The sequence below is a fragment of the Sphingopyxis granuli genome (assembly GCF_001559015.1).
Taxonomy (GTDB): Bacteria; Pseudomonadota; Alphaproteobacteria; order Sphingomonadales; family Sphingomonadaceae; genus Sphingopyxis; species Sphingopyxis granuli.
In genome coordinates, this window is the sequence record NZ_CP012199.1 from 3048404 (window position 1) to 3103917 (window position 55514).

A 55514-nucleotide genomic window follows, 5' to 3' on the forward strand; every position below is an offset into this window, starting at 1 on the left:
CGAATATGTCTACGGCGAGGAAGATCTCCGCCAGGTTTGCAAGCTTCTGAAAGATCTTCGCCGCTGCGCGACCGTCGTGGGAGGCGGAACGCTGAAGCGCTGGGATCGCCTTGGACTACTGCCTGACATTATCGGCAAGGACTTTGACGATCTGAGCGAGTTCCGCGTCTATGCCTTCGGCTCGCCACACGCTATCGACGTTACGTCCCGCCTGTTGCGAAACAAGGGCGTAGCGCCGGACAGGCTGCATTCGGAACCTTACCATTTTTCTGTTTCGTAAAAGCCGGCCCCAATTGAGCAGTTGGGCTGGCGTTCTCCGGCCAATAGCAACAGTCTCACCCTGGCAGCTTACCGAACATAGCAAAACAGGCCCACCGGCCGTTCGTCCGCTCCGCGCATCAAAACACTCCGCCATCATCGCTGACGCACTCTCCTTATTGTTACCTTTCGGACGTATAAATAGCTCCTAGATTTGTGGACGCCCTTTGTACTCATGTTTGCGGTCGTTCGAACTCGACCGGCGACAGCATAGCTCGCACCGTCGTAAAAAAACGCGGTCGTCACAGGTTCGTCGAAGTCGAAGTCGCGAGCAAAGCAGCAAACTCACATAAGATGTTCGTCAAGCGGGAGTTTACCTCATGCCTCTTGCGAACCGGATCACCGGTTTCAGGATCGCACATTGGGGTGCTGATCGCCCGCCAGGAGGGCGCAAAGCTGTCACCGCATCGAGATGCAATCTAGCGGCAGCTACCCGCTAATCATGTTCCGAAACCTGCCGTCCCGCACCGTCCGACACGCTGACATTTCCGTGAATCCCTCTGCGGGACTCACATTCTGACGGAAATTGGGACCTTTACGAAAATTTTCGTGGGAAACATCCCAGAAAAATAGCACATAATTGTATGATTTTACGGCATAAACGTTGTACATCCATCCCGACGCTTGTTGGGGGTATCGAGCATTTTCAACCTTCGGCGAAATACCCCCAAAAAACCCCCACTCCCCTGCTGGCTGCACACGGAACCAAGCGGAAGCATAAAGACACATGAGGTTGTGCAACACGACCAGAATGCGCGGATTTCTGCCGCCTTCAGCATCGCTCCCGGAAGCAAGCGGAACCCTAAGGACGCTTATGGACGTTGAAAATGGTAGCGGAGGAGGGATATTTACAATTCCATTATGACGCTGATTTTACGACGTATTTTATATCGAAAGCAGCAAAATACCCCCATTGATACCCCCACCATTTCGGAAATGCGATGGCATGCGCTATGCGCGCGACAACTGGAATTGATCGAAGGATTATCCAGGCTTCATCAAGCCGCACGGAGTTCAGGATGCTGGGCACGGCAACGATGAGCCTCGACGATAACGCGAGCATTTTCCGCAGGCTCCAGAGGCTCATCGGCAACCAGCGAAACTACCGCAGCATATTTGCCTGGCCCTATGCACCAGTGATATGTGAGATAAATTCACCGAAAAACTCGGTGCACGGACGCAGACCAGCTTCAGATTTATCGGGACCTCCGGCCGTTGAAGAGCCAATACGGTGGACCGGTCAATGGAGCTACCTTGTGCAAGTCGTCATTTTCGAAACCGAGGAATGGGAGCATCAGGCTTGCTTGCGCCTTGAGCCAGAGCACCTAGAACCAGAATCTGACACCAATGACAAAATTGGTCGCAGATGTGCCTTCTCCAAGCAGACGAGCATAGTCCGCACTTCCTCCCAGCTTCCACTCCTGCTCGATGCCTAGGTATGGCGCGAACTCGCGAGCAAATTCGTAGCGCAGACGCAGGCCGACCTCGGCAGTGTCGAGTCCGGCCCCGATCCCGAGTTCGGGAATATCCTGCGCCGACAGATTCAGTTCGACACGCGGCTGGAGGATCAGGCGCTGGGTAATACGCTGGTCAAGCTCAGCCTCGATGCGTGCGGTGAGATCGCCCTTTGTCGAGAGAAACGCTGCGGTATCGACTTCGAACAGGTAAGGCGCGAGCCCCTGCACGCCAACAACAGCATAGGTGCGTTCGGGGCCGGCCAGGTCCTGTCGGGCGCCTACCTGAAGGTCCCACCAAGGGCCAATCGCATGGCTCCAAAGGCCCTGTACTTCAGCCGCTTCAGGCTTCTCGCCGAAGCTGCCTTCCCCTTCGCTCTTGAACCAGAACTTGTCTAGATCACCGCCGTAATAGCCCTGAACATCCCAGAGGTAGCCGTCCTTGCCTTCGCGCGCGCGATATTCGGCACGATCGGCCTGGAACCAGAATACGGGCAGACCACTCACTTCGCGGACAACCGAAGCGCGCGACGCGGCCATTTTCTCAGCTCCGACGAAAGCATCGGCGGCGAAGGCCGGGCCTTCGAAGGCATCCGGCGGAGGCGGCCCCTGCGGTATCGGCGTATCATCTGGCATCGCAGAGTGCTCCATACCGGAATGCCCCATCGGCCCATGTTCCATCATCCCACGATCTGGCGTGCCGTGGCCCATCGTCCCGTGGTTCATTGCAGAATGGTCCATGGTCCCATGATCCATCGTGTCATGGTCCATGCCGCTGCCGTCTCCGGCGGAAGGCTCCGTAGGCGTGTGCGAAGGAGCTGTGGCCTCGCTTTCTTTGGGAGCTTGCGCGCCATGCTGGTGGTCTTGCGCGATTGCCATGCTGGGCAACACCGCGAGCGGGAAAAGGAGGAGAGTTGCAGCTCGCATCAGCCTTCTCCCCCCTGCAACGGGCGGACCGTCACGACCTGAAACATCCCGTTGTGCATGTGGTAGATGAGATGGCAGTGAAACGCCCAGTCGCCTGGCTCGTTCGCCGTCAGATCGAATTGCGCGCTGCCACCCGGCTGGACGATGACCGTGTGTTTCAATGGCTGATGTCCATGCGGCGCACCGTTCACCAGCTCGAAGAAATGCCCGTGCAGGTGGATCGGGTGAGCCATCATCGTGTCGTTGACGAGCTTGACCCGGACCCGTTCGTTGAAGGCGAAACGGATCGGATCGTCGGTGACGGCGGAGAACTTCTGGCCGTCGAACGACCACATGTATCGTTCCATATTACCGGTCAGGTGGATTTCCTTCAGCCGCGTCGGCCGGCGCATGTCCGGGTTCATATTTGCCGAGACAAGCTGCCTGTAGTTGAGGACACGGTGGCCAACGTCGGCAAGACCGATACCGGGATCGCCCATGCGGTCGACTGGGTTCATGGAAACCATGTCGACGCCGGGTCCGACCTTGACGCTTGGCGGAAGCAGTGACGTGTCGCGCATCGACATCGATCCCATGTCCATCGAGCTGTCCATTGCTCCCGAATCGGCAGCGGACGATCCATGATCCATTCCTGCCATGGCGCCGTGGTCCATCCCGCCATGGCCCAGGTTGCCGGTTGACGAGCCGTGATTCATGCCCATGTCGGCCATCGTCAGCAGCGGAGGGTCGCGTAGTAGAGGCACTGATGCCTGCGCACCGGGACGACGCGCCAGCATGGCGACACCCATGCCTGAACGGTCCATCGCCTCGGCGACGATCGCGAAAGCGTCTGCGCCGGTCGGCTCGACGATGACATCGTAGGTCTCGGCGTTGCCGATCTGGAACTCGTCGACTTCGACCGGACGAACGTCCTGCCCGTCGGCGGCGATGACCGTCATCGGCAGGCCGGGAATGCGCACATTGAAGAACGTCATCGCCGCGCCATTGATGAAGCGCAGGCGAACACGCTCCCCCGGGTTGAAGACAAATTCCAACCCGTCTTCGGGTCCATGGCCGTTGAGGAGGTAGCTGTAGAGCGGCGCGGACACGTCCGATATATCGGTCGGCATCATGCGCATGCGGGCCCACATCCGGCGTTCAGCGCCCGAGAGGGGATAATCGTCGGTCGCCGTGGTCTTCTGGAAGTTGAAGGGTGCCTCTCCGACTTTCAGCTTCTTCATCAGGACATGCGGGTCCATTGGCGACCAGTCGGAGAGCATCACGACATAATCGCGATCGACCTGGTGGGGGTCGCCGTTCGCCGGGTCGATGATGATCGGGCCATAATGCCCCATCGGCTCCTGCAGGGTGTGCGCATGCCACCAGTAGGTCCCCGCCTGTCGGATCGGAAACTCGTAGCGGAACCGATCCCCCGGCTCGACTGCAGCCATGGTGACGCCAGGTACTCCGTCCATCAGAAACGGCACGAGCAGACCGTGCCAGTGGATCGAGGTTCCCATCGAGCTGTCATTCTCGAGGTCGACCACAAGATTCTGACCCTCACGCAAACGTAACAAGGGACCGGGCAGCGTTCCATTGACTGTCACTGCCGGACCGTGGCGACTGCCGGTGGCGAAGCTTGAATCCGCAACGGTCATCGTCAGATGCTCACCCGAAAGAACGTCGCTGCCTTTGCGTGCCAGCGTCCCGCCGTGGCTCCCGCGTGCCCAAGCCGGCAGGGCATGACCAAGACCTAGCAGACTCGCTGCTCCTGCACTGCGCGTAAGAAATTTCCGGCGATCGATCGCGAACCTGCCGCTTAGAGATGTAGTGCTCATACTCCCGCTTACGCCGGGAGCGGGATTACCCCTCAAACAAAATCGAGTTTCTCGCGCAGCCGCTGCCTCGCGCGGTAAACGCGGGTCTCGATTGTTTTCTCGGTTACGCCGAGAAGTTCGGCGGCCTCCCGCTGACTGCGTCCGTCGATGGCAACTAGGACGAGCGCTTCGCGCAGACGGATCGGCAGGCGCTCAATCGCGCGGGAAACTTCTTCCAGCGCCTGCCGATCGGCAATCTCGGATTCCGCGCCGGGCGCGTCGGATGCCACCGGCATGTCCGGATCGAACGCACCGAGGCCGAGGAGCCTTGCCGCCTTTCGTCTCCGCATCCGGTCCCGGCATTTGTTGAGAGTCACCGTCGTCAGGTAGGCCGCAATCGGCTTTGAGGGGTCCAGTTTGGCGCGCGCGATCCAGGTCGATGCGAGTGCATTTTGCAGGGCGTCCTGAGCCTCATCGCCTGACCCGAGCATACGGCGAGATAAGCGCAGCAGGCGTGGCAGGTGGACTCCTGCGAGTTGATCGAAGGCCGCTCTATTACCCGCCCTGACCTTTTCAATCAGGTCCCTCTCAAGCGTGTCGTCCGGACCTCGCACTGCCGGTCATTCGCCAGGTTCGCCGGTGAGGGACAAAGCCACCTGGTGGTCGAAGCGCCTTTGCTGCTCCGGATCGAGCAGCGCGCGCATGGCAAAGACATGCCTTACCGTGGCCTTCTGGAGATTCCCCATTCGCGCGTGGACATCGTCGATCGCCGCCGCGACCTTGGGCCCGTAGTCATGCTCCTCCTCCATGGCTGCAGCCAGCTGGACATTGGCCGCGCGCAGCGACAGTTCGAGTTCCTTCCTCTCGACAGCAAAACGTGTTTCGAGTTGCTCGAGCCTGCTGTTCTGCGCGGTATCGAGGTCGAGTTCATCATGGACGAAATCATGGAGGGTTTGCGGGTGGCTGGATTGGCGCCATTCGTTTGCCGCAAATGCACCGATGCACCCAGCTGCCACCGCCAGCAGAATAGCCAACAGCAGCTGAAAACCACCTATTTTCATGGTTCGACGTGAAGCAGGGCGGCAGGTGACAGATTCGCGCCTTCTACTAGCTGATAGCCTGCAGGCTCGGCATGGGCCGGCGCCTGCGTTGTTCCGAATCCCGCGCCAAGCCCGATGAAAGCCATGGCCGCGAAGAGCACAAAACGTGTGCGCTGCGCGGATAGAGCCTCCATTTGGCCCGCTCGCATCCAGACGCCGTCCATGAAGCCGTCCGGCAGCGCCGGATCGGCTGAGGATCTTAGGCGTGCCAGAGCATTGTCCAATCGTTGTTCGTTTCGCATCCTGTCTCGTTCCTGTCTGCTCGCTTTCTATACGCCTCCGGTGTCATTGCCCCTCAAAATAATTCTGAGGGGTGCGGCAAGTGAGAGCGTAAAACGAGCATGAAGCAAACTCCTGTCTTTCGCCAAGTCATGGCCCTCCTGGTCGTTACGGTCTTCGCGGTGCCAATCGCCGTCCATGCGCATGAAGGGCACAAAGACAATATGAGCGATGCCGAGATGGTGCAGATGGAGATGCACGAGGCAACCGCCAAGCATGAAGAAGCGGCAGGCGCGATGCACGACCCCGAGTTCATGGCGCAGTCGCACCCATCCGCGGATGGTGTTGGCGAGCGGCAGACGCCGGAGCAGGCGCTCGAGGCAGCGATTGCAGAAAACCGGGTGACGTCGACAGGCGACTTTCTTGGACGGCTTCATCCAATCGCGGCGCATTTCCCCGTTGCTCTGCTGCTCATGGCCGCCCTTGCCGAACTCCTTCTGGCGCTGCGGCCTGCGCTTGGTCTCGAGACGACCGTGCGGTTCCTTGTTGCCGGTGGCGCGATAGGTGCCTTGGTCGCCGCATTGCTTGGCTGGTTTGCTGCGGGCTGGCGGCTTTCGGATAGGTCGCAAACGCTTGGGGTCCATCGCTGGAACGGCTCGGCGGTCGCGGGGGTGGCAATCCTAGCTGCGTGGTTCGCATTCCGCTCGAACCGGCGATCAGGCCTCCGCGTCACGCTCGCGATCCTTGCAGTCGCCCTCGTCGTGCAGGGTTATCTCGGCGGTGAGATGGTCTTCGGCCCCAACCATCTTGGTCTGGAGTAAGCACGATGCGAAAATTCACTGTGACCCGCGCGGCCCTCTGCGGACTGATGTCGACAGCGGCCCTTTTGCTCGCGGGATGTGATAGAAAGCCGGAGGAAGCATCGCAGGACAGCGTCCCGGCGCTCTCGGAATCTGCAGCGCCCGAGAATGAGACGATCGCAGAGAGTTTGGAGCCCGGCGAACCTGAACAGTCCGAGAAGGCGGCGACTGACGTCCCTTTGCGAACGCCGGTTGAGCCTCGACCTGGCCGAAACAGCGGTGCGCAGGAAGATGATGCAGGCTCAGTGCCAAAAGTAACCCAGCCAGCTGCGCCGCAGGAGGCACCGCCAGTCGATCCGCACGCAGGCCATGACATGTCGACCATGTCCAATCACGCGATGGAAGGAATGGAACACAAATGAAGGTATTTGATCCGGGAACGTCCCGTACGGGGCTAATAGCGCTGCTTGGAACCATGTTCCTTACCGCATGCAGCGGTGCCGCACAGGCGGCGAACTATACCATGTTCCGCGATCCAAACTGCGGTTGCTGTGAGGCCTGGGCCGCACATATCCGCGAGGGCCTGCACGCCGACGTGGCGGTGCAGGACAGCGCCGACATGGGCGCGATTAAGGACCGCGAAGGCGTCCCCGACGAGCTTCGCTCGTGCCACACGATGATCGTCGATCGCTATGTCATCGAAGGTCATGTGCCAGCCGGCGATGTTGCGCGCCTTCTGCGTGAACGCCCCGCAGGCGTCGAGGGGCTGGCAGTCGCCGGAATGCCGGTCGGCTCACCGGGTATGGAAATGAGCGGGCGCACCCAGCCATACCAGGTCATTGCCTTCGGCAAGACGGGGCGCACGGTGTTCAATAGCTACAACTGAACAAGACGAGGAGAACCAACATGAAAAAGCAGACAATTTTCCTGGCAGGCCTACTACTTGCCGGTCCGGTGATGGCACAGTCTGAACAGGCCGCGCCAGATCAGCCCTCGCCTCCAGCTGAAATGCCGCAGAAGTGCGAAATGATGCACAATGGCAAGATGATGCAAGGCATGATGGCCAAAGGTGAAGACGGCAAGATGATGTGCCGGATGATGGACCACTCGCAAATGGACCACGGCATGATGGATCATTCTAAGATGGATCACGGAACGATGGACCACTCGCAAATGGGCCACGGACAAATGGGCAAGCCGGAATCCAATAGCGCACCGGATAGCGAGGCTCCGCCTGCCGATCCCGCCGCACAGGATCATGCGGCGCATCCTGGCCATGGCCCCGGTTAGGTCGCCAGACCTGGCAATGAATGATTGCCCTGATGGGCGACGGGATCAGCGCGCCTGCTTTTCCAGAAGGGCGATAAGTTCAGCGATTTTAGCTCGCTGGTCGCCCTTCGACCCCAGTTCGATAGCCTCTTCGAGACAATGGCTCGCATGAATCTTGAGCACCTCCATGCGCGCCGAACGCAAGGCAGCCTCCATTGCCGCGAACTGCTGGAGGATATCGATGCAATACCGGTCCTCTTCCATCATTTTGGCAATGCCGCGCGCCTGGCCTTCGATCCTGCGCATGCGCGCGATTTCTCGTGAGAATTTATCGCTCATCGTCTCTCCCATGCCAGCTTTTCGAGGTTGAGCCAATCATTCGCCAAATCAGCAACTCTTGAAACAGGAAAGCGTATATACTATACTCCCCTTATGTATTGTGAGCAACAGGAGGCCTGTAATGACCGATACAACCTTGAAGCAAGGGATTCGCATCTGGGGCTGGACGCTCAGTCTGTTCCTGCTCATCACGTATCTCCTGTGCGTGGGCTATGGCCTGCTCGTCCCGGCCAAATTTCATATGCTCGATGCGTGGGCACCGCTCCTGCCGGGCTTTGAATGGCTGACGTGGCCAGGCTTTATCGCGGGCGCTGTCGGAAGTTTCCTTTACGGCTGGTACGCGGCGGTTTTGCTGGTGCCACTGCATCGCTTCTTCAGCTCGAAGTGAGTGCGAACGCGCGGCGACCTCAACTCTGATCGGCCAGTGCCTAGGAAAGGGCAGATAAAATGAGCATCTCGGAGAAGCCTTCGCTCAGATTCCTTGGCGCGACGGGAACCGTAACGGGTTCGCGTTACCTGATCGAGGCTAAGGGTCGCCGGATCCTAATCGATTGCGGGCTCTTCCAGGGGTATAAACAGCTTCGCGAACGAAACTGGAAGCCGTTCCCGGTGCCGCCGAAATCCATCGACTGCGTGCTGCTTACGCATGCTCACCTTGACCATTCCGGCTATCTGCCCGCGCTGGTCCGAAACGGCTTTCAGGGCCATATCCATTGCACGCCGGCTACGGCCGAACTCTGCGGCCTGCTGCTCCCCGACAGCGGGCATCTGCAGGAAGAAGAGGCCCGCTATGCGAAGCGCAAGGGCTATTCCAGGCACGCAAACCCGAAGCCGCTCTACACGCTTGAAGATGCCCGCGCGGCGCTGGAACATTTCCGGCAAACGCCTTTCGACAAGATACTCGACCTCGGAGAGGGCATTACAGCGCGTTTCATTCCGGCGGGACACCTGCTCGGCGCGGCGCAGATCCAGGTGACCGTCGATGGGCGGACGGTCCATTTCAGCGGCGATGTCGGTCGTGAGGCCGACCCGTTGATGCGTGGCCCTCGCCCGTTCGAAGGTGCCGACATTCTCGTGACCGAATCCACCTACGGCAATCGTACGCACGGCCATGTCGATCCGGAGCAGGAGCTGGCCGACGTCATCAACCGGGTCACACGGCGCGGTGGCGCGATTGTCATTCCGGCTTTTGCCGTTGGCCGGATCCAGGGCGTGATGCTCCAGATCGCGCAACTGCGGGAGCGGGGCGCCATTCCCTACGTGCCGGTCTACCTCAACAGTCCGATGGGCGTGGACGCGACCGCAATCTACCACAATCACCATGATGAGCATCACGTCAGCTGGGACGACTGCAAGGCCATGTTCGATCTCGCCGAACGCGTGCGCACGGTCGAGGAATCGAAGGAGCTCAACCGTCGTGTCGGACCTATGATCATCATTTCCGCAAGCGGCATGCTCGCAGGCGGCCGCGTCCTGCACCACCTGGTCAGTTTTGGCCCCGATCCCAAGAACGCGATCGTGCTGAGCGGCTTCCAGGCAGGAGGCACGAGGGGGGCCGTCCTCGCCCGAGGCGAGCAGCATCTGCGGCTCTTCGGGCGCGAGATCGACATCCGCGCCGAAGTGATCCAACTCGAAGGCATGTCCGGCCATGCGGACGCTGACGAACTGCTGGCTTGGATGGGACAGGCCAAGCCGCCGGAAATGACCTATGTCACTCACGGCGAACCCGACAGCGCGGATGCCCTGCGCTACCGGATCGACCACGAGCTTGGCTGGAGAGTTCGCGTTCCGGAACACCTCGAACGGATTAGTCTGGAACGTCCGAAATGACCGGTGATATTCACTCAATACCCGTCATGCGCGCCGGCATCGACACGTACCGGCAGCCTGTCGTTTATATGCGCGAAGATTGCCACCTGTGCCGGGCGGAGGGCTTCTCGGTTCTGACCCAGGTCGAGATAACGCACGGCCAGCGGTCAATCGTTGCCGCGCTCAATGTTGTTACCGATGCGGACTGGCTGCCGCCCGATACTGCAGGCCTCAGTGAAGCCGCCTGGACCGCGCTCAAGGCCGACGACGGCGAGTTTGTCACCTTCTCTCATCCGGAGCCGCCGGCCTCGGCTTCCGCGATCCGTTCGAAGGTCTACGGCCAGCGCCTCGATGCGGCTGGATGCCAGGCCATCATCAGCGATACGGTGGCGCACCGCCTGTCCGATCTCGATCTTGCCGCCTTCATCACGGCTTGTGCTGGTGACCGCCTCGATATTGCCGAAACGATCGCCCTCACGCGGGCGATGCACGGCGCGGGCAAGACGCTTGATTGGGGTGCGGGGCTGGTCCTCGACAAGCATTGCGTAGGCGGACTGCCGGGCAACCGGACCACTCCCATTGTCGTGGCCATCCTTGCTGCCGCGGGATTTCGCATACCCAAAACCTCAAGCCGCGCGATTACCTCGCCAGCGGGCACCGCCGACACGATGGAAGTCCTGGCGCCGGTCGCGCTCGACATCGCCGCCATGCGCCGCGTGGTCGAAAGTGAGGGTGGTTGCGTCGTGTGGGGCGGTGGCCTCGATCTCAGCCCCGCCGACGATTTGCTGATCCGGATCGAGCGGCCGCTCGATTTCGACAGCGACGGCCAGCTCGTCGCCAGCGTGCTCTCCAAGAAGGCGGCAGCGGGTTCAACCCATGTGCTGATCGACATGCCGGTCGGACCCACGGCCAAGGTCCGAACGGAGGCGGCTGCGCGAACCCTGTCCGAGCGTCTGCATGCCGTCGGCAAGGCGATCGGCCTGTCCCTGCGGATCCATGTCAGTGACGGATTGGCCCCGGTGGGACGCGGTATCGGCCCGGCGCTCGAGGCACACGACCTGCTTGCGGTCCTGAGGCGTGCCCCCAATGCCCCGATGGACCTGCGAGAGAGGGCACTAGACCTGGCGGGCGCCCTGCTTGACCTGGCGGAAGCGAACGGCGGACAGGGCCGCGAGACGGCGAGGAACCTGCTCGATAGCGGTGCGGCCGAAGCGAAATTTCTGTCGATCTGCGAGGCACAGGGCGGGTTTCGCGAACCGGGCAGCGCACCTTACCACTCCATCGAAACAGCTGATGTTGGCGGCGCGATCAGGGAGATCGATAACCGCCGCATCGCCAAAATCGCGAAACTGGCCGGGGCTCCGGGCCGCAAGCACGCCGGTGTACGTCTGCACGCAAGGCCGGGCGATGTGATCGATGCAGGCCAGCCGCTCTACGAGATTCACGCGGAAACGCAGGGTGAACTTGTTTGGGCGCAGGACTATGCCCGCTCAGGCGTTTCTCCCTTCGTGGTTGGAGAAGCGCCGTGAACCGTATCCTTGCCTTTCCCGGCATGCTGCCCCTGGGCGAAGCCATCGCCGCGCTAGTCGGAGCGCAGAGCGGGGAGGTCGATGTCCACCGATTTCCGGATGGCGAGAGCCTCGTGACCTTGCCTGGCGACCTTGCAGGCAAGGATGTCGCAATTCTCGCCACCTTGCGTGAGCCCGATCCGCTTGCGTTGTCCCTGCGCTTTGCAGCAGAGACAGCCAGAGAAATGGGTGCTCGCCGCGTCGGACTGATCGCGCCCTATCTCGCCTACATGCGGCAGGACAGGCGATTTGCCGAAGGCCAGGCGGTCAGCGCTCCCTTGTTTGCCCGCTTCCTGGAGGAAAGCTTCGACTGGCTGGTGACCGCAGATCCGCATCTGCACCGGATCCATGCACTCGAAGACCTGTTCGACATTCCGGTCCGCCGGATCGAAACCGCACCCCTGCTGGGCGAATGGATCGCCGCAAACGTACCCGATGCGGTGCTACTCGGTCCCGACAGCGAGAGCCGGCAATGGGTCGCTGAAGTCGCCCGACTGGCGGACCGGCCCTATGAAGTGCTCGAAAAGCACCGTAGCGGCGATCGCAGTGTCGAAGTCAGCGTGCCGCATAGCGAAGCGCTTCTCGACGGAACGCCCGTGATCGTCGATGACATTGCCTCATCGGGACGGACACTGATCGAGGCGATCGAGCGACTACTCGCAGCAGGAACGAAGCCGCCCATCTGCGTCGTGATCCATGCGGTGTTTGCCGGCGATGCCCACGACGATATTCTTGCGGCGGGCGCATCACGGGTCGTGACGACGGACTCCATACCGCATGTCAGCAATGCAATCTCGCTCGCGCAGGCGCTGGCCGACGCATGCCGCGACCTGCAAGCCCAGGAATCAATCGATCAGTCGAGCCACAGCAAGAACGACACGGTGACGCCATGAACGACCACACCCATCACGAGCACCACGAGGCAAGCTATCACACGATCTACACTTGCCCGATGCACCCCGAAGTGCGGCAGGAGGGGCCGGGAGATTGCCCCAAGTGCGGGATGCATCTCGTGCCTGAAGGCAGCGAGCAGGCGAAGGACGGCCACGCTTGCTGTCATGGCCACCATGGTCACCTCGCAGACGCCAAAATCGGAGCGGACGACAAGCGCTACGACAAGGTGCCGGCCGGATATTCCGGAACGGTCTACACCTGCCCGATGCATCCGCAGGTTCGGCAAACGAAGCCCGGTTCCTGCCCGATCTGCGGCATGGGGCTGGAACTCGAATCTGCTACAATGGCCGAAGAGGGACCGAACCCCGAACTGGTAGATTTCACACGGCGCTTCTGGATCGGCGCCGTCCTCACCCTCCCGCTGCTGGTCTTGACCATGGGGCCGTTCCTCGGCCTTGGCGGCGTCAGGGATATCTTCGGGGAACGCAACACGCTCTGGATCGAGCTGGCACTCGGCACACCCGTCGTCCTGTGGTGTGGCTGGCCATTCCTCGTGCGGGGATGGAATTCCTTCCGCACGATGAACCTTAACATGTTCTCGCTGATCGGGATGGGGGTGATGGCCGCCTGGGCCTTCAGCATTGTGGCTGTGCTTGCGCCGGGCATATTCCCCGACGGCTTCCGCGATGCCGAGGGCCATGTCGGCGTCTATTTCGAGGCGGCAGCTGTCATCGTCACGCTGGTGCTGCTGGGCCAGGTGATGGAGCTGCGTGCTCGTGAAGGCACGGGCAAGGCGATCCGCGCGCTGCTCGATCTTGCGGCCAAGACCGCCCGAGTGATCCGCGAGGATGGCAGCGAAGAGGAAATCCCGCTCGAAGACGTGCTGGTCGGGGACCGGGTGCGCGTGCGGCCGGGCGACAAGGTGCCGGTTGATGGCGTCGTGACGGACGGGCGCTCGTCGGTTGATGAGAGCATGATCACCGGCGAGCCTGTCCCGGTTGAAAAGGTCGCGGGCGATCCCGTGACGGGCGCGACGATCAACGGAACCGGCAGTCTGGTTATCGAAGCAACCCGCGTCGGCGCCGACACCATGCTCTCCCAGATCGTCGAGATGGTCGCCAATGCGCAGCGCTCGCGCGCGCCGATCCAGAAATACGCCGACAAGGTTTCGGGATGGTTCGTGCCGGTTGTCATCGGCATTGCTATCCTGTCCTTCATCGGCTGGGCCTTCTGGGGTCCGGCTCCGGCGCTGTCCTACGCGCTGATCGCCGCCGTTGCCGTCCTCATCATCGCCTGCCCATGTGCGCTTGGCCTCGCCACGCCGATGTCGATCATGACGGCGACCGGGCGCGGCGCGCAGGCAGGCGTTCTGATCAAGAACGCGGAAGCACTCGAACGCTTCGAGAAGATCGACACGCTGATGGTCGACAAAACCGGAACACTGACCGAAGGCAAGCCGCGACTGGTGTCCGTCTTGCCCGAACCAGGTCACGATGAAGCCGAAGTGCTGCGCCTTGCCGCAACCCTTGAAAGGGGTTCCGAACATCCGCTCGCCGAAGCGATCGTCGCGGGCGCGGAGGAACGCGGCGTGGCGCTCGGTGAAGCTACCGACTTCGAAGCCGTCACAGGCAAAGGTGTCAAAGGTACAGTCGATGGCAAGAGCGTCGCGCTCGGCAACCTCAAGCTCGTCACCGACCTCGGTCTCGAAGCGGCCGAACTGACGGAGAAGGCCAATAGTTACCGCGACCAGGGCGAAACGGTGATGTTCGTGATGCTGGATGGTGCCGTAGCCGGTCTTGTCAGCGTTGCTGACCCAGTGAAGGAAACCACGCCGGATGCCTTGAAGGCGCTCCATGAGCTGGGCTTTCGCATCATCATGGCAACGGGTGACAATGAGCGCACCGCCAGGGCGGTGGCCGCCCGGCTCGGCATCGACGAGATCCGCGCCGACGTGCTGCCCGAGGACAAGGCGCGCATCATCCAGGAGCTTCAGGCCGAAGGGCGCAAGGTCGCGATGGCCGGTGATGGCGTTAACGACGCCCCCGCGCTTGCGCAGGCCGATGTCGGCATCGCCATGGGCACGGGAGCGGACGTCGCCATCGAAAGTGCCGGCATCACGCTGGTGAAAGGGAATCTCGACGGTATTGTCCGCGCGCGCCGACTGGCCCGCGCGACCATGCGCAACATCCGCCAGAACCTGTTCTTTGCCCTCATATACAATGCTGCCGGCGTGCCGGTGGCAGCAGGCGTGCTGTTCCCGTTCTTCGGCATCCTGATCAGTCCGATGTTCGCCGCTTTTGCCATGAGCGCATCGTCGATATCGGTCGTTACCAACTCGCTGCGTCTCCGAGGTGCGAAGATCTGATGAAGGAAAGACGCTCGCTCAAATGAAAGGTGACTGCGATGCATCAGCATGATGAACACAGAAATCGTGAAACGCCGCCCGGGCGTTCCGGCACAAGTTTCTGGAAATCACGCGCAGGTGCGGTGTTCCTCGTCTTCTTGGGCGTGATTGCCTTCCTGCTGGCTTACGAGCATCGAGCGCACATATTTGCCGGCAATGGCCTGTTGCTCGTGCTGCTCCTGCTTTGCCCTGCGATGCATCTGTTCATGCATCATGGCCATGGCGGGCACGGGAAATGAGCGCGCATATGTCTGGCTATGGTCTGTGGCTCCTCGCCTTCGTTAATGCGGCGATCTTCATCTTCTTCGCATTTAGCTTCTTCAAGCCTCGTACCAAGCGGGATTGGCGCAGCTTCGGCGCTTTTAGCGCCTTCATCGTTGCGCTTTTCGCGGAGATGTATGGTTTCCCCCTGACGATCTATTTTCTGTCCGGCTGGCTCCAGTCTCATTATCCGGGCGTCGACTGGTTCACTCATGATGCCGGGCATCTTCTCGAAATGATGTTCGGTTGGAAAACCAATCCACACTGGGGGCCTTTCCACCTGCTCAGTTTTGCATTGATCGGTGGCGGCTTCTGGCTGATCTCTGTGTCCTGGCACGTGCTGTGGAAGGCACAGAAGGAAGGGCAAATGGCCGTTACCGGTCCGTACGTCCGCGTCAGGCATCCGCAATATCTCGGTTTCATCCTCGTCATGCTGGGATTCCTGTTCCGGTGGCCTACGCTCCTGACCCTGGCGATGTTCCCTGTTCTGGTCTCGATGTATGTGCGGCTGGCCCGGATAGAGGAAGCCGAAACCCGCGAGAAATTTCCTGTGGAATTTGAAGAGTACCGGTCGAAGGTGCCGGCTTTCTTTCCACGGAGCTCAGCCGCGACCGCCTAGGACACACGGGAGTTATAATTGCAGAACGGGCACATTCACAGTCATGGCGATGGTGGAGGCGGCGACCGAGAGGGCTCTATAAGCCTGAGCGGTGCGGTGGCGATGGGCACCGGTGTCATGATCGGCGCTGGTATCTTTGCTTTGACCGGCCAGATTGCCGAACTCGCCGGGCCACTCTTTCCGCTCTCGTTCATCGCCGGAGCGCTCGTCACGGCGCTGGCCGCCTACAGCTACATCAAGATGTCAAACGCCTGGCCGTCCTCTGGTGGTATCGCGATGATCCTTCAGAAAGCCTATGGCCCGGGAACAGTCGCGGCATCAGCTTCGGTGCTCATGGCGCTTTCGATGGTCATCAACGAAAGCTTGGTGGCCCGGACCTTCGCGACCTACGCGCTGCGACCGTTCGGGCAGGAAACCAACGGGCTTTTGCTGTCCATACTAGCGCTTTGCCTGATCGTGTTCGCCTACGTCGTGAACGCGGCGGGCAACCGTTCTGTCAGCACCGCTTCGCTCGTCATGTCCGGAATCAAGATCGGGGGCATCGCGATCTTCGCAATCGCTGCGCTTTGGGTCAGCGGCTTCGGCGGCGGAGCCTTTGGCCAGGCGGAATCGGGCTTCGAAGGCATGGGCTTTGTCGCCTCGATCGCCTTCTCGATCCTCGCATTCAAAGGGTTCACAACCATCACGAACAGTGGAGGGGAGATCGTCGATCCACACCGCAATGTCGGTCGGACGATCATGATCGCGATCGGCATTTGCGTCGTGACCTATCTGCTGGTGGCGGTCGCGGTAGGATCGAGTCTCAGTATCGAGGGAATTGTTGAGGCCCGAGACTATTCTCTGGCCGCAGCAGCAGAGCCTGCCCTCGGACCTGCAGGGTTCTGGTTCACGGTGGTGATCGCGATCACGGCCACGGCTTCAGGCGTAGTGGCAAGCGTTTTCGCGGTTTCGCGTATGCTGACGATGCTGACCGAGATGAAGCTCATTCCGCATAGTCATTTCGGCATGACGGGTCCCCTGCGAAGCCATCTGCTTGTTTATACGGTCGTGTTGGCCGGCACGCTCGCAGTTCTCTTCGACCTGACGCGGATCGCGGCGCTGGGAGCGTTCTTCTATCTCGTCATGGACATGCTGGTGCACTGGGGCGTCTTCCGGTATCTGCGCCGCGACGTGGGAGCAAAGGCGGCAATCCTGTTGGCAGCCATAGCTGCTGACGGCGTCGTCCTTGCCGCTTTCTCCTGGGTAAAGCTGAAAAGCGATCCAATGATAGTCATCTACGCGGCGATCGGCATCGTTCTGGTCTTTGCAGGTGAACATCTCTTCCTGCAGCGAAGGGAACAGAACGAAGGCGAACCGAGTTAGAAAGGGAACCTGCAAACCGGAGATAGAACTATATCGCTTGCGATAGTCATAGGTATTGTCTTGTTCCTAGCGGCTCTGTGGCTGCACCTTGGCATGATCCGCCTGGCAAGGCGGGCCGTCCAGCCTACCTCGGTTAATTCTCTGCGACTGAGCCTCGCCTATCTCGTCGTGCTGGCCAGTCATCTGCTTGTGACCGGTCTTTTCGCCCTCGGCTTCGCGGGTGCTGCGAGAATGGGCCTCGGCGGTTTCGACAAGGAGCCTGCCATGAGTGCGATGGACCTCTTCTATTTCTCGCTCATCAACATCACGACGCTCGGTCTCGGAGATATCTATCCGACCGGGCATCTGAGCGCTCTGGCGGGGATCGAGTCGCTGACCGGATTCCTTCTGATCAGCTGCACCGCGCAATTCGTGTTCTCGACAATGAAAAAACAGGAGGCCTAGGATGGATCACGCGGAACACAAAAAGGAGGGCGGAGGCGGCAGCAATTACTGGCGCTTCATGGCGATGGTCGCAACGTCGACCGTCATCATGTTTTTCCTCATGTACGCGAACACCTATGATGCCGATCATTTCTTCTGGAGCGAAACACGCTTCTGGATGATGTTTGTTATGGGCGCGATGATGATGGTGGTCATGCTTCTCTTTATGTGGGGCATGTACAAAGACCGGAAGAGGAACATGATCATCATCGGAGTGGGCGCACTCGTCTTTACGCTCGCTCTGTGGCTGGTGCGCAGTCAGAGCACGATCGACGATGTGGACTACATGTCGGCCATGATCCCGCACCACTCGATCGCGATCATGACCAGCGAACGTGCGCACCTCCGCGATCCGCGTACCCGTAAATTGGCACACGACATCATCGTCGCGCAGCGGCGTGAAATTGCGCAGATGAAATACCTGATCGCCGATATACGCGAGAATGGCGAACGCACGTCTGAGCGTCTGCCGGAGTGGCTCGAGGCCCCCGCAGCAGCGGTCTCTTCGCCGGCACCACAGGAAGGAGACGTCCAGTGAACAGGATCATTTTCGCGGCCTCCGCGCTGGCGCTCGGTGTTGCGGGCTGCAACCAGAACACCGCCCCGGGCAACGACCGGGAAGCCGAACTCGAACCTCCGGCCAGTCCTGCCGCGATCGAACCCGCTTCAGTCGCGCTCGCCAATGTCGCAACAGCGATCATCAAACCCGAAACAATGACCCCGGCCGACGTCAAGGCGATCGGCGGCACCGATGGCCGCTGCGTCTTCCGGCTCACCGAGGTCGGGTTTCCCAGTTTCATTTACGAGGCCGGGGGCGAGGGGTTCATCAAACTCAACGGCAAGCTCATTCCTTTGCAGGCAGCTGGAAAGGATCGCTTCACCAGCGACAATCTTCTCGTCGCGACACGCGCCGTTGACGAAACAGGCAACGCTGGAATGCAAGCGATGGAAGTGATCGTCGTTCCTCCAGAGGCGAACGACGAGATCGGCTACCGTGGCTATGTCAAATGTCCGGCATAATGTGACTTGTGGCACCGGACGACCCGGGGTGCCCGGTGTTGTTTCCGGAAACAACTGCGGAGATGATGATGGATAGCGACGGGAACGAAACACCGGGCGTTGATGGTCACTGGGATGCGAGCGAGCCCGGACATGCGGAGCTCGTCCAGATGCGCATTCGCATGATCGCGATGGAGAACCTTCTGCTCGCCGTCCTTGCCGGATCGGACCAGGAAACCCGTAGGCGCGTACGAGAGCGGGCGGACGAGATCCGGCCGAGACCAGACGCAGTCGATCATCCGCTCACCGAGTTGGCCCGCGCAGAAATGCTCCGGCTTCTCGAACGGGCGGAGCGTCGTGGAGATGGAAATTAGATATGAGCTACTACTATTCAAAAATACTCGATGGCCCGATCGAAGCGGCACTCGAACGTGTTCGCTCCGCGCTCGGAACCGAAGGATTCGGGATCATCAACGAAATCGATATGTCCAAGACATTGAAGCAAAAGATCGGGGCCGATTTCCGTCCCTACCGAATTCTTGGCGCCTGCAATCCGGCTCTCGCCTACGAAGCACTGCAGATTGAGGATAAGGTTGGCACGATGTTGCCATGCAACGTGATCGTCCAGCAGCTGCCCTCCGGAGAGATCGAAGTTGCTGCCATCAACCCGGTCGCCTCGATGAGTGCGATCGACAACGAAGAACTGAAAAAGGCTGCGAACCAGGTCAAGAATAAGCTTGAAGCGGCAATCGATCGGCTGTGAGCCGAGTTGCTCCTGTCGGCTCCTATCGACCGCTGAAAAGTGAAAGCAGGAGTTGCAGCGAACGGCGGCGTTGGATGCTTGGCCGTTCCCCACCAGCATCACTTCTTTTCTATCGAGGTTATCTCGCTTCCTGAGTCGGCCATGCGAAAGCCGAAGGTGACCTCGTCGCCCACCTTGACCTTCATCCGTTCGCTTTCGTCCGCTTCAAAGGCCATCGTCATGGCAGGCCAGTCGACTGCTTCAACCGGGCCGTGATCAATCGTGATCGTTCCGGCCTCATCGTCGATAGCTGTAACGGTGCCTTGCGCATTAGCCATCTGTCCCATCGCCTCGCCCATCTGCCCGCCCATCGGCATGGCGCCGTTCATAGGCATATCCTGGGACGCCATGGGCATATTCTCGCTTTGCTCCGGCTCGCTTTGTTCGCTGCAGGCAGCAAGTGCGAATGGGATGATGGCAATCATCAACCTGGTTGGGGTACGCATTCTTCATCTCCTTTGTCTTTCGTGGGATTAGCTTTCGGCTGCCGCATCAGCAGGTAGGCTGCGGGCAGCAGAAACATTGAGAGCAGCGGCGCGGTGATCATCCCGCCCACCATGGGCGCGGCAATGCGGCTCATGACTTCTGCGCCGACTCCGCTCCCGATGAGGATCGGGAAAAGGCCGGCGAGGATAACCGCCACGGTCATCGCCTTGGGCCGCACGCGCAGCAGGGCCCCTTCTCGGATCGCTTCTCCGACTTCATTGCCGGCGGGGTCTTCGCCACGCCGTTGCAGCGCAGCTTTCAGATAGATGAGCATGACCACGCCAAATTCTGCCGAGACCCCGGCGAGCGCGATAAAACCGACCGCAGTTGCGACGGACTGATTGTAGCCCATCAGATAAAGAAGCCAGAATCCGCCTGTCAGGGCGAACGGCAGCGTTCCCATGATCAGCAGTGCCTCATCGACCCGCCGGAATATAAGATAAAGTAGCAGGAAGATGATCGCGAGCGTTGCGGGCACCACGACCTGCAGCCGCTCGTAGGCGCGCGTAAGGTATTCAAATTGCCCCGCGTAGGACAGGCTGACACCCGGGGGCACTTCGAGTTTGTTCGCTACTGCCTGCTGGAGATCCGCAACCACAGCAGCAAGGTCGCGGCCGCGCACATCGACGTAGACATAGCTGGTCAGACGGCCCTGTTCGCTCTTGAGCATCGGTGGCCCGTCGCTCACGCGCAAAGTCGCTATAGTGCCAAGGGTAATCTGCTGACCCGAAGGCGTGAGCACCGGGAGCGCCCGCAATTCGTCGATGCTGTCGCGGATTTCGCGCGGATAGCGAACATTGATCGGATAGCGCGCCAGCCCCTCGACGGTCCGGGCAACATTTGCACCGCCGATCGCGCCCGAGACGATCTGCTGCACGTCGGCAATGTTGAGGCCATAGCGGGCGGCCGCTGCCCGGTCGATGTCGACATCGACATAGCGCCCGCCCGACAACCGCTCGGCGAGCGCCGAGCTGACACCCGGTATATCTCCGGCGATATCTTCTATTCTCAGCGCTACCCGTTCGATCTCGCCCAGATCCTCGCCGGACACCTTGACGCCGATCGGACTCTTGATGCCGGTAGCCAGCATATCGATCCGGTTGCGGATCGGAGGGACCCAAACGTTGGCCAGACCGGGCACCTGGACCACCCTGTCGAGTTCCTCGACGAGCTTGTCGGGTGTCATTCCGGCACGCCACTCGTCGCGCGGCTTGAAGCGGATGGTGGTCTCGAACATCGTCAGGGGAGCAGGATCGGTCGCCGTGTCCGCCCGCCCCGCCTTTCCGAACACCGTCTCGACTTCCGGCACTGATTTGATCAGCCGGTCCGTTCGCTGGAGGAGCGCGGAGGCTTCCGCCGGAGACAGGCCAGGCAGGGCGCTCGGCATGTAAAGCAGGTCCCCTTCGTCGAGCGGGGGCAGAAATTCGCCGCCGAGCCGGGTGAAAGGTATGGCCGTGGTGAGGAAAATGGCTCCCGCGATGGCAAGTGTCAGCTTCGGTCGTCGCATGACCCAGTCGAGGCCGGGCCGGTAAGCCCGGGTCAGCCCGCGATTGATAAAGTTGCTGTCTTCCGAGGGAATCTTGCCCCGGATCAGCCAGCCCATGAGCACCGGCACCAGCGTGACCGAGAGGATCGCAGCCGCCGCCATCGCATAGGTCTTGGTGAAGGCGAGTGGTGCAAACAGCCGTCCTTCCTGCGCCTGCAGGGTGAAAACGGGAAGGAACGACAGCGTGATAATAAGCAGGCTGAAAAACAGTGCCGGGCCAACTTCCTTGGAGGCATCGGCGATGATGCGCCAGCGCTCCTTGACCGACAGAACGACATCAGGATTTTCCTGCTCCCAGCGTTCCAGATGCTTGTGAGCGTTCTCGATCATCACCACCGCCGCATCGACCATTGCCCCGATGGCGATGGCAATGCCGCCGAGCGACATGATGTTCGCGTTCACGCCCTGAAACCGCATGACTACGAAGGCGGCAAGGACGCCTAACGGCAGGGTCACTATGGCGACGAGAGCCGAGCGCGCGTGCCACAGGAACAGGGCGCACACGAGCGCCACGACGATGAACTCCTCGATGAGCTTGTGTGTCAGGTTCTCGACCGAGGCATCGATCAGCCGTGACCGGTCGTAGGTCGTGACGATTTCGACACCCTGCGGCAGGCTGGCCTGTAGGCTGGCGAGCCTCTGCTCGACTGCTGCGATCGCGCTACGCGCATCGGCGCCCTGGCGCAGGACCACGATCCCGCCGGCAACTTCGCCCTGGCCGTCGAGTTCGGCGATGCCCCGACGCATTTCCGGCCCGACCTGGATCGTCGCGACATCACCGAGCGTGACCGGGACGCCGACACCAACGGTCCTAAGTGGGATCTGCCTGAAGTCGTCAAGCGAAGTAAGATATCCTGACGCCCGAACCATGTATTCGGCTTCGCCCATCTCGACCACCGACCCGCCGGTTTCCTGGTTGGAGGCCTGGATCGCCCTCACAATCTCGGCATGGGTCACCCCGAAGGAGGCCATACGATAGGGATCGAGCACGATCTGGTACTGCCTGACCATGCCCCCGACACTGGCAACTTCGGCAATGCCCGGAATGGTCTTGAGCTCGTATCGCAGGAACCAGTCCTGGAGCGACCTGAGGCCTGAGAGATCATGCCCGCCGGACCGGTCGACAAGCGCGTATTCGTAAATCCAACCTACGCCGGTGGCATCCGGTCCCAATGTGCTGGTCACCCCATCGGGGAGCCGGTTCTGCACCTGGTTGAGATATTCAAGGACGCGCGAACGCGCCCAGTAGAGGTCGGTGCCATCCTCGAAGATGATGTAGACATAGCTGTCGCCGAACATCGAGTAACCGCGCACTGTCTTGGCGCCCGGCACCGACAGCATCGTCGTGGCAAGCGGATAGGTAACCTGGTCCTCTACGATCCGCGGTGCCTGGCCGGGATAGTTGGATCGAACCACCACCTGCACATCTGACAGGTCTGGAATGGCATCCACCGGCGTAGTCCGGACAGCCCAAAGCCCGCCAAGCGTAACGGCAATCGCTGTGAGGACTACGAACAGCCGGTTCGCTATCGACCAGTCGATAAGCCGGCCGATCATTGATCCACCTTCGTGATCGACGCGATGCGTGGTCCGGCCTCGCTCTGCGTAAAGGTGAAGCGAACGTGGTCGCCACGTTTCAGTCCGCGTAGCTGCGCGCTGCCCTCAACGGCGAATGCCATTGTCATTGCCGGCCAATCGAGTCGCGGTACCGGTCCATGCCTAAGCGTGATTGAGCGCTCACCGATCTTCTCGATCGTCCCCGTTGCGCTAAGGGTCGCGTTACCGGCACCTTGAGTGCGCGCGCCGCCGCCACTGCCTGTGTCCCCGCTAGCCGCGTCGACTGGCCGGATATCGAGGCCAGTCAGGCTGGCTTCGGAATCGAGCAGGAATTGCCCGGAAGTTACCACTTCCTCGCCGGGGGCGAGTCCGGCGAGAACCTCGGTCCGACCGTTCGCTTCCCGGCCGATCCGAACCTCCGCCGGCGCAAATCCCCCGGCATCCTGCTTCAGCATGACGATAGTGCGCCGGCCGGTACGGATTACCGCCTCCGACGGGATCAGCAGCGCTTCGCGCCGTTCGGGTAGGAGCGTGACCTGCGCAAACATCCCCGGTTTCAGCCGCCCGCCGGGGTTGGAGAGTTCCGCGCGAACGGTGATCGTCCGGCTCGCAGCCTGCGCGGTCGCCAAGATGGCGACAATACGGCCGCTGAAGCGGTCTTCTGGAAAGGCGGTCAGGCTCGCTTCGATTGGCTGGCCAACCCTCACGGAGCTAGCATGCGCCTCCGGAACATTGGCCTCGAGCCAGATGGGTGAGAACCCGCTGATCTCGGCCAGCGTCTGGCCCGAGGCGACCGTCATTCCCGAGCGCACTCCCAACGCGGTGATTGCACCGCTGATAGGAGCTGTAACCGTAATAGTGGAATGAGGGCGTCCGCTGCGCGCGACCGAAGAAATCAGGGAGTCGGACATGCCCTGCAACCGCATCCGTTCACGCGCTGCCGCAGCAAGTTCGCTGTTCCCGGTGCGGGCCACTGCGAGGTATTCCTCCTGGGCTCCGCCCCATTCGGGAACGAGAATGTCGGCGATAGGGGCACCGCGGGCCACGACATCATCAGGAGCGCGGCCATAAGTGCGTTGAACATATCCCCCCGCACGTGGCTGCACGATGGCGACATCACGGCCGTTATAGGCAAGCACCCCGGTGACCGTGATTTCCGGTTCAAGGACGCCATATTCGGCAGCCGAAGTGCGAATGCCAAAGTTCTGGACCAGTCCCGGATCGATGCGCACACCGGTCGATGCTTCCTCTCCAGCGCATTTGGGCACCAGTTGCATGTCCATGAACGGTGATTTGCCGGGCTCGTTGAAATGCTGACCGGGCACCATCGGATCGTACCAGTACAGCACGTCCTCGCAATCAGCGCTTACGGCAACAGTGGAATCGCCCTGCGTTCCCAGTCGCGCAATTCCGTATCCGGCAGCAAAGGTCGTCAGGACGATAACGCCGGTGACCATCCACGATTTGTGACGCGGGGTGAGCCTGCTCCACGCATTTGTCATTGAACATCCTCCGTGTAAGCCAGGCGGAGCCTCGTGGCGGCTGCCACGGTGGCCTCCTCACGCCTCAGGATTTCGATATCGAGGAGTGCCAACGCCTTGATCGCCGCGATGACGTCGATCAGGTCGGCACGTCCGGCGGCATAGCTGGCAGTTTCGAGGGATACCCTGTCCCTGGCCAATGGCAGCAGTTCCTCGCGTGCCCTCTGCCATTGGCGAAAAGCGCTTCGCCAAACGGCAAGATCGGCTTCGAACCGAGCGTTCAGAGCTCGCATCCGGTCTTCGCGATTGGCGATTGCGGCCTGGGCTTCTGCGTCCGCGGCAGCAATCAGCGGTTGCTGGCGATGCTTGCCGAAGAGGGGAAGCGTTATGCTCCCCATGACAGTGAACATATCGCCGTACTGGCGTTCGCGAACCCCGTAGCTGGCACTCACTCCGAAATCGGGCCGGTTGTCGGACCGGGCGAGATCGACCCTTGCCTGCATCTCGCGTAACTGGGCACCCGCAAGCAGGATCTCTGGATGGTTCGCTAGACTTCGCCGTAATTCTTCGGGATCGATTTCGGCGGAAGGAGGTTCGCCTGCCGCGACCGCATCGGTTTCATCGATATATCGTGCAAGCTGCGCCTGCGCCGCCGCCTCGTCGGCTTCGATGGCAGTTCGTGCGTCCTCGATCTCGAGAACAGCGCGGCGAACCTCGAGACTTTCAGCGGGGCGCGCCGAGCCCGATGAGACCGCGCTGCGGGAGACAGGGACAAGTTCGTAAACCTGATCGAGCGCAGTATCCGCGACCACCAGCCTACGCTGGGCATAGGCCAGCCGAACCCAGGATTCGCCTGCCCCCAGTCGCGCCAGATATCGGGTACGGGCAAGTTCGGCGCTGGCAGTTTCGATATCGGCAGTGGCGATACCGGCCCTTGCGCGCCTCTCCGCAAGATTGGGTATCTGTTGTTCGATCCCGACCTCGAGCATGGTCATCATTGTCGGGTCCAGGAGATCGGGGCCGGTAACGGGAAGATTGCGGATGCCCGCGCGCAGTGTCGGATCGGGCAGTTCGTCGGCAGCATCGGCGGCGCTGCGACGCGCATCGAGTTGCAGTTCGCGCGATCTTACTTGCGGCTGTCCCAGAACAGCGCCGCGCAAGGCTTCGTCGTAGCTGACCGGCCGGGCCAATACCGGCGACATGCCCGACATCAAAGCCCCGCAGAATGCGAGGAAATACCTCATGTCTGAATTCCTGGCTCGCCGTTAGCGGCCCTGCCGCCACGGCTTCGCACTCCAGGCCAGCACGAAGCTTTGCTGGAGTCGGGGAGCACGGGCAGCGCCCGCACTAGCGAAGATCAGGAAATTGTTTCTGGAGGGGGTGGTTCAGGTGCGGACGACGAACCCGGGAGCCAGTCCTTGCCCGATGCCTGGTAGAGAGGCCGATGGAACTGAAGAGCGACCGAACCGGCCGTTGTATCCGACATGAACAGCGGGGGGATGCAGTTCATCGCGACAAGGCAGTCGAGCGTCTTGTTCTTGCAAGGCCCGCTGTCATCGGGAACCTGATCCTGCATGCTCATCTGACCGGGAGCCGATTGGTGCATTTCCGCGCAATCCATTTCGGCCACCTGGAGTTGCGGGACTGCAGCCGCATGCGCGGCGACCTGCACGAACAGGCCGAAGCTCATGCACAATACGGCAAAGGCGCGCAGGATGGTCACCAGGCTTCGATACCCGTAGCCGCGAATGCGATCAAGCTGGCATACCTATTGCCAGCCTTTTGTTCGTCGTGCTCTCATGATCGTTTTCTAAATACGCACCAGACAAAAGCCTGTCTGTCGCCCCACGGGGTAACGTGCTCTTCGCGCCAGTCCTCCAGCAATTCAAAGCTGTCGCCGAGTTCCGCCTGCAAACCTTCCGCGTCGTAGCGTACGACAGGCAGACCGCTGCATTTTTCCGGACCGTCAGGGGCAAAGGTTGCCATGATGACCAATCCTCCCGGTAAGAGACCCTGCGCAAGTGCAGCCTTGTATGCTGAGCGCTGGGCCGGCTCCGTCAGAAAATGAAAAACAGCCCGATCATGCCAGACGTCATAGCTGCGGGGTGGCGTCCACTGCGTGATATCCGCACGAATCCACACGATCTGTTCGCCACGATCACCCAGTCGCAAACGGGCCGCATCAAGTGACGACTGCGCTAGATCGAGTACAGAAAGATCCTCCCAGCCACGGTCAAGCAGATGGTCGACAAGCGAAGACGCTCCTCCACCTACGTCAATGAGTGCATCCGTGGGCCGCGCACCGAAGCGATCAAGGGCTGCGAGAGACAGTGTGGGCTTCTCCTGATACCAGCTAACCCCATTGCTACCTTTTTGCCGGTAGACCCGGTTCCAATGTGCCTCCATGTCGCTGCTCACCGTTCACCCTCCTCGCCGACGGACTAGCAAATAGGGCAACTCAAGCGAACCGAATGAGCGCGGCCTCACTCGCGCTATCCTTGCTGTCCGAGAGCTTCAATTATCAGACAGTCTTCAATAGAGCCTTGCTCACATTTCGACAGCAATCGGGCGAGTTCGTTGCGAAGCGACGAAAGCTCCGCGATCTTGCGGTCAACGTCGGCAAGATGCGCACGAGCCAACTCGTCTACTGCGACGCACGATCGGGAGCGGTCGTCTGCTAAATCCAGTAGCTCACGCACCTACGCCATCGAGAATCCCAGATCGCGCGCGGCACGGATGAATTTGAGCAATGCCAGATCATTCTTTCCGTAGTCGCGATAGTTGCTCGCAGTGCGAGCCGGCCGCTTTAGAATGCCCTCGCGTTCGTAGAAGCGAATTGTCTCCGCACTCACGCCCGTTGCGCGAGCAAGTTCTCCGATCCTCATCGTGTTGGTCCTGACCGTCGCCCTCTTGACCTTGTAGTTCCTACAAGGTTCATAGTGTGCAATCAATCAACGGAGACGACAGCGACCGGCATCGGCCATCCCATTCGTTCCGTCGTAATTAGAGGGTTCAAATGGCTGATGACTGCTGCTCGAAGAAGAGCGAAGCGATCGCTGAGATGGCGACAAAACGGGATCAGCGTCGCGTTCTCATTATTGTAATGGCGATCAATTTCGCGATGTTCATCGTCGAGTTTTCAGGTGGGGTGGTCGCGCAATCATCTGCGCTCATGGCAGATTCAATCGACATGTTCGGAGATGGTGTGGTTTACGCCTTGAGCCTCTACGCGTTGCATCGCGGAGCGCAATGGGAGGCTGGCGCGGCAATCGTGAAGGGGATCATCATTTTCGTCTTTGGCGCAGCAGTACTCTGGGAGATTGCCGACAAGATCGTCAATGGTGTCCCGCCATCATCGTCGCTCATGCTGTTGTTCGGAGGTACCGCGCTCGCCGCGAATGTCGTGTGCCTTGCGCTACTGTGGCGCTTCCGCAACCGCAACGTGAATATGAGCAGCACATTCGAATGCTCGCGGAACGATGTGGTTTCCAACTTCGGTGTCATTGTCGCTGCAGGTCTGGTCCATATGAGTGGTTCAGTATGGCCCGACATTGTGGTGGGTGGGCTCATTGCCTTCATCTTTCTCAGATCGTCCTGGCGCGTCCTTCGCGACGCTGTGCCGGCATGGCGAGAAGCAAGCCTGGGTTGAGGCTGTCGACACCCCGGGCGAGTAATAACACCCGACTGCGATCTTTCTCGACTATGGTCGTCTTGAAGGCCCGGGTGGACGGGCAAGAGGCTTAAAACTCCATACACGATGAAATCATTGCTCGACTTTATAGCCCTCGGGATTTCCAAAGGCCTCGCTATCCCCCCCTTGAATATTCAAGTATTGCGTCTTGCAATTTCATCGATCCAGTCGTTGATCTCTGCTTCCACCCAGACAGCGCATTTGGGGCCGAGCGAACGGGATTTCGGAAAGCGGCCTTCGCTCATCCGCTGATAGATAGCCGAACGACGCAGGCCAACGCGGTCGATGACTTCAGGCAGCCGCAAAAGCCTTGCCGGCGGGGGGACTTGTGGCGACGCCTGGTTTGCGCTTGCGCCGTCCTCGGTAGGCTGGGGATGTGCATTCATGATCGCTCCTGTCGGGTCAATTTCTCGGTCCCCTCCGAGGTGAATTGGATCAGCGCGGCAGCGACATCGAAATGTCGCGGTTGGCAAAATCATCGATGTGCTTGGCAAGCATGCGGGCAACGAGCTGCGAAGTGCCATTCGCCCACCGCGGTCGCAAATCTTCGACGCGTCGCCCAAGCGTGCGTTCGAGCTGCCCTGGCAAGGCCGTAAAGAAGTCCTCAAGGAACTCCCCCATCTCGCTGCGCATCCACTCGCAGGCGAGATCCTCCTGACCTGCCAAGGCAAGGATCATGCTGGCGCGGGGAAAAGCGCCGCACACGTCAAGAACGCGCGCGGCTTCATCAAGGCCGATCGGCCGATCGCCGCGCATCACGCGAAGCAGCGTCTCGCGGTGGATCCCGACCTCTCGAGCAATCTGGTGCTTGGGCTTGTCAGACGACTCGATTGCATGGGCAAGAATGTGCGCGAGGCTGGTGTTGGCTTCGCCTCGGAATGGCGCGGGCTGGTGCATCGACAAAAACTCCAACGATGAGGAACCGAGTCGTAGCCATATCGCGCGTGATCCATGTAGGAAAATGAAAAGAACATTTTCGGAACATCTCGTTTCTAGGCGAATCAGTCCCTAGACCCGAGTCGCCGATAATCACCGCCACTCTTGTCGGGATTCGTCGACGCTGATTACGAAATAAGTCGCTGTTTATGCGTATTATCGCCGACGCCGTCGAATCGATGCGTCCATATCCGTCCGCCACTTCAGCTCCACCAGCAATCCGACTTTCCTACATCGATTTCCTAGATGCATGTGGAACACACAGCGAACGAAAGAACGCTGGGTTTCCCCCTCCAGATGGAGCTCCATATGCAGTCTCTCACCCTCCCCCGGCGTTCCGGCGCCATTGATCAGAACCCCTCGAAGTTCGGGCGGGCCATGACATTCGCGGTACCGCTTGCGGTCGCAGCACTGGCCGCGAGCGCCGCCTACGCTGGCGCCGACACGACCTTCACCCCTGCCCTGACGAAATTCACCGATTTTCTCGAAGGCTCGGGCGGCAAGATCATCACCGTCCTCAGTCTTGCAGGCGGCCTCATCGGTCTCGCCTCGGGCCGGTTCTCGCTCGGACAGGTCGCTGTTCCGGTCGGTGTCGGCATCGGCGTCGGCACGGGTGTTCCGATCGTCACCTCGGTCGTCACCGCGGTCATCTGACGCATCGGACGGGAAGGCGCGTCGCCATGGCAGACCCATATATCATCCCGCGTCGGCTCGACGATCCGGAGCTCATCGGCTTCTGGACCATCGACGAGTTCGCCGGGATGCTCATCCCCTTCACTTGGGGCATCCTCAGTCAGCATATCTTTGTCGGCATCATCGTTGCCTTCGGCGCCTGGTTCGCGCTGCGAAAGGCAAAAGCAGGACGCGCCAGCTCCTGGGTAGCCCATGCCGCCTATTGGTATCTGCCGGCCGGATTATTGGGTCTGAAATCGACGCCGCCTTCCCACTGCCGCCTGCTTGCCGGTTGAGGGGAGATATCCATGTTTGCCGACATTTCACACGAGCGTCAGCAGTCGCTGCTGCGCCAGCGCAACCTCTTTGCGCTCACCAGCGCCGGACTTGGCATTGCGCTCGTCGTAGCGGTCAGCCTTGCTACCACCCGCGACCGCGAAGTCGTCCTCCTTCCAACGCTCCCCAAGCAGCTCACTGTCAGCAGCGCGGGGGTCGAGGCCGACTATCTCGAACTCGTGACCCGCGATGCCGCGCTCGTTCTCCTCAATCGCAGCCCCGAGGGCCTCGACTACTGGATGGACGAGATCCTGAAACTCGCCGATCCGGCAAGCTACGGGCGCCTCAAGGCCGATCTCGTCCGGATTGTCGAAGAGCAACGGGGTTCGGATGTCACCCAGGCCTTCGTCATCCGGTCGATGACCGTCGACCCCAAGGGGCTGACTTCCGATGTGACAGGCACGCTCAAGACCTTTGTCGGCGCCCAGGTCATCGCGAGCGACGAACGCCGTTTCCGCTTCAATTGGACCTACCGGGGCCTGCGTCTCGCGCTGTCAGGCTTCAGCCAGTTGCCCCCCAAAGACCCAACGAAGGAGGCCCAGTAATGGCTTACCGACGCAAGACGCGCGCGTGGAGCCTGGCTCTTTGTGCCAGTACCATCCTCGCATTTTCAGCAAGCGGCGCTCAGGCCGCCGATCAGTTCAAACAGGCTGCAGATGGAGCAAGCATCGAATGCGCCGTGTCGGCCCGCGAGCTGACGCGCTTCGCGCTTATCGACGACCAGTTTGCCAGCGTCTCGAAGATCTCGACCGGCACGCCCTACAACGATTTTGCGGTTACCAACGAACCGCTGCGCGGCGACATCTACGTGTCAGTGCCCGAGACCTATTCGGCGCGGTCGATCAGCTTCTTCGCCACGACCAAGAAGGGCTTCGTCTACAAGGTTTCCTGCCAGGTCGAGCCTGTCCCGGCAGTGCAGGTCTTCATCACCAACCCGGCGATCGCGACAAACAAGGCATCTGGCTGGGAAAGCGAAACGCCGCTGGAGACGAGCGCAGTGCGGCTCATCCAGGCCATGGCCAATGACCAGACGGTCGATGGCTTCGAAGTCAGGCAGTCCTCCGCCCTTCCGGCACGGGTCGGCGATCTCGAAATCCAGCTCATCGCCGATTACCGCGGCAGCGCGCTCGCCGGAAAGGTCATCCGCCTGGCGAACCGTGGCCGCAAGCCGCTGACGCTTGCCGAAGCGGATCTCGCGTCATCCCAGACACTCGCAATCTCGATCGCTCAGCCCACTCTCAAATCGGGAGAAAGCACGGTCGCCTTCATCGTCGGTTCGAACGGAGGGTTGGGCCATGACTGATGCTCCCACGAACTCAAACCCGGTCCAGGCCGATCCGGCATCGCCATCGCCGGTGACCAGCCTCAACGCGAAGACCGCGCGGCGGCAAAAGCTTCTGCTTGGTTCCTTGGGCGCACTCGCGCTGGTCGGCGGCAGCTGGTTCATCCTGGGCGGCGACGACGGCGCGAAGAGCGATGATCCCACCGCCGCGCAGACCATCGACACCGCAGGACTCATCAATCGCGACCTTTCGCAGCGCGAGTTCGTCGCGACTTACGGCAACCGTCTCGATGCCGTCACCCGCGAGCAGAAGGCCATGAAGGACGCGAGCCTCCCGCGCGAGGAAATCGAATCCCAGCTGGCTGCGCTCAAGGCTGAGAACCAGGCCATGCGAGTCGACGGCCAGGCCGCGATCGATGCGATCTCCGCTGAGAACGCGGATCTCAAGTCGCGCCTTGCCAGCCAGTCCGCCCCGGCAGCCGCAAGCCTGCCGCCACCGGCCTATGGCCCGCAGGCGGGTGGCTACGATGCGCGCGGTCGACCGCTTCAGCCTGCTCCCGCGGGTGCCGCGTTGGGCGCGAGCGAAACCGGCCTGCCTGGTCCCGGCGAAGTCAAACTCATGAGCTTCACCTCCGACAAGGCAGGAGCCATTGGACTGCGAGCGGCTCGCCCCGAAGCGCCGCCGGTCGTGGTCGAGGACTCGCCGGACTATCTCCCGCCCAATTCCTATGCTCCTGCCAAGGTCATCGTCGGCGTCGATGCGTCGGCGGGGGTCGCGAGCCAGACCGATCCGCTACCCGTGGTGCTGCGCATTACCGGTCCGGCGCGATCGGTCATGCAGAACGGCAAGGTTCTGACCACGCGGCTTCAGGGCTGCATCGTCAATGGCGCAGCGCGCGGCGATCTCTCGTCCGAGAAGGTCTATGTGAAGCTGGCGCGGATGACCTGCGACCAGCCCGGCGGGCGCGTCGCGGTGAGCGAGGTCAAAGGTTTCATCAGCTTTGCTGGAAAATCGGGCGTGCGTGGCCGTGTCGTCAGCCGCGAGGGCAGCCTTGTCAGCCAGGCTCTGCTTGCCGGGATTGTCGGCGGGTTCGGGCGCGGCTTTTCGGCGAACGCCAACAGCGTCTTCTCCGGCGTCACGACCAATGCCGACGGCACTCGCTCGAAGCTCTCTGCCGGCGACATCCTCGGCGGTGGGCTCGGCCAGGGCGCTGCCGATGCCGCCGATACGGTCAGCAAATATCTGATCGAGCGCGCCGAACAATACCAACCCGTCGTCGAGATGCCGACCGGCATCGATGTCGAGATCGTCTTCCTCGACGGCGTCTACGTGAGGAACTCCCAATGACCCCTGCCGCAAACGATCCAACCCCCACCAAGCCGCGGCGCTGGCTGCGACCGGTGGCGACCGTTGCTGCCGTCGTCGCCCTGTCAGCCGCAACGGGTTGGGGCGTGGCCAGCCTCGCCTCCCCGGCCCAGGCTCCCGACACGGCAAAGGTGCGCGCCGCGCTCAAGCTGCGCCTCCCGAAGACGCCGATCGATGCCATTAGCTGCGATGGCCTTGGCGGCTTGTGCGAAGTCGCCTCAAAATCGACGCTGTTCTATGTCGATCGCGCGGCCAAATATCTGGTGATCGGGCGCATCTACGACATGGAGGCGCGTCAGGACCTGACGGCAGCCCGTCTCCTCGCACTCAACCCGGACTTGCTGGCAGCGGGCGGGGCACGGCGGAGCAATGCCAACGAAGAAAGCCAGCCCGTTCCGCGCGCCACCCCGCAGAAGGTATCGCTCGCCGGCCTGCCCGCCAACGGCGCGATCACCTGGGGACCAGCCAACGGCCCCAAGGTCGTCGTCTTCTCCGATTTCCACTGCGGCTACTGCAAGAAGCTCGAGGCCGAACTGAAAGCGATCGGCGCGCGCGTCGAGGAGCGGCCCATTTCGATCTTCGGGGCCGACAGCCGCCGCGATGCCGAACGGGTGCTGTGCTCGCCGCGCCCCGAGTTGTCCCTGCATATGGCCTATTCGGGTCTCGCCCTCGCCAACCCGAAGCCGTGTGACACGAGCGGGCTCGATGCCAACGAGGCCTTTGCCAAGGCCCATGGCTTCAACGGAACGCCGGTGATCGTACGCCCGTCGGATGGCGCGATCCTTGAAGGGTATCGCCCGGCTTCCGTGCTCCGCGAATTCCTCAAGCCCGCAAAAGCGGCTGCCCCCGCTCCGGCCAAGAAAGGATAATCGTCATGGGATTTTCCCGCCGTATTCTCGCCTCTGCCTGCCTTGCCGTGCTGACCAGCGGCTGCGCCACCTTCGGAACCAATATCGAAGGCGATTTCACTTGCCGTGCCCCAAAGGGCGACTGCGCACCCAGCCAGGTGATCGATGCGCGCGCGACCAAGGATTTGTCCGCAACCGGACCGGTCCAGGACGGCCTGCGTCCTCCTGTCCCCGTCGCATCCGGTGACCAAGGCCGCACCTCCGAGCGTACACTCAGGATCGTCTTTCCGGCGCACATCGATGAAACCGGGACGCTGCACGACGATGCGGTCGCCTGGGCGGTCGTCGAAAATCCGCGCTGGGCCGCAGAATTGCGCCGCAAGGCAGGCGAGGATACCGCCCCGCCGCTGATGCGGCAGCTCAGGCGCCAGCTGAAGGCCGCACAGGCCAAGAGCGATCTCCTGAACGAAGCCACTACCCTTCCCCCGGCCGAACAGTCCGAAGCCGAGACGTTCGATCTCGGTCAGCCCTTTCAGCCTTCGTCCTCGCTCGAGGACATCCCCTCTGCCTCGCCGCTGGTCCTCCCCTCCACGGCGCGCGAGGCGGTTGCCGGTGCGAGCGCACCGGCGGTCGAGGGGTTCGACATGGCGCAGCCCCCGCATGATCGAACCCCTCGGCCATCTGCCGACAAAGCCCCGCTAATCTTCCCGACCATCGAGGCGATCGAGGCCGCCAAGAACGCCGCCAAGGCACAAAAGGAGCCCAAGTGATGGCCGAGAAACTCAAGACGATCGTCGACAGGCTCCTCACCGGCCTTCTGGGCGATGCCGAGCACGCTGAACAGGACCGGCCTGCCCTGATGCTCGATCTGCTGTCGGACTGGCTTCCCTACCGGATCTATGATCCGACGAGCCGGCTATATTTCAACGCGCGATCAAAGGGCTTTGTCCTTGCTGTCACGCCGTTGATCGGTGCCGATGAGCGTACCGGCGAGATCCTTGGATCGTTCTTCTCCGAGGGCCTGCCACCCGGGGCCTGCCTCCAGGTGTTGCATCTCGCGTCTCCGCGCATCAGCCGGATCGTCGCTCCCTGGTTTGCGCCGCGCTATGTCCAGGGCGGCGTCTACGAGGCGATTGCCCGCCACCGCGCGCGTCGGCTTTACGGCCTCGTCTGGGAATCGGGTTCGCAGGACGCGCCGTTCCACGCGCGACATCATCAGGTGATCGTTTCGGTCGGCGTGCCCGCTGCCAAAGCGGTGAGCAATGAGGATCTCAAGCAGACCCGCGACGGCCTCATCGCAATGCTGAAGTCGCTCAATCTGGGCGTTGCCGAAGTCGAGCCGCAGCAGCTGATTGCGATCATCGACGACCTGACCTCGCCGACGACCGCGCCGCAGGACGACGCTGTGCCCTATAATCCCAATGACGCGATCGCGGCCCAGGCGATCCGGCACGATATCGAGCTCGTCATCCATGAAGACCGGATGCGGCTCGTCACCGAGCGGTTTCGTGCGACGGGCAAGATCGAAGACGGCGTTCCCGAGATCGGCACGGTCTATCCCGACGCGTTCGACGTTCGGCATTTTTCCTCGCGCAACATGCCCCAGCGCTGGGCGCCGTGGGAATGCGCGCGGCTCATCGGCGACATGTTCACCGACAAGCTGCGCTTCCCCTGCCCGGCGGCGACGATGCTGTGCCTCGTCTATCCCGACCAGGAAGCCGCTTCGGCCAAGGCCGGCTTCAAATTCATGCGTACGACGAGCCTTGCCGGAACGCGCAGCGCGCGTTTTCTGCCCCGCATCGGCGAGCAGGCAGCCGAGTGGCAGCATGTGCAATCCGAGCTGCAGGAAGGCCGACGTTTGGTGCGGGTCTTCTATGGTCTGACGACCTACTCCCCGCTCGGCCGCGGGGACCGCGACGAACGCGCGATCAAGTCGATCTACAAGGCGGCGGGCTGGGATCTTGCCGATGAGCGATACCTGCAGATCCAGGGGCTGCTCGCGGCCATGCCAATGACGCTGGCCGATGGGCTTGGCGCGGACATGGAGCGCCTCAAGCGCTTCAAGACCGTGCTGTCGACGACAGCGGCCAATATCGCTCCCATGCAGGGCGAGTATCTCGGCAGCGTCCATCCGCACCTGCTGTTCGTGGGCCGACGCGGCCAGCCCTTCTTCTGGTCGCCGTTCGAGAACGATGCTGGCAACCACAATGTCGCGATCTGCGGCAAATCCGGCTCGGGGAAGTCTGTGCTGCTGCAGGAAATGTGCGCGGCGCTGCGCGGCGCTGGCGCGCAGGTCGTGGTCATCGACGACGGTCGCAGTTTCGAGCATTCGGTGAAGCTGCAAGGCGGCCGGTTCGTCGAGTTCACGATGAAGGCGGGCTTCTGCCTCAATCCGTTCTCGATGATCGACGGCGAGCGCGCGGCCGAAGACGAGGATTACCGGCTCGACTGCTTCGGCATGGTCAAGGCCATTGTCGGCCAGATGGCGCGGCACAGCGCAAAGCTGAGCGACACCGAGCGCGGCCTGATCGACCGGGCGGTCAACATGGTCTGGAGCGAACGGGGCGTCGATGCCTCGATCACCGGCGTCGGCGAAGCACTGGCCGGTCTCGGCAATGAAGCCGCGAGCGACCTCGCCACCGCGCTCGCGCCATACATGGCCGGCGGCACCTATGGCGCCTTCTTCGAAGGCCATGCGAGCCTCGATCTCGACACCGACTTTACCGTCTTCGAGATGTCGGACCTCGCCGCCCGCGAGGAATTGCGCAGCGTCGTACTCTCGGCGATCATGTTCATGACCAGCCAGGCCATGACCCGCAGCCCGCGCTCGGTGAGGAAGCTGCTCTTGATCGACGAGGCGTGGTCGATGCTCAAGGGCGGCTCGATGGGCGAGTTCGTCGAAACCTATGCCCGCACCTGCCGCAAATATGGCGGGGCGCTGGCAACCGCGACGCAGTCACTCAACGACTATTACAAGTCCGATGGGGCGACCGCTGCGCTGGAAAACAGCGACTGGATGCTGATCCTCCAGCAGAAGCCCGAGACGATCGCCGATTTCAAGGCGTCGAAGCGCCTCGACATGGACGACCGCACCGAGACCCTGATCCGCAGCCTGAAGCGTTCGGGCAGCGACTATTCGGAAGTCTTCATCAAGGGCCCGGAGACCGAAGCCATCGGCCGGCTCGTCCTCGACGACTATTCGGCGACGTTGTTCTCAAGCTCGCCCCAGACCTTTGCCGCCATCGATGCCGAAATCGCGCGCGGCCACCAGCTTGCCGACGCGATCGAACGGATCGCCTTTCCCAATCGAACCTGACTTCTCCCTCCATCCAAGGACACCCAAAACCGATGCCACTCCATCTCGTCACGCCGATCGACCGGGCCCAAGATGCACGTGCCGACGGCGAAAGCCTCGATCTGCCGGCAAAGTGCTGGCGCTCCCATGCAGCCGACCTTTGCTACATCGTGCTTCGCGGCAGCACCTTCCTCGCCTCGAGCTACCTCATGGCGCTCGGGCTGCCGCTGCTCTTCTTCCTTCTAATTTCCGGCGGAGATGCCGGGGTCTTCTTCGCCCATCTCGCCAATATTTCGGACCGTTTTCTCGGCGCCGAGCAAGGCCGCCAGTTCGGCTTCCTCGACGAGTTCAAGTTCGTCCTCATCGGTGTCGCAACGCTCGTCGTGGTCTGGCGCCTGCCGCGCTTCATCAACGATCTCGAGCGCGAGCTTTCGGGAGAAAAGCTGTGAAGAACATATTGGCAACACAGTCCCTGCGCGGCCGCATGGGTGCGGTTAACTGGACCGCCGTCGCGCTCGGTTTGAGCATGGTCGGCTCGGCGCTCTGGGGCGTCTGGGCCACCGACAAGCTGCTCGCGCTCGACAAGCGCGAAGTGGTGACCGTGCAGCTGAGCCGCATCATGGGCGACTTCATCGAAGCCGAGGCGCGCGCAGGCCGACCGCCAGAAGAAACCAAGATGCGCGTCCAGGCCTATCTCCAGGCGGTCGAAGCCTCGGTCGAACATCTGGGCCGCGAGGGCCGCACGGTACTCGTCGCCGAAGCGGTGGTGGCCGGCAGCACGCCTGATCTCACCGAAGCCGTGCGCGCCGATGTCGCGCGCCGCGTGAGGTCCATTCCCGATGCGCGCCGCTGATCTTGTCCTCCACTCGCCAACCGGGCGGCGCCTCGCGCTGTGGGCAGGGCTTGGTGCGGCAGCGCTCGCGCTCACCTCGCTCGCCGCCTTCTCGAAGGATCATGCGCTGATGATCAACGCCAGTCCGAGCCTGCCATACTGGGCGATCTGGCTCGATCGCGGCGCGCTGCCACAGCGCGGCGAGATCGTTCTGTTCGATCCGCCCGCCTCGCCGCTGCTCGAAAGGCACTTCGGCAAGAAGCCCAAGCCGTTCGGCAAGAAGGTGAGCGGCATGCCAGGCGATATCGTGACCGAGAAGGAGCGCAGCTTCTTCGTCAATGGCCACAAGGTTGCGGTAGCCAAGCGCGCAAGCCGTTTCGGCGAGCCGCTGGCGCTCGGTCCGACTGGCGTGGTGCCTCAAGGCTGCTTTTTCGTCACCACCGCGCACAAGGACGGCTTCGACAGCCGCTATGCGGCGATCGGGTGGATCTGCGCCAGGCGCATTCTCGGGGTCGGGAGGCCGATCCTGTGACACCGCTTCGCGCCGCCCCTTTCCTCGTAGCCGGTCTTCTGATGGCCGCGCCGGCAGGCGCCCGCGACTACGGCCAGCAAGGCACGGTCTGGTCCGTGATCGAGCCTGACCTGCTCGAGCAAATCCATGCGCGCCTCACCCATCTCGAGAAGACCGGCGAGACCGCCAAGCTCAACGAGGAACTGAAGCGGCGAACGATCGCGCGCGTCAACCGCCCTGAGCCGGTCGCGGGGATCAGTGCCGCGGCGGCGGCGCGTAGCTGGCGGTTTGATCCGACGATCAGCGTCGAGCGCGACATTGCCGACGACAAGGGCCGGGTGATCGTGGCGGCCGGAACACGAGTCAATCCGCTCGACACCGTACCGCTGCGTGTGCCGCTGGTATTCCTCGACGGCGATGATCCCGAGCAGCTTGCCTGGGCAACCCGGCGCTATGCCAGCACCAGGGCCAAACTCATCCTCGTTCGCGGCGCGCCGCTTGAACTGATGAAGGCCCGCCAGCGCCGCTTCTATTTCGACCAGGGCGGCAGCCTCGTGAAGCATTTCGGCATCCGCGCCGTGCCCGCAACCGTCGAACAGCAGGGCCGCGTGCTCATCATCACCGAGCAGCCGGTTCGATCCAAGGAGCGCGCATCGTCATGAGCAGAAAAAATCGTCTTCTCACATGGATATGCTGCGCGCTCCTTGCCTGCAGTCTCAGCCTTGCTGCGGCTTCGCCAGCGCAGGCATCTGCTGGTCCGGGCCGCTGCACGGGCAAGTTCGTCAATCCGATCACCGACATCTGCTGGTCGTGCCTGTTTCCGATCTCGGTTGGCGGTCTGAAGATCTGGCCGTCGAGCCGTCCCGACACGAGCAACCCGACGCTTCCCGTTTGCCTCTGCGGTTTGCGGCCGGGCATCGCCATGGGCTTCTGGGAGCCGGTGCGACTTGCCGACGTCAGCATGAAGCCCTGGTGCTTCGTCAATCTCGGCGGGATGAAACTCGATCCCGGCTTCGACATCGGGTTCAAGTCGATGGCCGGTCCTTCGGCGGTGGGCGGCGCGACGCAGTACAATTCGCAGTGGCATGTCCACTGGTATGCCTATCCCCTGATCTACTGGATGGAGATCGTTGCCGATTTTCTGTGCCTCGAGCAGGGCTCGGTCGACATTCTCTACATCACCGAGATCGATCCGCTCTGGCAGGATTCCGAGCTCACCGCGATCATCAACCCCGAGGCCGTGCTCTTCGCCAACCCGCTCGCGCTTGCGGCCTGTGCGGCTGACTGCGTTGCTGCGACGGCCAAGCTCCCGACCGACGAACTCTTCTGGTGCGCGGGATGCCAGGGCAGCATGTATCCTTTGAATGGCAATGTCTCGGCGACGATCGGGCATGTCCAGGCATCGCGGCTCGCCCTCGCCCGCTTCTCCTACAAGCTCCACCGCGAACTCGTCGCCTGGGGCACGATGGGCAGCAAGGGGCTCTGCGGCAAGTATCTGATGCCGGTGATGAGGAAGCAGCAATACCGCTTCCAGGCCACCAATCCCAACCCACAGACCAAGGGCCGCTACGCCTGCGCGCCCATTGGCGCCTCCACCACCCTCATGTCGGCAGGCCAGGTCTATCCCGCCATCGGCGAAGACATGGGCTATCTGGTCTGGCGCAAACGGAACTGCTGCGCGCTATGAAACTATTCCCTCATCTTCTTGTAATTGCGTCGATCACTGGCGCGGCCGCTATGGCGGGAGCCGCAGCACAGACCAGCGAACAGGAGCTCGATCTCGAAGCGATACGCGCCCGCGCCAAGGTTGAGGCGAGCGAAGCCGAGGCGCTTGCCGCCAGTGCCCGTGCGCGCGCCGAAGCTGTCCTCAGCCAAGCCAATGACAGCGCCGCCGAAGCCCAGGCGCACGGCAAGCGCTACACCGAGCAGGCGGCAAGATCCGCGCGGCCAGAAAGTGAGGACGTCTTCGACTTCGACAAGATGGTGGCCGACGCGGGCACCATGGCCAGCGAGGGCTTGGGTGAAGCACCCCGCTTTATCGCCTTCGCTTCGCTCTCGATGCCGCCGGCGGCCTTGCGCGCCATGGCGGACGACGTCGCCCGTGCAGGCGGTGTGGTCGTGCTTCGAGGGCTGCCAGGGGGCAGCGCCAAGACCCTGACCGCAGCGCTCGCGAAAGTCGCAGAGGACGGCGGCAAGCTCGACGCGGTCGGCATCGATCCGCGCCTGTTTCGCGCCTTCGGAATCGAGACGGTCCCCACCTATGTGGTGACCAGCAGCGATTTCGATCTCTGCGATGGCTTCGATTGCCGGACCCAGGTTCCACCCCACGACCGGATGAGCGGTAATGTCAGCGTGTCCTACGCGCTCGAAACCTTCGCCCAAGGCGGCGGTCCCGGCGCGCTTCTCGCATCCCAGCATCTTGCCCGCTTGCAACGGAGTGACCCATGAAGCGGCTTCTCCTCCCCCTTCTCTGCCTCGCCTGCGCCTGTCTGCCGACAAGCGTCTCGGCCCAAACCACAACCGATGCCGCCAAAGCCGACGGCAAGGCCTTCGGACGCGACAAGGCGGCCGACGCACAAGGCGCAGCAACGACCGAACCGGACGCAAACCGAATACCCAATTTCGGGAGCGCGCCCAGCCAGTCAGGCTATTTCGATGATCCCGACCGGATGGCGCGGGAAGCGGCAAGCCAGGCCACCGCAAACACCGGATTCCGGACCATGCGCGATTCCATGGATCGCCGTGCGCAGTTCGCGCCCCAGGACCTCGACGCTGTCGTCGCGCGCAGCAATGTCATTAGCGACGATCCGCTATCCTACACGAGCGGCATGAGCATCAGCGGCAGTCAGGGCCGCTGCGTCCCTCTGCCTCCAGGGAGCGGCACGGCGGCGCGCTACATGGCGACCTGCAACGTCGGCTATTCCGCGACCCAGGAGACCAGAACCTGCCCGGTGACGCTGAACGCCACGATCGAGCAGCGGCAAGTCTATGGTTATTACTGCGTCGGCGGAAGCGGCGTCGATCCGGCATCGATCTACAATTGCAATCGCTACCCGGCGCCGCAGTGCACGGTCACGCAGTCCTATCCGATCAATCTGTGCGATCCCTATCTCGGTATCTACTGGGGCTGCAATTCGGGCGACCTGCGCGTCGATCTCGTGAGCTGCACCGCGCCGGTCGATGGCGCGACGCCGTACAGCGTGACCGGCGAGAACGTCGTCACGACGAACCGCGACGAAAGCCAGTGCGCGGGCCTTGCTGCGGACAGCTCATGCCAGCAGGACAGCGAGACCTGCACCGACAGCGATCCGGTCACCCGGATTGTCGACGGCATCGCGGTCACCCAGCCCTGCTGGGCGTGGTCGCGCAGCTATACCTGCGCGCAGTTTACCGAGGCGCAGGATTGCCAGACACTCGAGAACACGTCGGGCTGCTCGCTCGTGCGCGAGGACTGCCTGTCAGGCGAGCCCTGCCGGACCTGGGAGCGAGTCTATGATTGCCCGGTTCCCGACCAGCCCGCGAATACCAGCCAATTCATCTGCGATGGCGACGTCTATTGCATCGATGGCTCGTGCGAAACGATCGAGCGCGAAGCCAATGACGAGTTCAAGGACGCGGTCGTCGCGCTTAACGCAATGGACCAGGCGCGGCGCGAGTTCGATCCTGAGACACTCACCCTGTTCAGGGGCACGCGCAATACCTGTTCGTCGAAAGTCTTCGGCGTGCTCAATTGCTGCAAGGGCAAAGGCTTCCCGCTGATCCCGGGCATCCAACTGCTCGTTGCACTGGGCTGCAGCCGCGAGGAAATGCTGCTTCACCAACGCGATGCGCAGGGCCTGTGCGCCTATGTCGGAACCTATTGCTCGGACAGCTTCCTCGGCGTCTGCCTGACCAAGAAGAAGGTCTATTGCTGCTTTGAATCCAAGCTCTCACGGATTCTGCAGGAACAGGGCCGCCAGCAGCTGAACAAGCCCTGGGGCAAGCCCAAGACCGAGCAATGCCTGGGCTTCACCATTGACGAGTTTTCGCGGCTCGATCTCTCGAAGATGGATTTCAGCGAAGTCTACGCCGAGTTCACCGATGCTGCCCGCCTGCCCGACGAGCTTCAGGCCGCCACCGAAATCCAACAAAAAATCGAGGACTACTATGCCCGCGCCAGCCAATAAGGCCGCCTGGCGGCTGCTTGCCGCCTGCCTCACCCTTAGCCTTGTGCCGAGTGCCTTCAGCACTTCGGCGCAGGCTCAGGAACCGCCCCTCGTCACAACCAGCGACCGGCAGGACAGCTTCTACTGCGAGGAGCGAAAGCTTGGATACTGGTTCTACTGCTCGAAGCCCAGGCCGCCCGAAATGGAAGTCGAAGCACCGGCGGTCACGCCAAGCGCGACCAGCCAGCTCGACGCCATCACGGCAAATCTGCGCGAACTGAAAGCCAAGGCCATCCTCGAGCCGACACCGGCCAATGTGACGGCCTATATCCGGTTCCAGCGCGCCCAGCTCGATCGGGCATCGTTGTTCAGCGATGTCTGGCAGCGGGCAATCTGGCAGGATCCTGATCTCGACTACACGCTCCAGCGTCCGGTCTCGACGCTCGGCAAGCGTCAATGGCAGGACACGCGCAGCGCTGAGCGCAATGCGGTCATGGCGCAGCTCTCGGAGCGCTACGGACTGTTCTATTTCTTCGCGCAAAGCTGCGGCGCCTGCGAAGTCATGTCCCCGATCGTCCAGAGCGTCGCTTCGACCTGGCACATCACCGTGCGCGCAATCTCGACCGATGGCGGGCCCTCGCGCCATTTCCCGAACTACACTGTCGAGACCAACCAGCGCAGCCGGATGGGGCTCGAGCCCAAGGTCACGCCGGCGGTCGTGCTCTGGGACGCCGCCAAGGGCCAGCCCATCCCGATCGGCTACGGCGTGATGAGCGCCGACGAGCTTCAGGACCGCATTTACCTCCTCACATCGAAGGAAGCCGGACGTGACTACTAGGATGAAACGTGCCGTCGCCGCGATCCTCGCGGTTACCCTGCCCCTCACCAGTGCATCGGCCGATGTCGGCAGTTCGATGGACTCGTTCCTCAACGATGTCGGCGGCGCTGCGAATATCAATGGGCCGACCGCATTCGAAGGCCAGTCGGCCGGATACTACAGCCTCGGCAATGTCTGGACGCGCTTTCCTCAGAAGACGACCAACATCGCCAACCTGCAACTGCCGCGCGCCCGTGCGGGGTGCGGCGGTATCGACATTTTTGCCGGGTCCTTCAGCTTCATCAACGCGAGCGAGATCGTCGCGATGCTGAAGGCGGTGGCCAACAATGCGGTCGGCTTCGCTTTCAGCCTGGCGATCGACACGGTCTGCCCGGAATGCTCGAAGATCATGCAGGAGTTCAGCCAGAAGGCTCAGCTCATGAACAACCTCAACATCAACTCCTGCGAGATGGCGCAGGGGCTGGTGGGCGGCATCTGGCCCAAGGGCGATCTGGCCGACAAGGCGATCTGCGAGGCGATCGGCAATTCGGAAGGCATCTTTACCGACTATGCCGCCGCCAAGCATGGCTGCGGCACAAAGGGCCAGCGCTCGAGCACCACGGCTCAAGGCGCAGGCAAGTATGACGACGTCAATCCTGCCGTGGCGAGGAACTACACCTGGACGATCCTCAAGAAGTCCGCGTTCTTCTCGCCAAATGGTACCTTCGACGAGGAACTTGCCGAATATGCGATGACGCTGCTCGGCACGATTATCTACGTGCCCCCAACGGACGATGAACCGGGCAAGTTCGTACCTATCGTCGGGGAAGCGTCATCGACACTCGTCACCTCGCTGCTTGACGGAACGAGCAATGGCAATGTCCTGATTTTCGACTGCGACGAGCCGGACAAGTGCCTCGATCCCGGCTTCAAGTCGCTCAGCCTTCCGGCATCCAAGGCGCTGCGCCCGCGTGTTGCGGCCCTGATCGCCGGCATGATCCAGGCAATCAATGACGACACCGCGATCACCGATGCGCAGAAGGAACTGCTTCAGGTCGCCTCAATCCCGCTCTACAAGATTCTTACCGTTCAGGCGGCCTATGGTCGCGGCATGCCGACCGACGACCGCGAAACGCTCGCAGAGATCGCCAGCGTCGACCTGCTGTTCGCCGTCCTCGACCGCATCGTCAGCGAAGCGGGCCGCTCGATGTCGAGTTTCATCGGCGCGGACGAGGCCAAGATCGCCATGTGGCAGGGCCAGGTGAATGTAGTTCGGCAGGCGCTCGCGGACCGTCAGGCGAACACGCACCTCAAGGTTAACGCCATCATGCAGATCATCGAGAAGACCGCGTTCATCGAGAACGTGCTCGCCGCCTCAATGTCGCCCGGCATGGCCGCCTCGCTCGACTGGTCGCGCGGTGTGCAGTCGCGCGCCCTAACCCACTGATCCTTTTCAGCGCGCCGAAAGCGGCGGGAGCCCAGCAACATGGTCGAGATTTTCACGGTTGGCGGGGGCGATTACCTGGTCAATGTCTTTCAAGCGGTCGCCGCCTGGACAGGCAATGGGGGCTACAAAAGCCTCCTGCAGGTCGTCATGGTCATGGGGCTTGGCCTCTCCGCCATTACGCTGGCGTTCAATCAGGACTGGCGCGCCTGGATCAATTGGTTCCTTGGCGCGACGCTGATCTACTCGTGCCTGATGGTGCCGCGGCTCGACGTCCATGTGACCGATCGGCTCAACCCCAGTCTTGCTCCGGCCAATGTCAGCAATGTGCCGCTGGGACTTGCGCTGATGGCGAGCTTCACGAGCCAGGTCGGCGACTACCTGACCGGCTCGGCCGAGGTGGTGTTCGGGCTGCCGGGCGATCTCAACTACTCGAAGAACGGCATGATCTACGGCGCGCGGCTTTACGATGCTACGCGCTCCTTGCGCATTTCCGACCCGGAATTTGCCGCCAATCTCGACGAGCATTTCCGGCAATGCGTGTTCTACGACGTGCTGCTTGGCCGCTATTCGATGAAGGAGCTCGCCGAGACCAGCGACATCTGGGCGACCATTGCCCCCGGCAGCCAGGCGCGAGCCCAGCGTTTCCTGACCCGCGATGCGGGGACCGGACAGGTTACCTCGAATATCATCACCTGCCGCGAAGCCTATGATGCGCTGAACGCGCAATGGGCCGGGCTGATCGACGCAATGGGCACCGTATTCGGACGCCAGCTCTATCCCAAACAGACCGCAGCTCTCGCCAAGGCCAAGCTCTTTGCCGATCTGCCGGTGGCCTACCAGTATCTCAGCGGGGTCTCTGCGAATGCGACCGAGATCTTCAAGCAGACGCTGACAATCAACGCGATGAGCCAGGCCATGCATTCGATGGCAGCGACGAGCGGCGCGGGCAACGTCGATGTCTACGCTCAGACGCGCGCAGATATTCAGACCGAGCGAACCTATGGCTCGATCGCCAGCAACGCGATGAAATGGGTGCCGCTCCTCAATGTCGTGCTGACCGTGCTCTTCTACGCGCTGTTTCCGGTCCTCTTCCCGCTGTTTCTGTTGCCCAAGACCGGGCCGCTGGCACTCAAAGGCTATGTGACGGGTTTCTTCTACCTAGCAGCATGGGGACCACTGTTCGTGATCCTGCACATGATGCTGATGTATAAAGGAGCTGCGGACATGAGCGCGGTTGCCGGTGGCAATGGTCTCAGTCTTGCAAGCTTCACCGGTATGGCCGATGTCAACAGCGATATCGGGCTGCTGGCAGGCTATCTCATCGCCTCGGTGCCGTTCCTGGCCGGCGGTGTTGCCAAAGGGGCCATGGCGATTTCGCACCATGCGACGAGCTATCTCAATCCGAGCCAGAACGCTGCTGAGGAAGCGGCGCGCGAGGCAAGCACAGGCAACGTCTCGCTGGGCAATACCAGCTTCGAGAATTCAAGCGTTCTGACCCGTCAGTTCGCGCAAGGGACGATCGCGCCCAGCTTCACCTATGGTGCGGCGCAGACCCGAACATTCAGCGACACAGGATCGATGACGACGAGTTTCCCTGAAGCCAGCTACGACCAGCTGCCCAATTCGAGCTATCCCTTCACCCCCAGCCTCGGGCAGGAGTTCACCTCGCGCTTGTCGACTATGGCATCGCAGGCCCGCTCGAATAGCGAGAGCTATGCGAACATTGCTTCGGAATCGACCACGAGCGCCGTCACACAGTTCCGCGAGCTGCGCAGCCAATTCAGCCGCGGATCGGCTTTCGAGAGCGCAACCGGCATATCCAACTCCGATAGCATCCAGACCGCCTTCAACGAGGTCGACCAGGCATCGACAAACCTGCAGCGCCAGTTCGGCCTCTCACGAAGGGCCGCTGACGACATCTCGACAGCGTGGTTCCTCGGTGGCGAAGCCGGCGCCAAAGCTGGTGTTACCAACGGCGTGGCGTCTGCAAACGTCGGATTGAAAGGGGGAGGTACTCGAACCTGGACTGACAGCGACATCGGCATCGCATCCGAGGACCGTTCACGGATCTTCGGTAGCCTCGCGCAGATGTCGGATAGCCGGAACTGGTCGAGCACGCGCGACGGGTTTGTTCGCAGTGTCAGTACTTCGTCGAGTTCCTCGATTTCGTCGACCGCGAGTGGCATGAACACTTCGCTGACCGAGGCCCAGAGTTACAGTCGCGAAGCACGGCGGGCTGAGGAACTGGCGAACCGCCTCGAAAGCCAGGCATCGTTCTTCGAAGGTAACAGCGCCGCAGGCAGCCTCAACCTGTCACAGGCCTACCGCGAATGGGGCTTGGTCGAAATTGAACGCAATCGCGATTTCTACGGCAATGTCCGGTTTGATGATCTGAGTTTCCAGCTCAGCCCGGAGGGCCAAGCCTTGCAGGGCAAGTTCATCGATAGCTACGCGGAACAGCTGCGCGACGGGATTGAGGAAAGGCTCGTACTAACGCCAGGACAGCCCATCTCGCGCCCATCGGTCACAGGACCAGGATCTGTCCGTGGTCGTGCCCAAATCGGTGGAGGGAGTTCAGGAAATGTGCCGCACGTGGACGCAGGCGCCATTTCCGACGAAGTGCAGCGTGCTCAGGATGCCGGACGTCAGCGGATCCGCGGATCGAGAGGCCGTCTCGATGCGGTTACCAGGGGTGCACAGGGTGCGAGTGCAGAGTCTGCAGATGAAGTGAAGGAATGGTGATAGAATGGGTCACCAGAGCCCGGCTGACGTGCCAGCTAAGAACGCAAAACCTGCTGCGATCACCAGCAGAACTGCAATTGTGAGCTTCCTTCCCCATGGATCCGCCCAGGACTTCTTTATCCGATACTCCATGATCCGATTGTCGCGGATCGCTTCACTGACTTCCGCAAAACCGGACCAGGGCGATGCAGGATCACCTCGGTCCAAATTCGGATGTTCAGATTTTCTGGTATCCATGGGTTTACATTCCAATGCTGGAAAGAGCAGCGGTGAGAACATAACAAGACCAACAGTCAATTTGCAAGCGATGAAAACGTGAAAGGATGGGCGAAATTCCCGGCCGTCTGGAAAGATTTGCTCGCGATCTTATGCAACAGGCTTAACGCGGAATTCTCGAGATCGTCTCTAACGAAGGGCACAATTACGTGAGCTTTCGCCCGCGAAATCGCGACATTGATAAGCCGTTCGCCATCGCGGCCTTTCAGGAAGCTCGACGTTCCATCCACGGGGTCAAATATCACGAGCGTCCGCTCGCTGCCTTGGGCTCGGTGAACAGTGCTGACGGAAATCTCCGGGTGCCTTCGCTTGAGAAAGTTCCTGATGAGCGTTCTCTGGGCCCTGAAAGGAGTCAGAACCAGGATATCTTGTGGATCGACGTATGAGCCCGCGAGATTGTCGATAATGGTTTCAATGAGCTTGGCGGACTGAAAGCGAATGAAGCCACCGTAGTTCTGTGAATATGTCGCGGGCTCGGAGACTTGATCAAAGCACACACGCGGAATCTCGCGTCCGTCTACGAAGAAGGGGCTGCGCTGTGTCTTCCACTCGGGATCAGCCAATGCTTTCCGGCATACCTTGAGTTCACCGTCGTAAAATGTCGTGCTAACCGCCTGGCAAATTCCGACGGCCATTCGAGATTGCTCGTTCAACATTGTCGTCCGCGCATGCGCGAAGAGATCGAATGCCGTTTTCGCGAGAAGAGTTTTTTCGCGTGCCTCATCGCACTGAACGATCGGCGACAGCTGGCAAGGATCTCCCGCGAAGATGGTTTGCTGACCCATTGCCGGCACCATGAGAGCGGCGGGACCAATCACCTGACTCGCCTCGTCACAGATCACAAAATGCCAAGGGCCTGCTTCGCGGAAAGTCTCGTTCCACGTGATCGCAGAGGAAACAGTGGTTGCCACAAGCCGAGATTGAGACGCAACTGACGAGATGTCTGCCCCCAGTTCCTTGCGGAGAGCACTGAGCTTGTCCTTCCATCTGATATGCTCGCCGACTTTGCTTTTGGGCGGTTCGGATGCCTCCAGTAGCAGGAATTCTGCGCCCTTTTCGGCAATGCCGGGAGCAAGCAAGTGCGGCCGATCCACAAACTTCCTGGGATCAAAGTAGGCACCGACGCGCTTCGCCTTCTTCGCAATTTCCTGCTTGGCCGTGCGCTGGAGCCAGTCGTCGATGGAAACCAATGCCGTGTCCACGGCGACATTTGTCGGCCCCAACAGGAGTATGCGAGATTTTGGAAAACGTTTGAGCAGGTAGGCTCCCAACGCGCCGATCGTATAGGTTTTGCCGGTCCCTGGCGGCCCAATGATGATCGAACTGCGAAAGGCAGAGCTTTGGACCGCTCTTACCTGCCGTTCCCGAAGGTCGGCAAAGAGATCACCGAGCGGGAGGATTGGTTGGAGCGGTTCTGTTTCTTCCTTGGTCTGGCGCAGTCGTTTGGCTGCAAGCGTGCCCATCTCTCCGGCCCACATGTCGATCAGAGGCCCCAAGAAATCGCCGGGGAACAGCCAGACTTGGCTCCCAATTAGCGGCATGCCGCCGGCAGCGACCTGAATGACGATCCTATCGTTATCGCTATCGACGAGCTTGATTAGGCCTCCTGCTTCAAGCTCGTCGCCCCACTTGGCCCGGACGCCTTCCAGGGCTTCATCGATGACAACCCGGCGCTGTCCCTTGATCGACCGCACGACCAAAACAAGGTAACCGTCTTCCCAGTCTGCAGACTTTACTTCGACCCTACCGCCTTTTTGAACGAAGCTTCGCTCTGCTTCCAACGCCCCTTGGATTGCAACTCGAGTAATCGCCATCGTTCAACGTCTCACGCGAGTTCAACGATGCGATTGCTGGCGCTGTCGACCCGGACAGCAAACCGTGCATCCTGGCTGAGGTTGTAGGCCAGTCGATCGCCAAAGCTGAATGGGAACAGCACGGGATTTGTGGCCACAGAGCTAGTCGGCATTGCTCGACCAGCGTGGCGGAGCGCTGCCTCAACAAGCCAGAGTTCGAGGTCTGGCGTAAGAGTGATCGGCTCGTGCAGGGCCTTGATGTTCTTGCCCTTGTTCAGGCGCTCGATCGCGCCCCAGTCTGCCTGGGATTGGAGCACCATGTTAGTCATGCGGCGGGTGCCTTCGCGTTCGCCATAGCTCTCCGCCATCCGTCGATGAACTTCGGCGGACGTGCAATCTCCCTGCAACCGAATAAGCCTGCCTACGATCTGCGCGACCGATCCGAAAAAGGGATACGTCGCGATCGACATCCCCCAGGTTAGGGCGGCAACCGATGCCCTTGGGTCAGCGGCGTAAATGGCGACGGCGCGATCACACAATTCTGCCAATTCAGGCCTGGGTTCCAACCAAAGCCGATTGAGGACCGTGCGCGTCTTTTTCTTCGCGGCGGCACCTGAGTGCGTCTCATCGATCAGTTGCGCGAGATCCTCTGGGTCCGAAAGGCCAGCGCGCACACGAAGTGCAGCGCGTGCCCAATCCAACTGAATAAAGCGATCGAAGCCGATCTGCGGTGCGCCCTCACTTTTCATCATTCAAACTCTTCGGACTGATGCGGATGAAGGGGACAATCAATTCCTCGACCGACATCCCTCCATGCGCCACTAAAAGATCGCCTGCCCCTGTGAAGGCTCCCCTCCCCTTGGGATAAACAGGCAGAAAATCAGTCGGCAGGCCTGGAAGATCGAAACGCACAGTCTCTAGGCCTTCCGGGACGGAGGCGGCGAGGTCATCGCTTCGATAAATCCTGACTCGCTCGCCTCGAAGCTCCGAGAGAACGCCTTGGTTCAAACGTCCAATACCGACTGCATCGACGTTGCCGTGGTCGGACGTCAGATGGATCTCGAAGCCTTGGTCGATCAGAAGCTCTATGAGCTGCTCGACAAAGCCAGTGTCGCACCAGTTCTCAATCTGGCTGGCGATGCCGCGCTTCCCGAGCGTCGCACCATGGACGATTTCGTCGACCATATCGACCACGATCCCTGCCACTTTGATGGCGGGATCAGCGACTAGCTGCTCAATGGCTGGGAGCTGATCGCGGCGCTTGATCCCCTTCTGATAAGCGATCTCATTCTTACGGAGGCCCGCCTCTTGCCAGAACTTTGCCCACAGGCTTGGCTCCTTCGAAGTGGTATCGATCGAGCTGGTAAATTCACGCGGCTTAAGCCCAGAAAAGACCGTTTGCCGGGAGACAGAAGTAAGGCTCGGTAGCCATGCGAAACAGGCCCCTTCCTCAATTTCGATCGTCGACATTCTCTCAGTCAAACGGCGGCGCAGTTGACACCACTGGTCGATTGACAGTCCATCGAAGAGCAAAAGCGCTTGGCGAGCACATCCCTTGCCGCGACGGTAGGTGAGATAGCGCGGCACATGGTGAAGCATCACAGGGCCATTCGCCGCCGCAAGCGATGGCAGGTCGGCAAAATGCCGCCGGAGCCAATCTTCTAGCCGGTCGTCCGCAGCATCTTGAGCTTGCCGCACATCCTGCGCGACCGCATCAGCGAGATCAGCGGGCAAGCCGAAGTACTGGTGGAGAAGTTCGCCCAACCGGCGCGCCAATGCAAACCAGTCACGATAGGAGGCATCCACACTTGGGAGGCTCTCGGCGACATTGGTGGCATTTTCCGCCACAAATTGCGCTTGGCCGCTGGAATCCTTGGCAATCCCAACTCGAGCCCACGAGGGGAAATCTGCTGGCAATGATGCGCATTGAACTGGCGTGAGAGCGCCCTCGAGGAAGAGCGTATCTATGCCCATCCGAATATCAGGATGGTCAAATGGAATGACGAATTGGTCTTCTACAGATGACGTTTCGCGCTTCATCTCGGCGAGGGACGCACCAGCGATTGTCAGATAATTACGCCAAGAACCCTGGATTGCTCGCAGGGCATAGGCCCTGTCTTCGAAGAGCCGCTTCACCGGCAACTGCGCAAAGCTTGGCTTCGCTTTCAGTGTCGCAGCGATCCTGTCGGCAAGGGAAGCAGGCAGGACCTCCCCCCGCAGATGCAGCCGAAGCAATTCGCGCCAAAACGCCGTCTCATCGTCAATGAGAATGGGCGCCATCTTGAAAACGTGCGTGAGAATGAAATCCTTGGTCGCGGCATCCCCGAGCACCTGCGTTGCGTGCGCTTGGTGTGCTTCGAACAGTCGCTCGTAATGCTCAGGCCCGATATCACGAAGCGCTGGGTAACTCAGCTTCTGAAAGATGTCGGCGAGTCCAAGACGGACGAAGCGTGCCTGTCGTTGGTAGTCCCACGGCAATCGATCACTGCCGTTGGATGCCAAATGCAAGATCAGAGCGTCAGCGGGGGCTTTCAGACATTTATCCCAAGCAGAACGGAAGCGGTCTTCGTATTCTGCTCGAAATGCAATCGAGTCGTCGAAAGACAAGAGTTCGAACCCACGCTCCCTGAGCGCCTGCAAAACATGAGTATCGAGGAGCACCAAGTCTGGGTCGCAAGCAATCCAGAAGCGCGATAGCTCGCTGGGAAATTCGCGAACAATCCGATCGATCCAGGCGCTCATGCCGCATGATCTCCCGACGAACCGACGCGCAGCATCATGACCGCGCTAATGTCCGGGGTGTAGGCTTCGGCTGCGCTCAGCTGCGCCATCCGAGCATCGAATTCGGCTTGCAGGCGATTTCGCCGAAAGTCTCTCACGGTCTGAAGGCCGACGCGTCCAATAGCTTGGTGACGCACATCGAACGCGAATTTGGCGCGCTCACGCTCCTCCCGCAGCCGCTCCGCATGCTCTGCAACCAGTTCGGAAAACTGGCGCTCGCCTTGAGCAATGGCGGCATCTTTCGATCGTGCGAACCACTCGCCGGATTGTTCGCCGTCCAACATTCCATGACGATCGATCTGCTCGGTAAGCAACAGGTCCCAAATACGCTTCGCCGTTGGAAGGAAGGAGCGTCCTTCCTCGTTAATGAAAACTGGCAGGAAGCGCCGACGACTGAAGTCATCGGCCGCAATGCTAATTTCCCAGAGCGACCACAGGCCCTGCACGCTGTCAGGCAGTCCCTTAAGCCGCAGGATGGGCAGAGGCTGACCAGGCACGCAGCGTGGCAGATCGCTGATCAGAGCGCCCGCACGCGGGTCTTCAAGTGTCACCCATTCCAGCTCGGGATATTCTTCGGCGGTACGCGTATCGAAGCAAACTTTGGCCGATTGGCTTCCATCCGGCCATCGAACGCGCCAGGCATTGCCGTCTTTCTCGGCGAGACCGCCGCGGGCCGGCAAACCGGTCGTGATTGCTCTTTCCAGCCAGAACTGGGCAGGATGATCTCGCCATTTGCGCGCATCATCGGCATCGAGCTCGTGGCGGTCCGACAGAAGTTCGCTGTCCTTTCGGCTATCCGCGATGGTGGTTCGGAGCTGCGCTACGACAGCATCGCACACGTCCTCGATAGCATCGGGATTCTGCAAGCCGTGCACGAATAGCTCGTCGAAAAGCGGCTCACTTTCGACCGAGTCCATGACATCGCTTGCTTTGTCGACACCAAACTCTTCGGCAATTACAGCCAATTTGGTCTCGAGCACCTCGCGCACTCTGTGTTCAACCGTGTCTTCGAGGACGAAGTTGATCGCCCGCACAACATGAGGCTGGCCGATACGGTCGACGCGACCAATGCGCTGTTCGACGCGCATAGGATTCCATGGCATGTCGAAGTTCACGATCACGTGGCAAAATTGGAGGTTGAGCCCCTCGCCGCCAGCATCAGTGGAAACCAATACCCGCGCATCCTGGGCAAAGGCCTGCTGCGCGCGCGTACGCGCATCGAGATCCATGCTCCCGTTGAGGGTGACGACCGAAAAACCTCGGCTTTCCAGAAAGTGAGCTAGCATCGATTGCGTCGGCACGAATTCGGTGAAGATGAGGACCTTAAGCTCCGGATCGTTCTCTTCTTGCTGAAGCTTGTAGATCAGTTCCAGGAGTGCTTCGGCCTTCGCATCTGAACCCTGTGCTTCGGTTGATCGCGCCAACTCGAGAAGGGTCTCAACCTCGGCCTTTTCGAGTTCCCAGCCTCTGGTCTGTACGGCCAGATCCACCTGCGTTTGGCCATCAAGCTCAGACCACTCATCCACGTCGGCTGTCTCGAACAAGGATGGTTGAAGGTCCGGCTGTTCAAGCATTGCCTGCCGCTTTTCGAGCGTTGTCCGGATTGCCGCGGTGCTCGATGTGACAAGGCGCTGCATCAGGATCATCAGGAAGCCGATATGGCGCTGCTTCGCCGCCATCGCCTGATTATATCCATGGCGCACGTAGTCTGTGACCGCCTCGTAGAGCTTTTGCTGTGCCGAATGCCGGTCGCCCCACGCGACAGGATAGAGACGCGTCAGTCGCGGTTTGAATAGCGGACGCCCCTCCGCATCGATTGCGACGCGCTTCGTAAGCGTGTCCTGAAGGCCGCCTTGCAGGAAGCTGCTGCGCGGTGCTGATAGCCGCTCTTTGCGAGGAGCGGTGATGAACGAGGATATCGCGGCGACGGGAGCGAGTGCTCTTGTGACTGGTCATATGAGTGATCGTATGAGCAGTCGGATCGCGGTCGTTGGCGGCCGTCGCCGTTGGTCGGTGGATCAGAAGCTGTCGATCCTGCGCGAGGCATTTGGCCCCGACGGCTCGGTCTCGGCGACATGCCAGCGGCACGCGGTCGGCAGCGGGCTGCTCTATACGTGGCGCCGACAGGCCCTGGCTGGCGATCTGACGGGAGCGAAGCGCACGCCGGCACCCTCGTTCGCCGAGGTGGAGGTGTCCGTTCCGGCCCCGGCAACGGCAGGCAGCGGCCAGATCGGGATCGAGCTGCCGTCAGGCGTGCGGCTCACCGTCGACGCGGCGGTCGATGCCGATGCGCTGGCACGGGTGATGTCCGTCCTTGCCCGATGATCCCGTTACCGCCGACGACACGGATATATCTGGCCTGCGGCGCCACCGATATGCGCAAGGGGTTCGACGGCCTCGCGGTGCTAGTGCAGCAGGTGCTGGAGAAGAGTCCGCACTCGGGCGCGCTGTTCGCGTTCCGCGGCAAGCGCGGCGATCTGGTCAAGCTGCTCTGGTATGATGGCCAGGGCCTGTGCCTCTTCTCGAAGCGCATGGACCGTGGCCGGTTCGTCTGGCCGATCACCAAGGCGGGCAAGGTCAGCCTCACCGCGGCGCAGCTTTCGATGCTGCTCGAAGGCATTGACTGGCGGCGTCCCGAACGCACCGCGGCGCCCTTGCTCGCAGGGTAAAAAGTGGCGGATTAGTGAGGGTTTTACTGGCATCGCGGAGCCACTTTTGCTAGATGTTCCGCGTGTCGGAACCAGCCTCTTCCAGCATCGACAAGGACGCCCGGATCGCCGAGCTCGAAGCCGCTTTGGCGGCGCGCGATACGCTGATCGACACCCTCCGCCACCAGCTCGCGCAGCTTCGCCGCATGACCTTCGGCCAGTCCTCGGAGAAGCTCGCGCTCCAGATCGAGCAGCTCGAGCTGGCCCTCGAAGAACTCGAAGGCGAGGCTGAGGTCGCCGACAGCCGAACGAGTGAGCGGGCACCCGCCGAACGGGTATCGCCGGTGCGCGCATTGCCCGATCATCTGCCGCGCGCGGAACGGCGGATCGAGCCCGACGCCGGCAGCTGCACCTGTCCCGATTGCGGCGGCGCGCTGCGCCCGCTTGGCGACGACAGTGATGAGCAGCTCGATATTGCCCCGGTCCAGTGGCGCGTCATCCGCACCGTGCGGCCCAAGTATAGCTGCCGCGCCTGCGACAGGATTGTCCAGGCACCGGCGCCGGTGAAGGCCATAGCACGTGGCAAGGCCAGCTTCGCGACGC

The 55514-nt window shown here is 61.3% G+C and carries 60 protein-coding genes (2 of these 60 running past the window's edge); 39 read left to right on the forward strand and 21 right to left on the reverse strand.

Annotation, left to right across the window (positions count from 1 at the left end):
* Positions 1 to 280 carry the 3' end of a 2Fe-2S iron-sulfur cluster-binding protein gene (locus SGRAN_RS21780; protein ID WP_082737271.1) on the forward strand. The gene continues 695 nt to the left of window position 1, outside the view, so only the last 280 of its 975 coding nucleotides appear in the window; its start codon lies off the left edge, out of view; its stop codon occupies positions 278 to 280.
* A gap of 1363 nt (positions 281 to 1643) precedes the next feature.
* Here SGRAN_RS21780 and SGRAN_RS22280 read toward each other — a convergent pair.
* The 5 genes from SGRAN_RS22280 to SGRAN_RS14125 are packed head-to-tail and all read right to left on the reverse strand — an operon-like array spanning position 1644 to position 5837.
* Positions 1644 to 2699, reverse strand: a complete 1056-nt coding sequence (locus SGRAN_RS22280) for a copper resistance protein B (protein ID WP_054529612.1) — start codon at positions 2697 to 2699, stop codon at positions 1644 to 1646.
* Positions 2699 to 4516, reverse strand: coding sequence for a copper resistance system multicopper oxidase (locus SGRAN_RS14110; protein ID WP_067184662.1), 1818 nt, complete (start codon positions 4514 to 4516; stop codon positions 2699 to 2701). Before SGRAN_RS14110 ends, SGRAN_RS22280 begins: the two co-directional genes overlap by 1 nt.
* A gap of 32 nt (positions 4517 to 4548) precedes the next feature.
* A complete protein-coding gene (locus SGRAN_RS14115) occupies positions 4549 to 5109 on the reverse strand; it encodes an RNA polymerase sigma factor (protein ID WP_067184665.1) in 561 nt (186 codons plus the stop codon).
* Positions 5110 to 5115: 6 nt separating this feature from the next.
* The gene (locus SGRAN_RS14120; RefSeq protein ID WP_237233514.1) at positions 5116 to 5529 is read right to left on the reverse strand and encodes a Spy/CpxP family protein refolding chaperone; all 414 of its coding nucleotides are present in this window, start codon (positions 5527 to 5529) and stop codon (positions 5116 to 5118) included.
* A gap of 23 nt (positions 5530 to 5552) precedes the next feature.
* Positions 5553 to 5837, reverse strand: coding sequence for a hypothetical protein (locus SGRAN_RS14125; protein ID WP_237233515.1), 285 nt, complete (start codon positions 5835 to 5837; stop codon positions 5553 to 5555).
* Between the two features lie 99 nt (positions 5838 to 5936).
* Between SGRAN_RS14125 and SGRAN_RS14130 the strand changes: the two genes are divergently transcribed.
* From SGRAN_RS14130 to SGRAN_RS22850, 3 genes are all read left to right on the forward strand, one after another.
* Positions 5937 to 6635: a DUF2231 domain-containing protein gene (locus SGRAN_RS14130; protein WP_210434143.1), complete on the forward strand. Its 699-nt coding sequence runs from the start codon at positions 5937 to 5939 to the stop codon at positions 6633 to 6635.
* Between the two features lie 454 nt (positions 6636 to 7089).
* Positions 7090 to 7500: a DUF411 domain-containing protein gene (locus SGRAN_RS14135; protein ID WP_404950423.1), complete on the forward strand. Its 411-nt coding sequence runs from the start codon at positions 7090 to 7092 to the stop codon at positions 7498 to 7500.
* 20 nt (positions 7501 to 7520) lie between these two features.
* Complete coding sequence (locus SGRAN_RS22850) at positions 7521 to 7904, forward strand: hypothetical protein (RefSeq protein WP_054529604.1); 384 nt, start codon at positions 7521 to 7523, stop codon at positions 7902 to 7904.
* Positions 7905 to 7949: 45 nt separating this feature from the next.
* Here the strand turns inward: SGRAN_RS22850 and SGRAN_RS14145 are convergent, their stop codons facing one another.
* The gene (locus tag SGRAN_RS14145) at positions 7950 to 8222 is read right to left on the reverse strand and encodes a metal-sensitive transcriptional regulator (RefSeq protein WP_039280293.1); all 273 of its coding nucleotides are present in this window, start codon (positions 8220 to 8222) and stop codon (positions 7950 to 7952) included.
* A gap of 121 nt (positions 8223 to 8343) precedes the next feature.
* On the opposite strand from SGRAN_RS14145, the gene SGRAN_RS14150 reads away from it, so the two are divergent.
* From SGRAN_RS14150 to SGRAN_RS14205, 13 genes are all read left to right on the forward strand, one after another.
* On the forward strand, positions 8344 to 8610 hold the full coding sequence (locus tag SGRAN_RS14150) for a hypothetical protein (protein ID WP_054529603.1): 267 nt from the start codon (positions 8344 to 8346) through the stop codon (positions 8608 to 8610).
* A 59-nt stretch (positions 8611 to 8669) separates the two neighbouring features.
* Positions 8670 to 10052: an MBL fold metallo-hydrolase RNA specificity domain-containing protein gene (locus SGRAN_RS14155; RefSeq protein WP_067184679.1), complete on the forward strand. Its 1383-nt coding sequence runs from the start codon at positions 8670 to 8672 to the stop codon at positions 10050 to 10052.
* A complete protein-coding gene (locus SGRAN_RS14160; RefSeq protein WP_054529601.1) occupies positions 10049 to 11560 on the forward strand; it encodes a thymidine phosphorylase family protein in 1512 nt (503 codons plus the stop codon). Before SGRAN_RS14155 ends, SGRAN_RS14160 begins: the two co-directional genes overlap by 4 nt.
* Positions 11557 to 12492, forward strand: coding sequence for a ribose-phosphate diphosphokinase (locus tag SGRAN_RS14165; RefSeq protein ID WP_237233516.1), 936 nt, complete (start codon positions 11557 to 11559; stop codon positions 12490 to 12492). Before SGRAN_RS14160 ends, SGRAN_RS14165 begins: the two co-directional genes overlap by 4 nt.
* A 59-nt stretch (positions 12493 to 12551) precedes the next feature.
* Positions 12552 to 14858 carry a copper-transporting P-type ATPase gene (locus SGRAN_RS14170; protein ID WP_455363802.1) on the forward strand — a complete coding sequence of 769 codons (2307 nt, stop codon included), beginning with the start codon at positions 12552 to 12554 and terminating at the stop codon, positions 14856 to 14858.
* Positions 14859 to 14896: 38 nt separating this feature from the next.
* Complete coding sequence (locus tag SGRAN_RS21785; RefSeq protein WP_054529599.1) at positions 14897 to 15136, forward strand: DUF2933 domain-containing protein; 240 nt, start codon at positions 14897 to 14899, stop codon at positions 15134 to 15136.
* Positions 15137 to 15144: 8 nt separating this feature from the next.
* Entirely contained in the window at positions 15145 to 15777 is a 633-nt protein-coding gene (locus SGRAN_RS14175; RefSeq protein WP_311879928.1) for a methyltransferase family protein, read from the forward strand.
* A gap of 78 nt (positions 15778 to 15855) precedes the next feature.
* Positions 15856 to 17139 (forward strand): APC family permease, encoded by a 1284-nt coding sequence (locus tag SGRAN_RS14180; protein ID WP_277813747.1) that lies wholly within the window; start codon positions 15856 to 15858, stop codon positions 17137 to 17139.
* A 93-nt stretch (positions 17140 to 17232) separates the two neighbouring features.
* Positions 17233 to 17583: an ion channel gene (locus tag SGRAN_RS14185; protein ID WP_082384710.1), complete on the forward strand. Its 351-nt coding sequence runs from the start codon at positions 17233 to 17235 to the stop codon at positions 17581 to 17583.
* Between the two features lie 64 nt (positions 17584 to 17647).
* Positions 17648 to 18160: a DUF305 domain-containing protein gene (locus SGRAN_RS14190; RefSeq protein WP_054532075.1), complete on the forward strand. Its 513-nt coding sequence runs from the start codon at positions 17648 to 17650 to the stop codon at positions 18158 to 18160.
* Positions 18157 to 18642, forward strand: a complete 486-nt coding sequence (locus SGRAN_RS14195; RefSeq protein ID WP_067184688.1) for a DUF6692 family protein — start codon at positions 18157 to 18159, stop codon at positions 18640 to 18642. The genes SGRAN_RS14190 and SGRAN_RS14195 overlap by 4 nt, the downstream gene beginning before the upstream one ends.
* Before the next feature lie 62 nt (positions 18643 to 18704).
* On the forward strand, positions 18705 to 18995 hold the full coding sequence (locus tag SGRAN_RS14200) for a hypothetical protein (RefSeq protein WP_237233517.1): 291 nt from the start codon (positions 18705 to 18707) through the stop codon (positions 18993 to 18995).
* Positions 18996 to 18997: 2 nt separating this feature from the next.
* On the forward strand, positions 18998 to 19384 hold the full coding sequence (locus SGRAN_RS14205) for a DUF302 domain-containing protein (protein WP_054529595.1): 387 nt from the start codon (positions 18998 to 19000) through the stop codon (positions 19382 to 19384).
* A gap of 98 nt (positions 19385 to 19482) precedes the next feature.
* Here SGRAN_RS14205 and SGRAN_RS14210 read toward each other — a convergent pair whose 3' ends face one another.
* The 8 genes from SGRAN_RS14210 to SGRAN_RS23180 form a co-directional block, all read right to left on the reverse strand.
* Positions 19483 to 19869, reverse strand: coding sequence for a copper-binding protein (locus SGRAN_RS14210; protein WP_237233518.1), 387 nt, complete (start codon positions 19867 to 19869; stop codon positions 19483 to 19485).
* The gene (locus SGRAN_RS14215) at positions 19848 to 23012 is read right to left on the reverse strand and encodes an efflux RND transporter permease subunit (protein ID WP_067184691.1); all 3165 of its coding nucleotides are present in this window, start codon (positions 23010 to 23012) and stop codon (positions 19848 to 19850) included. The genes SGRAN_RS14210 and SGRAN_RS14215 overlap by 22 nt, the downstream gene beginning before the upstream one ends.
* On the reverse strand, positions 23009 to 24514 hold the full coding sequence (locus SGRAN_RS14220) for an efflux RND transporter periplasmic adaptor subunit (RefSeq protein ID WP_067184696.1): 1506 nt from the start codon (positions 24512 to 24514) through the stop codon (positions 23009 to 23011). Before SGRAN_RS14220 ends, SGRAN_RS14215 begins: the two co-directional genes overlap by 4 nt.
* On the reverse strand, positions 24511 to 25737 hold the full coding sequence (locus SGRAN_RS14225) for a TolC family protein (protein ID WP_054529591.1): 1227 nt from the start codon (positions 25735 to 25737) through the stop codon (positions 24511 to 24513). The genes SGRAN_RS14220 and SGRAN_RS14225 overlap by 4 nt, the downstream gene beginning before the upstream one ends.
* Before the next feature lie 113 nt (positions 25738 to 25850).
* Positions 25851 to 26216, reverse strand: coding sequence for a hypothetical protein (locus SGRAN_RS14230; protein WP_054529590.1), 366 nt, complete (start codon positions 26214 to 26216; stop codon positions 25851 to 25853).
* A gap of 74 nt (positions 26217 to 26290) precedes the next feature.
* Positions 26291 to 26911, reverse strand: a complete 621-nt coding sequence (locus SGRAN_RS21790; RefSeq protein ID WP_210434145.1) for a class I SAM-dependent methyltransferase — start codon at positions 26909 to 26911, stop codon at positions 26291 to 26293.
* A 74-nt stretch (positions 26912 to 26985) separates the two neighbouring features.
* A complete protein-coding gene (locus SGRAN_RS23175) occupies positions 26986 to 27192 on the reverse strand; it encodes a MerR family DNA-binding protein (protein WP_311879937.1) in 207 nt (68 codons plus the stop codon).
* Positions 27193 to 27378, reverse strand: coding sequence for a MerR family transcriptional regulator (locus SGRAN_RS23180; RefSeq protein WP_311879938.1), 186 nt, complete (start codon positions 27376 to 27378; stop codon positions 27193 to 27195).
* 131 nt (positions 27379 to 27509) lie between these two features.
* Here SGRAN_RS23180 and SGRAN_RS14240 point away from each other — a divergent pair, with 131 nt between their 5' ends.
* Entirely contained in the window at positions 27510 to 28142 is a 633-nt protein-coding gene (locus tag SGRAN_RS14240) for a cation transporter (protein WP_054529587.1), read from the forward strand.
* 176 nt (positions 28143 to 28318) lie between these two features.
* On the opposite strand, the gene SGRAN_RS21795 is transcribed toward SGRAN_RS14240, so the two are convergent.
* A complete protein-coding gene (locus SGRAN_RS21795; protein ID WP_054529586.1) occupies positions 28319 to 28570 on the reverse strand; it encodes an AlpA family phage regulatory protein in 252 nt (83 codons plus the stop codon).
* A gap of 49 nt (positions 28571 to 28619) precedes the next feature.
* The gene (locus SGRAN_RS14245) at positions 28620 to 29081 is read right to left on the reverse strand and encodes a transcriptional regulator (RefSeq protein ID WP_067187099.1); all 462 of its coding nucleotides are present in this window, start codon (positions 29079 to 29081) and stop codon (positions 28620 to 28622) included.
* Between the two features lie 348 nt (positions 29082 to 29429).
* Between SGRAN_RS14245 and SGRAN_RS14250 the strand changes: the two genes are divergently transcribed.
* From SGRAN_RS14250 to SGRAN_RS14335, 18 genes are read left to right on the forward strand one after another with little or no spacing between them, the layout of a single operon-like run.
* Positions 29430 to 29774 carry a TrbC/VirB2 family protein gene (locus tag SGRAN_RS14250; RefSeq protein WP_054532073.1) on the forward strand — a complete coding sequence of 115 codons (345 nt, stop codon included), beginning with the start codon at positions 29430 to 29432 and terminating at the stop codon, positions 29772 to 29774.
* Between the two features lie 26 nt (positions 29775 to 29800).
* A complete protein-coding gene (gene traL / locus SGRAN_RS14255; RefSeq protein ID WP_007011018.1) occupies positions 29801 to 30088 on the forward strand; it encodes a type IV conjugative transfer system protein TraL in 288 nt (95 codons plus the stop codon).
* Positions 30089 to 30100: 12 nt separating this feature from the next.
* Positions 30101 to 30673, forward strand: a complete 573-nt coding sequence (locus SGRAN_RS14260) for a type IV conjugative transfer system protein TraE (RefSeq protein WP_054529584.1) — start codon at positions 30101 to 30103, stop codon at positions 30671 to 30673.
* Entirely contained in the window at positions 30673 to 31431 is a 759-nt protein-coding gene (locus tag SGRAN_RS14265; protein ID WP_067184698.1) for a type-F conjugative transfer system secretin TraK, read from the forward strand. Before SGRAN_RS14260 ends, SGRAN_RS14265 begins: the two co-directional genes overlap by 1 nt.
* Complete coding sequence (locus SGRAN_RS14270) at positions 31424 to 32758, forward strand: TrbI/VirB10 family protein (RefSeq protein ID WP_054529582.1); 1335 nt, start codon at positions 31424 to 31426, stop codon at positions 32756 to 32758. The genes SGRAN_RS14265 and SGRAN_RS14270 overlap by 8 nt, the downstream gene beginning before the upstream one ends.
* Positions 32755 to 33645 carry a DsbC family protein gene (locus SGRAN_RS14275; protein WP_082384425.1) on the forward strand — a complete coding sequence of 297 codons (891 nt, stop codon included), beginning with the start codon at positions 32755 to 32757 and terminating at the stop codon, positions 33643 to 33645. Before SGRAN_RS14270 ends, SGRAN_RS14275 begins: the two co-directional genes overlap by 4 nt.
* Before the next feature lie 5 nt (positions 33646 to 33650).
* Positions 33651 to 34394, forward strand: a complete 744-nt coding sequence (locus SGRAN_RS14280; RefSeq protein ID WP_054529581.1) for a conjugal transfer protein TraV — start codon at positions 33651 to 33653, stop codon at positions 34392 to 34394.
* Complete coding sequence (traC, locus tag SGRAN_RS14285) at positions 34394 to 36940, forward strand: type IV secretion system protein TraC (RefSeq protein ID WP_067184701.1); 2547 nt, start codon at positions 34394 to 34396, stop codon at positions 36938 to 36940. The genes SGRAN_RS14280 and traC overlap by 1 nt, the downstream gene beginning before the upstream one ends.
* 32 nt (positions 36941 to 36972) lie before the next feature.
* On the forward strand, positions 36973 to 37368 hold the full coding sequence (locus tag SGRAN_RS14290) for a hypothetical protein (protein ID WP_054529579.1): 396 nt from the start codon (positions 36973 to 36975) through the stop codon (positions 37366 to 37368).
* Entirely contained in the window at positions 37365 to 37772 is a 408-nt protein-coding gene (locus SGRAN_RS14295) for a type-F conjugative transfer system protein TrbI (RefSeq protein WP_054529578.1), read from the forward strand. The genes SGRAN_RS14290 and SGRAN_RS14295 overlap by 4 nt, the downstream gene beginning before the upstream one ends.
* Entirely contained in the window at positions 37759 to 38283 is a 525-nt protein-coding gene (locus tag SGRAN_RS14300; protein ID WP_054529577.1) for a S26 family signal peptidase, read from the forward strand. The genes SGRAN_RS14295 and SGRAN_RS14300 overlap by 14 nt, the downstream gene beginning before the upstream one ends.
* Positions 38280 to 38924, forward strand: a complete 645-nt coding sequence (gene traW, locus SGRAN_RS14305) for a type-F conjugative transfer system protein TraW (protein WP_082737273.1) — start codon at positions 38280 to 38282, stop codon at positions 38922 to 38924. The genes SGRAN_RS14300 and traW overlap by 4 nt, the downstream gene beginning before the upstream one ends.
* Complete coding sequence (gene traU / locus SGRAN_RS14310; protein ID WP_054529575.1) at positions 38921 to 39949, forward strand: conjugal transfer pilus assembly protein TraU; 1029 nt, start codon at positions 38921 to 38923, stop codon at positions 39947 to 39949. The genes traW and traU overlap by 4 nt, the downstream gene beginning before the upstream one ends.
* 50 nt (positions 39950 to 39999) lie before the next feature.
* The gene (gene trbC / locus SGRAN_RS14315) at positions 40000 to 40710 is read left to right on the forward strand and encodes a type-F conjugative transfer system pilin assembly protein TrbC (RefSeq protein WP_237233519.1); all 711 of its coding nucleotides are present in this window, start codon (positions 40000 to 40002) and stop codon (positions 40708 to 40710) included.
* Positions 40707 to 42428, forward strand: coding sequence for a conjugal transfer protein TraN (locus SGRAN_RS14320; RefSeq protein ID WP_067184710.1), 1722 nt, complete (start codon positions 40707 to 40709; stop codon positions 42426 to 42428). Before trbC ends, SGRAN_RS14320 begins: the two co-directional genes overlap by 4 nt.
* Entirely contained in the window at positions 42409 to 43245 is an 837-nt protein-coding gene (locus tag SGRAN_RS14325; protein ID WP_067184712.1) for a conjugal transfer protein TraF, read from the forward strand. The genes SGRAN_RS14320 and SGRAN_RS14325 overlap by 20 nt, the downstream gene beginning before the upstream one ends.
* Position 43246: 1 nt before the next feature.
* Positions 43247 to 44671, forward strand: a complete 1425-nt coding sequence (locus SGRAN_RS14330; protein WP_067184715.1) for a conjugal transfer protein TraH — start codon at positions 43247 to 43249, stop codon at positions 44669 to 44671.
* A gap of 39 nt (positions 44672 to 44710) precedes the next feature.
* The gene (locus SGRAN_RS14335; protein WP_067184718.1) at positions 44711 to 47413 is read left to right on the forward strand and encodes a conjugal transfer protein TraG N-terminal domain-containing protein; all 2703 of its coding nucleotides are present in this window, start codon (positions 44711 to 44713) and stop codon (positions 47411 to 47413) included.
* 9 nt (positions 47414 to 47422) lie between these two features.
* Here SGRAN_RS14335 and SGRAN_RS21800 read toward each other — a convergent pair whose 3' ends face one another.
* Genes SGRAN_RS21800 through SGRAN_RS14355 form a run of 5 tightly spaced genes read right to left on the reverse strand, consistent with a single transcriptional unit; the run spans position 47423 to position 53942 of the window.
* Positions 47423 to 47650, reverse strand: coding sequence for a hypothetical protein (locus SGRAN_RS21800; RefSeq protein WP_082737457.1), 228 nt, complete (start codon positions 47648 to 47650; stop codon positions 47423 to 47425).
* Between the two features lie 56 nt (positions 47651 to 47706).
* The gene (locus tag SGRAN_RS14340) at positions 47707 to 49503 is read right to left on the reverse strand and encodes a DEAD/DEAH box helicase (RefSeq protein WP_082737274.1); all 1797 of its coding nucleotides are present in this window, start codon (positions 49501 to 49503) and stop codon (positions 47707 to 47709) included.
* Between the two features lie 11 nt (positions 49504 to 49514).
* Positions 49515 to 50234, reverse strand: a complete 720-nt coding sequence (locus tag SGRAN_RS14345) for a hypothetical protein (protein WP_067184724.1) — start codon at positions 50232 to 50234, stop codon at positions 49515 to 49517.
* A complete protein-coding gene (gene pglZ / locus SGRAN_RS14350) occupies positions 50221 to 52224 on the reverse strand; it encodes a BREX-3 system phosphatase PglZ (protein ID WP_067184726.1) in 2004 nt (667 codons plus the stop codon). The genes SGRAN_RS14345 and pglZ overlap by 14 nt, the downstream gene beginning before the upstream one ends.
* Positions 52221 to 53942, reverse strand: coding sequence for a helicase-related protein (locus SGRAN_RS14355; protein ID WP_210434146.1), 1722 nt, complete (start codon positions 53940 to 53942; stop codon positions 52221 to 52223). Before SGRAN_RS14355 ends, pglZ begins: the two co-directional genes overlap by 4 nt.
* Positions 53943 to 54231: 289 nt before the next feature.
* Between SGRAN_RS14355 and tnpA the strand changes: the two genes are divergently transcribed.
* The 3 genes in view from tnpA to tnpC are tightly spaced (at most 53 nt apart) and all read left to right on the forward strand, a layout consistent with a single transcriptional unit that may run on beyond the window.
* Entirely contained in the window at positions 54232 to 54588 is a 357-nt protein-coding gene (gene tnpA / locus SGRAN_RS14360; protein ID WP_052182212.1) for an IS66-like element accessory protein TnpA, read from the forward strand.
* The gene (gene tnpB / locus SGRAN_RS14365) at positions 54585 to 54932 is read left to right on the forward strand and encodes an IS66 family insertion sequence element accessory protein TnpB (RefSeq protein WP_006963110.1); all 348 of its coding nucleotides are present in this window, start codon (positions 54585 to 54587) and stop codon (positions 54930 to 54932) included. Before tnpA ends, tnpB begins: the two co-directional genes overlap by 4 nt.
* A gap of 53 nt (positions 54933 to 54985) precedes the next feature.
* Positions 54986 to 55514 carry the 5' portion of an IS66 family transposase gene (tnpC, locus tag SGRAN_RS14370; protein ID WP_067182653.1) on the forward strand. Its footprint extends 1013 nt past the window's final position, so 529 of the gene's 1542 nt are visible here — the first part of the coding sequence; the start codon lies at positions 54986 to 54988; the stop codon falls past the right edge of the window.

Excerpts from the sequence above, each read along its gene's own strand:
- SGRAN_RS14320 (WP_067184710.1), top strand. The coding sequence starts at position 40,707 with ATGAAGCGGCTTCTCCTCCCCCTTCTCTGCCTCGCCTGCGCCTGTCTG.
- SGRAN_RS14185 (WP_082384710.1), top strand. The coding sequence starts at position 17,233 with ATGATCCGCCTGGCAAGGCGGGCCGTCCAGCCTACCTCGGTTAATTCT.
- SGRAN_RS14240 (WP_054529587.1), top strand. The coding sequence starts at position 27,510 with ATGGCTGATGACTGCTGCTCGAAGAAGAGCGAAGCGATCGCTGAGATG.
- SGRAN_RS14245 (WP_067187099.1), bottom strand. The coding sequence starts at position 29,081 with ATGCACCAGCCCGCGCCATTCCGAGGCGAAGCCAACACCAGCCTCGCG.
- SGRAN_RS14335 (WP_067184718.1), top strand. The coding sequence starts at position 44,711 with ATGGTCGAGATTTTCACGGTTGGCGGGGGCGATTACCTGGTCAATGTC.
- SGRAN_RS14260 (WP_054529584.1), top strand. The coding sequence starts at position 30,101 with ATGTTTGCCGACATTTCACACGAGCGTCAGCAGTCGCTGCTGCGCCAG.
- SGRAN_RS14175 (WP_311879928.1), top strand. The coding sequence starts at position 15,145 with ATGTCTGGCTATGGTCTGTGGCTCCTCGCCTTCGTTAATGCGGCGATC.
- pglZ (WP_067184726.1), bottom strand. The coding sequence starts at position 52,224 with ATGAGCGCCTGGATCGATCGGATTGTTCGCGAATTTCCCAGCGAGCTA.
- traC (WP_067184701.1), top strand. The coding sequence starts at position 34,394 with ATGGCCGAGAAACTCAAGACGATCGTCGACAGGCTCCTCACCGGCCTT.
- SGRAN_RS14200 (WP_237233517.1), top strand. The coding sequence starts at position 18,705 with ATGATGATGGATAGCGACGGGAACGAAACACCGGGCGTTGATGGTCAC.
- SGRAN_RS14145 (WP_039280293.1), bottom strand. The coding sequence starts at position 8,222 with ATGAGCGATAAATTCTCACGAGAAATCGCGCGCATGCGCAGGATCGAA.
- SGRAN_RS14170 (WP_455363802.1), top strand. The coding sequence starts at position 12,552 with ATGCACCCCGAAGTGCGGCAGGAGGGGCCGGGAGATTGCCCCAAGTGC.
- tnpA (WP_052182212.1), top strand. The coding sequence starts at position 54,232 with ATGAGCAGTCGGATCGCGGTCGTTGGCGGCCGTCGCCGTTGGTCGGTG.
- SGRAN_RS14355 (WP_210434146.1), bottom strand. The coding sequence starts at position 53,942 with ATGGCGGCGAAGCAGCGCCATATCGGCTTCCTGATGATCCTGATGCAG.
- traU (WP_054529575.1), top strand. The coding sequence starts at position 38,921 with ATGAGCAGAAAAAATCGTCTTCTCACATGGATATGCTGCGCGCTCCTT.
- SGRAN_RS14345 (WP_067184724.1), bottom strand. The coding sequence starts at position 50,234 with ATGATGAAAAGTGAGGGCGCACCGCAGATCGGCTTCGATCGCTTTATT.
- SGRAN_RS14330 (WP_067184715.1), top strand. The coding sequence starts at position 43,247 with ATGAAACGTGCCGTCGCCGCGATCCTCGCGGTTACCCTGCCCCTCACC.
- SGRAN_RS14190 (WP_054532075.1), top strand. The coding sequence starts at position 17,648 with ATGGTCGCAACGTCGACCGTCATCATGTTTTTCCTCATGTACGCGAAC.
- SGRAN_RS14250 (WP_054532073.1), top strand. The coding sequence starts at position 29,430 with ATGCAGTCTCTCACCCTCCCCCGGCGTTCCGGCGCCATTGATCAGAAC.
- SGRAN_RS14130 (WP_210434143.1), top strand. The coding sequence starts at position 5,937 with ATGAAGCAAACTCCTGTCTTTCGCCAAGTCATGGCCCTCCTGGTCGTT.
- SGRAN_RS14325 (WP_067184712.1), top strand. The coding sequence starts at position 42,409 with ATGCCCGCGCCAGCCAATAAGGCCGCCTGGCGGCTGCTTGCCGCCTGC.
- SGRAN_RS22850 (WP_054529604.1), top strand. The coding sequence starts at position 7,521 with ATGAAAAAGCAGACAATTTTCCTGGCAGGCCTACTACTTGCCGGTCCG.
- SGRAN_RS14135 (WP_404950423.1), top strand. The coding sequence starts at position 7,090 with ATGTTCCTTACCGCATGCAGCGGTGCCGCACAGGCGGCGAACTATACC.
- traL (WP_007011018.1), top strand. The coding sequence starts at position 29,801 with ATGGCAGACCCATATATCATCCCGCGTCGGCTCGACGATCCGGAGCTC.
- SGRAN_RS14275 (WP_082384425.1), top strand. The coding sequence starts at position 32,755 with ATGACCCCTGCCGCAAACGATCCAACCCCCACCAAGCCGCGGCGCTGG.
- SGRAN_RS22280 (WP_054529612.1), bottom strand. The coding sequence starts at position 2,699 with ATGCGAGCTGCAACTCTCCTCCTTTTCCCGCTCGCGGTGTTGCCCAGC.
- SGRAN_RS14210 (WP_237233518.1), bottom strand. The coding sequence starts at position 19,869 with ATGCGTACCCCAACCAGGTTGATGATTGCCATCATCCCATTCGCACTT.
- SGRAN_RS14155 (WP_067184679.1), top strand. The coding sequence starts at position 8,670 with ATGAGCATCTCGGAGAAGCCTTCGCTCAGATTCCTTGGCGCGACGGGA.
- SGRAN_RS14265 (WP_067184698.1), top strand. The coding sequence starts at position 30,673 with ATGGCTTACCGACGCAAGACGCGCGCGTGGAGCCTGGCTCTTTGTGCC.
- SGRAN_RS14340 (WP_082737274.1), bottom strand. The coding sequence starts at position 49,503 with ATGGCGATTACTCGAGTTGCAATCCAAGGGGCGTTGGAAGCAGAGCGA.
- SGRAN_RS21795 (WP_054529586.1), bottom strand. The coding sequence starts at position 28,570 with ATGAATGCACATCCCCAGCCTACCGAGGACGGCGCAAGCGCAAACCAG.
- SGRAN_RS14300 (WP_054529577.1), top strand. The coding sequence starts at position 37,759 with ATGCGCGCCGCTGATCTTGTCCTCCACTCGCCAACCGGGCGGCGCCTC.
- SGRAN_RS14280 (WP_054529581.1), top strand. The coding sequence starts at position 33,651 with ATGGGATTTTCCCGCCGTATTCTCGCCTCTGCCTGCCTTGCCGTGCTG.
- SGRAN_RS14270 (WP_054529582.1), top strand. The coding sequence starts at position 31,424 with ATGACTGATGCTCCCACGAACTCAAACCCGGTCCAGGCCGATCCGGCA.
- tnpB (WP_006963110.1), top strand. The coding sequence starts at position 54,585 with ATGATCCCGTTACCGCCGACGACACGGATATATCTGGCCTGCGGCGCC.
- SGRAN_RS21785 (WP_054529599.1), top strand. The coding sequence starts at position 14,897 with ATGCATCAGCATGATGAACACAGAAATCGTGAAACGCCGCCCGGGCGT.
- SGRAN_RS14160 (WP_054529601.1), top strand. The coding sequence starts at position 10,049 with ATGACCGGTGATATTCACTCAATACCCGTCATGCGCGCCGGCATCGAC.
- SGRAN_RS23180 (WP_311879938.1), bottom strand. The coding sequence starts at position 27,378 with ATGAGGATCGGAGAACTTGCTCGCGCAACGGGCGTGAGTGCGGAGACA.
- SGRAN_RS14220 (WP_067184696.1), bottom strand. The coding sequence starts at position 24,514 with ATGACAAATGCGTGGAGCAGGCTCACCCCGCGTCACAAATCGTGGATG.
- SGRAN_RS14225 (WP_054529591.1), bottom strand. The coding sequence starts at position 25,737 with ATGAGGTATTTCCTCGCATTCTGCGGGGCTTTGATGTCGGGCATGTCG.
- SGRAN_RS21800 (WP_082737457.1), bottom strand. The coding sequence starts at position 47,650 with ATGGATACCAGAAAATCTGAACATCCGAATTTGGACCGAGGTGATCCT.
- trbC (WP_237233519.1), top strand. The coding sequence starts at position 40,000 with ATGGCGGGAGCCGCAGCACAGACCAGCGAACAGGAGCTCGATCTCGAA.
- SGRAN_RS14215 (WP_067184691.1), bottom strand. The coding sequence starts at position 23,012 with ATGATCGGCCGGCTTATCGACTGGTCGATAGCGAACCGGCTGTTCGTA.
- SGRAN_RS14110 (WP_067184662.1), bottom strand. The coding sequence starts at position 4,516 with ATGAGCACTACATCTCTAAGCGGCAGGTTCGCGATCGATCGCCGGAAA.
- SGRAN_RS14150 (WP_054529603.1), top strand. The coding sequence starts at position 8,344 with ATGACCGATACAACCTTGAAGCAAGGGATTCGCATCTGGGGCTGGACG.
- SGRAN_RS14125 (WP_237233515.1), bottom strand. The coding sequence starts at position 5,837 with ATGCGAAACGAACAACGATTGGACAATGCTCTGGCACGCCTAAGATCC.
- SGRAN_RS14205 (WP_054529595.1), top strand. The coding sequence starts at position 18,998 with ATGAGCTACTACTATTCAAAAATACTCGATGGCCCGATCGAAGCGGCA.
- SGRAN_RS14290 (WP_054529579.1), top strand. The coding sequence starts at position 36,973 with ATGCCACTCCATCTCGTCACGCCGATCGACCGGGCCCAAGATGCACGT.